This is a genomic window from Paenibacillus sp. BR1-192 (genome assembly GCF_029542445.1).
GTDB classification, from domain to species: Bacteria; Bacillota; Bacilli; order Paenibacillales; family Paenibacillaceae; genus Paenibacillus_AQ; species Paenibacillus_AQ lautus_A.
The window spans coordinates 190,343-248,013 of sequence record NZ_CP120718.1; the positions used below are offsets into that span (position 1 = coordinate 190,343).

Annotated in this window: 51 protein-coding genes and 1 other RNA gene (1 of these 52 cut by a window edge); 36 read left to right on the top strand and 16 right to left on the bottom strand. The window is 51.2% G+C overall.

The features are described from left to right. Positions 1–191: 191 nt before the first annotated feature. The 6 genes from phnX to P0X86_RS00935 are packed head-to-tail and all read right to left on the bottom strand — an operon-like array spanning position 192 to position 5,692. Positions 192–1,010 (bottom strand): phosphonoacetaldehyde hydrolase, encoded by an 819-nt coding sequence (phnX, locus tag P0X86_RS00910; protein ID WP_277747514.1) that lies wholly within the window; start codon positions 1,008–1,010, stop codon positions 192–194. After that, positions 1,007–2,101, bottom strand: a complete 1,095-nt coding sequence (phnW, locus tag P0X86_RS00915; protein ID WP_277747515.1) for a 2-aminoethylphosphonate--pyruvate transaminase — start codon at positions 2,099–2,101, stop codon at positions 1,007–1,009. The genes phnX and phnW overlap by 4 nt, the downstream gene beginning before the upstream one ends. 22 nt (positions 2,102–2,123) lie before the next feature. Then, complete coding sequence (locus P0X86_RS00920; RefSeq protein WP_096774919.1) at positions 2,124–3,119, bottom strand: extracellular solute-binding protein; 996 nt, start codon at positions 3,117–3,119, stop codon at positions 2,124–2,126. A 44-nt stretch (positions 3,120–3,163) separates the two neighbouring features. Continuing rightward, positions 3,164–3,358, bottom strand: coding sequence for a hypothetical protein (locus P0X86_RS00925; protein WP_213579933.1), 195 nt, complete (start codon positions 3,356–3,358; stop codon positions 3,164–3,166). Then, on the bottom strand, positions 3,331–4,947 hold the full coding sequence (locus tag P0X86_RS00930) for an ABC transporter permease subunit (protein ID WP_277747516.1): 1,617 nt from the start codon (positions 4,945–4,947) through the stop codon (positions 3,331–3,333). The genes P0X86_RS00925 and P0X86_RS00930 overlap by 28 nt, the downstream gene beginning before the upstream one ends. Beyond that, a complete protein-coding gene (locus P0X86_RS00935; protein WP_012818473.1) occupies positions 4,940–5,692 on the bottom strand; it encodes an ABC transporter ATP-binding protein in 753 nt (250 codons plus the stop codon). Before P0X86_RS00935 ends, P0X86_RS00930 begins: the two co-directional genes overlap by 8 nt. A 250-nt stretch (positions 5,693–5,942) precedes the next feature. Between P0X86_RS00935 and P0X86_RS00940 the strand changes: the two genes are divergently transcribed. Together P0X86_RS00940 and P0X86_RS00945 are read left to right on the top strand one after the other, a co-directional pair. Then, complete coding sequence (locus P0X86_RS00940; RefSeq protein ID WP_277747517.1) at positions 5,943–6,707, top strand: DeoR/GlpR family DNA-binding transcription regulator; 765 nt, start codon at positions 5,943–5,945, stop codon at positions 6,705–6,707. Between the two features lie 318 nt (positions 6,708–7,025). Further along, a complete protein-coding gene (locus P0X86_RS00945) occupies positions 7,026–8,084 on the top strand; it encodes a hypothetical protein (protein WP_277747518.1) in 1,059 nt (352 codons plus the stop codon). A gap of 58 nt (positions 8,085–8,142) precedes the next feature. On the opposite strand, the gene P0X86_RS00950 is transcribed toward P0X86_RS00945, so the two are convergent. Beyond that, complete coding sequence (locus P0X86_RS00950) at positions 8,143–9,027, bottom strand: GNAT family N-acetyltransferase (protein WP_277748975.1); 885 nt, start codon at positions 9,025–9,027, stop codon at positions 8,143–8,145. 229 nt (positions 9,028–9,256) lie between these two features. Between P0X86_RS00950 and P0X86_RS00955 the strand changes: the two genes are divergently transcribed. Together P0X86_RS00955 and P0X86_RS00960 are read left to right on the top strand one after the other, a co-directional pair. After that, a complete protein-coding gene (locus P0X86_RS00955) occupies positions 9,257–10,375 on the top strand; it encodes an ATP-binding protein (protein WP_277747519.1) in 1,119 nt (372 codons plus the stop codon). A 305-nt stretch (positions 10,376–10,680) separates the two neighbouring features. After that, positions 10,681–11,535: an alpha/beta fold hydrolase gene (locus P0X86_RS00960; RefSeq protein ID WP_277747520.1), complete on the top strand. Its 855-nt coding sequence runs from the start codon at positions 10,681–10,683 to the stop codon at positions 11,533–11,535. 1,185 nt (positions 11,536–12,720) lie between these two features. Here the strand turns inward: P0X86_RS00960 and metG are convergent. The 4 genes from metG to P0X86_RS00980 form a co-directional block, all read right to left on the bottom strand. After that, positions 12,721–14,361 (bottom strand): methionine--tRNA ligase, encoded by a 1,641-nt coding sequence (metG, locus tag P0X86_RS00965; RefSeq protein ID WP_277747521.1) that lies wholly within the window; start codon positions 14,359–14,361, stop codon positions 12,721–12,723. Between the two features lie 88 nt (positions 14,362–14,449). Then, complete coding sequence (locus tag P0X86_RS00970; RefSeq protein WP_192570074.1) at positions 14,450–14,587, bottom strand: hypothetical protein; 138 nt, start codon at positions 14,585–14,587, stop codon at positions 14,450–14,452. Between the two features lie 142 nt (positions 14,588–14,729). Further along, positions 14,730–15,050, bottom strand: a complete 321-nt coding sequence (locus P0X86_RS00975) for a sigma-70 family RNA polymerase sigma factor (RefSeq protein ID WP_096774927.1) — start codon at positions 15,048–15,050, stop codon at positions 14,730–14,732. A gap of 57 nt (positions 15,051–15,107) precedes the next feature. Next, positions 15,108–15,284 (bottom strand): hypothetical protein, encoded by a 177-nt coding sequence (locus P0X86_RS00980; protein WP_277747522.1) that lies wholly within the window; start codon positions 15,282–15,284, stop codon positions 15,108–15,110. 159 nt (positions 15,285–15,443) lie between these two features. On the opposite strand from P0X86_RS00980, the gene P0X86_RS00985 reads away from it, so the two are divergent. Beyond that, a complete protein-coding gene (locus P0X86_RS00985) occupies positions 15,444–16,361 on the top strand; it encodes an ArsR/SmtB family transcription factor (RefSeq protein WP_277747523.1) in 918 nt (305 codons plus the stop codon). 315 nt (positions 16,362–16,676) lie between these two features. Here P0X86_RS00985 and P0X86_RS00990 read toward each other — a convergent pair. Beyond that, positions 16,677–17,839 (bottom strand): IS3 family transposase gene (locus P0X86_RS00990; protein ID WP_481858172.1). Its coding sequence is split into 2 segments (ribosomal slippage): positions 16,677–17,575 and positions 17,575–17,839, totalling 1,164 coding nucleotides; the frame shifts between segments, so codons are not numbered across the junction. Positions 17,840–18,170: 331 nt separating this feature from the next. Here P0X86_RS00990 and P0X86_RS00995 point away from each other — a divergent pair. Both P0X86_RS00995 and P0X86_RS01000 read left to right on the top strand, forming a co-directional pair. Next, positions 18,171–18,764: a TetR/AcrR family transcriptional regulator gene (locus P0X86_RS00995; protein WP_277747524.1), complete on the top strand. Its 594-nt coding sequence runs from the start codon at positions 18,171–18,173 to the stop codon at positions 18,762–18,764. A 292-nt stretch (positions 18,765–19,056) separates the two neighbouring features. Further along, complete coding sequence (locus P0X86_RS01000; RefSeq protein WP_277747525.1) at positions 19,057–19,800, top strand: SDR family oxidoreductase; 744 nt, start codon at positions 19,057–19,059, stop codon at positions 19,798–19,800. Positions 19,801–19,975: 175 nt separating this feature from the next. Here the strand turns inward: P0X86_RS01000 and P0X86_RS01005 are convergent, their stop codons facing one another. Then, positions 19,976–20,554, bottom strand: coding sequence for an LOG family protein (locus P0X86_RS01005; protein ID WP_012818487.1), 579 nt, complete (start codon positions 20,552–20,554; stop codon positions 19,976–19,978). 215 nt (positions 20,555–20,769) lie between these two features. Here P0X86_RS01005 and P0X86_RS01010 point away from each other — a divergent pair, with 215 nt between their 5' ends. Beyond that, a complete protein-coding gene (locus P0X86_RS01010; RefSeq protein ID WP_192570056.1) occupies positions 20,770–21,087 on the top strand; it encodes a MazG nucleotide pyrophosphohydrolase domain-containing protein in 318 nt (105 codons plus the stop codon). Between the two features lie 164 nt (positions 21,088–21,251). On the opposite strand, the gene P0X86_RS01015 is transcribed toward P0X86_RS01010, so the two are convergent. The 3 genes from P0X86_RS01015 to P0X86_RS01025 all read right to left on the bottom strand — a co-directional run bounded on the left by P0X86_RS01015 (position 21,252) and on the right by P0X86_RS01025 (position 23,898). Beyond that, a complete protein-coding gene (locus tag P0X86_RS01015) occupies positions 21,252–22,229 on the bottom strand; it encodes an electron transfer flavoprotein subunit alpha/FixB family protein (RefSeq protein WP_277747526.1) in 978 nt (325 codons plus the stop codon). A gap of 272 nt (positions 22,230–22,501) precedes the next feature. Then, complete coding sequence (locus P0X86_RS01020) at positions 22,502–23,269, bottom strand: electron transfer flavoprotein subunit beta/FixA family protein (RefSeq protein WP_192570054.1); 768 nt, start codon at positions 23,267–23,269, stop codon at positions 22,502–22,504. Positions 23,270–23,307: 38 nt separating this feature from the next. Beyond that, positions 23,308–23,898, bottom strand: coding sequence for a fatty acid metabolism transcriptional regulator FadR (locus P0X86_RS01025; RefSeq protein ID WP_009590197.1), 591 nt, complete (start codon positions 23,896–23,898; stop codon positions 23,308–23,310). A 483-nt stretch (positions 23,899–24,381) separates the two neighbouring features. Here P0X86_RS01025 and P0X86_RS01030 point away from each other — a divergent pair, with 483 nt between their 5' ends. From P0X86_RS01030 to P0X86_RS01165, 28 genes are all read left to right on the top strand, one after another. Then, positions 24,382–26,562, top strand: coding sequence for a (Fe-S)-binding protein (locus P0X86_RS01030; RefSeq protein ID WP_277747527.1), 2,181 nt, complete (start codon positions 24,382–24,384; stop codon positions 26,560–26,562). Further along, positions 26,559–29,000 carry a 3-hydroxyacyl-CoA dehydrogenase/enoyl-CoA hydratase family protein gene (locus P0X86_RS01035; RefSeq protein WP_277747528.1) on the top strand — a complete coding sequence of 814 codons (2,442 nt, stop codon included), beginning with the start codon at positions 26,559–26,561 and terminating at the stop codon, positions 28,998–29,000. Before P0X86_RS01030 ends, P0X86_RS01035 begins: the two co-directional genes overlap by 4 nt. A 346-nt stretch (positions 29,001–29,346) precedes the next feature. Further along, a complete protein-coding gene (locus P0X86_RS01040; protein WP_012818493.1) occupies positions 29,347–30,537 on the top strand; it encodes an acetyl-CoA C-acyltransferase in 1,191 nt (396 codons plus the stop codon). 685 nt (positions 30,538–31,222) lie between these two features. Next, a complete protein-coding gene (locus P0X86_RS01045; RefSeq protein WP_277747529.1) occupies positions 31,223–33,013 on the top strand; it encodes an acyl-CoA dehydrogenase family protein in 1,791 nt (596 codons plus the stop codon). Positions 33,014–33,114: 101 nt separating this feature from the next. Then, positions 33,115–34,791 (top strand): long-chain-fatty-acid--CoA ligase, encoded by a 1,677-nt coding sequence (locus P0X86_RS01050; protein ID WP_277747530.1) that lies wholly within the window; start codon positions 33,115–33,117, stop codon positions 34,789–34,791. A gap of 101 nt (positions 34,792–34,892) precedes the next feature. Beyond that, a complete protein-coding gene (locus P0X86_RS01055; RefSeq protein WP_192570049.1) occupies positions 34,893–35,342 on the top strand; it encodes a PaaI family thioesterase in 450 nt (149 codons plus the stop codon). A gap of 303 nt (positions 35,343–35,645) precedes the next feature. Next, positions 35,646–35,876 (top strand): preprotein translocase subunit SecG, encoded by a 231-nt coding sequence (gene secG, locus P0X86_RS01060; RefSeq protein WP_009593367.1) that lies wholly within the window; start codon positions 35,646–35,648, stop codon positions 35,874–35,876. A 192-nt stretch (positions 35,877–36,068) separates the two neighbouring features. After that, complete coding sequence (gene rnr / locus P0X86_RS01065) at positions 36,069–38,705, top strand: ribonuclease R (RefSeq protein WP_277747531.1); 2,637 nt, start codon at positions 36,069–36,071, stop codon at positions 38,703–38,705. Positions 38,706–38,857: 152 nt separating this feature from the next. After that, a complete protein-coding gene (gene smpB, locus P0X86_RS01070) occupies positions 38,858–39,337 on the top strand; it encodes an SsrA-binding protein SmpB (protein ID WP_036664873.1) in 480 nt (159 codons plus the stop codon). A gap of 309 nt (positions 39,338–39,646) precedes the next feature. After that, positions 39,647–40,011, top strand: a transfer-messenger RNA (tmRNA) gene (ssrA, locus tag P0X86_RS01075). A gap of 94 nt (positions 40,012–40,105) precedes the next feature. Next, positions 40,106–40,303 (top strand): hypothetical protein, encoded by a 198-nt coding sequence (locus P0X86_RS01080; protein WP_192570047.1) that lies wholly within the window; start codon positions 40,106–40,108, stop codon positions 40,301–40,303. Continuing rightward, the gene (locus P0X86_RS01085; RefSeq protein ID WP_192570046.1) at positions 40,296–40,874 is read left to right on the top strand and encodes an ATPase; all 579 of its coding nucleotides are present in this window, start codon (positions 40,296–40,298) and stop codon (positions 40,872–40,874) included. The genes P0X86_RS01080 and P0X86_RS01085 overlap by 8 nt, the downstream gene beginning before the upstream one ends. A 394-nt stretch (positions 40,875–41,268) precedes the next feature. Then, positions 41,269–41,724: an HNH endonuclease gene (locus P0X86_RS01090; protein WP_277747532.1), complete on the top strand. Its 456-nt coding sequence runs from the start codon at positions 41,269–41,271 to the stop codon at positions 41,722–41,724. A 97-nt stretch (positions 41,725–41,821) separates the two neighbouring features. Continuing rightward, positions 41,822–42,301 carry a hypothetical protein gene (locus P0X86_RS01095; protein WP_251500254.1) on the top strand — a complete coding sequence of 160 codons (480 nt, stop codon included), beginning with the start codon at positions 41,822–41,824 and terminating at the stop codon, positions 42,299–42,301. Between the two features lie 643 nt (positions 42,302–42,944). Then, positions 42,945–43,850: an ABC transporter ATP-binding protein gene (locus tag P0X86_RS01100; protein WP_277747533.1), complete on the top strand. Its 906-nt coding sequence runs from the start codon at positions 42,945–42,947 to the stop codon at positions 43,848–43,850. 26 nt (positions 43,851–43,876) lie between these two features. Beyond that, on the top strand, positions 43,877–44,620 hold the full coding sequence (locus P0X86_RS01105; RefSeq protein ID WP_036664867.1) for an ABC transporter permease: 744 nt from the start codon (positions 43,877–43,879) through the stop codon (positions 44,618–44,620). Next, entirely contained in the window at positions 44,621–45,793 is a 1,173-nt protein-coding gene (locus P0X86_RS01110) for a sensor histidine kinase (RefSeq protein WP_119850474.1), read from the top strand. Next, positions 45,794–46,399 (top strand): response regulator transcription factor, encoded by a 606-nt coding sequence (locus tag P0X86_RS01115; RefSeq protein WP_036664865.1) that lies wholly within the window; start codon positions 45,794–45,796, stop codon positions 46,397–46,399. A 172-nt stretch (positions 46,400–46,571) separates the two neighbouring features. After that, positions 46,572–46,919 carry a transposase gene (locus tag P0X86_RS33250; RefSeq protein ID WP_452516354.1) on the top strand — a complete coding sequence of 116 codons (348 nt, stop codon included), beginning with the start codon at positions 46,572–46,574 and terminating at the stop codon, positions 46,917–46,919. A 486-nt stretch (positions 46,920–47,405) separates the two neighbouring features. Next, the gene (gene lepB, locus P0X86_RS01125) at positions 47,406–48,050 is read left to right on the top strand and encodes a signal peptidase I (protein WP_277747535.1); all 645 of its coding nucleotides are present in this window, start codon (positions 47,406–47,408) and stop codon (positions 48,048–48,050) included. 203 nt (positions 48,051–48,253) lie between these two features. Beyond that, positions 48,254–48,619: a hypothetical protein gene (locus tag P0X86_RS01130; RefSeq protein ID WP_277747536.1), complete on the top strand. Its 366-nt coding sequence runs from the start codon at positions 48,254–48,256 to the stop codon at positions 48,617–48,619. A gap of 199 nt (positions 48,620–48,818) precedes the next feature. After that, a complete protein-coding gene (locus P0X86_RS01135; RefSeq protein ID WP_277747537.1) occupies positions 48,819–49,613 on the top strand; it encodes a sensor domain-containing protein in 795 nt (264 codons plus the stop codon). Between the two features lie 388 nt (positions 49,614–50,001). Continuing rightward, a complete protein-coding gene (locus P0X86_RS01140) occupies positions 50,002–52,059 on the top strand; it encodes a pectate lyase family protein (RefSeq protein ID WP_277747538.1) in 2,058 nt (685 codons plus the stop codon). A 323-nt stretch (positions 52,060–52,382) separates the two neighbouring features. Next, complete coding sequence (locus tag P0X86_RS01145; RefSeq protein WP_277747539.1) at positions 52,383–54,215, top strand: cache domain-containing sensor histidine kinase; 1,833 nt, start codon at positions 52,383–52,385, stop codon at positions 54,213–54,215. Between the two features lie 10 nt (positions 54,216–54,225). Next, entirely contained in the window at positions 54,226–54,990 is a 765-nt protein-coding gene (locus tag P0X86_RS01150) for a response regulator transcription factor (RefSeq protein WP_277747540.1), read from the top strand. Between the two features lie 170 nt (positions 54,991–55,160). Further along, positions 55,161–56,453: an ABC transporter substrate-binding protein gene (locus tag P0X86_RS01155; RefSeq protein WP_277747541.1), complete on the top strand. Its 1,293-nt coding sequence runs from the start codon at positions 55,161–55,163 to the stop codon at positions 56,451–56,453. Between the two features lie 26 nt (positions 56,454–56,479). Next, positions 56,480–57,172, top strand: coding sequence for a hypothetical protein (locus tag P0X86_RS01160; RefSeq protein ID WP_192570034.1), 693 nt, complete (start codon positions 56,480–56,482; stop codon positions 57,170–57,172). A 26-nt stretch (positions 57,173–57,198) separates the two neighbouring features. Continuing rightward, positions 57,199–57,671, top strand: the beginning of a protein-coding gene (locus P0X86_RS01165; RefSeq protein ID WP_277747542.1) for a carbohydrate ABC transporter permease. 475 nt of this gene lie beyond the right edge of the window; only the first 473 of its 948 coding nucleotides appear in the window; its start codon is at positions 57,199–57,201; its stop codon lies off the right edge, out of view.

Below are 57,671 nucleotides of genomic sequence, written 5' to 3' on the forward strand. Positions count from 1 at the left end.
CATTGTTAGCGATTCGCGTTAGAAACTTAACTCAATCTAAAACAGACCCGGCAATTCTGCCGGATCTGTTTTATTGAGGTTTAAAGTGAGCACCCTCTCAATGAAGGAAGCCAACAAAAAAGCAAAGTAGAAACCGAGACAGAGCTTATGCGCGAAGAATATCATTCGCGGTTTCTTCATTAAATACCATCCTAGCGCTGAATGCCCGGTCTTTTTCCCTCAGCCAGCATGCCGTTAATGCTCTCGATCAACTGCGGCAGCTCGCTCATCGTCCGGATCGCAAAATCCGCCCCGTTACGGATAAACGTCTCTTCGGTTTTCGAGATCGCGGCTTCCCGGTCCGACTCTGACAGGGCATGAAACTCTTCCAAGCCCAAGCCCATTTCGGAGCTGCCGATAGCAACGCCAACCGACCACACGCCTGCGTTCACGCCTTCTTTCACGTCGGAGACGGTATCGCCGACCTTAATGACTTTCCATGAAGCCGATAATCCAAGAAACTCCATGTTCCGGTAGATCATGTAGGGGTAAGGTCTTCCTTGGGAGTGCGTGTCATCCGGCGTGAAATAAACATCCGGGCTGTACCCCTTTTGCCGCGCATTGGCAACCACGACCTCCATCATGCCGCTCGTATAACCGGTCGTGGAACCGATTTTCAAGCCTTGCGCCTTCAGCGCTTCAACCGCCTCAATGACACCCGGAATCGGGTCCGTGTACTCGGATAAGGAGACCATCAAGGCCGGCTCGAATTCCGCATACAGCCGTTCTACATCCTGCTCACCGAAAGCTCTGCCGTACTTCGTCTCCCATAGCGCAGACACTCTCGGCATAGACAGCATGGCACGAATATGGTCGATCTTCAGCATCCCCATTGGTGCTCTCGCTTCCTCCATCGTTACCTCAATACCCGCATTCTTGAAAATATCGACAAACACGTTCACGGGCGCAAAACATCCAAAATCCACGGCCGTTCCAGCCCAGTCCAATATAACGCCTTCGATTCGGTTCATTGTGCCGTCACCCCCATATATTCTTCAATAATCGTACATAATTGCTCGATATCCTGTTCATAGATCTCCCCGATATTCCCGATGCGGAAGGTATCCACGTCGGTCAGCTTACCCGGGTAGATCACATAACCTCTTTCTTTAATATAAGCGTAAAAATGCTCAAAGTTGAACCCTTCGTTCGGGAATAAAAACGTGGTGATGATCGGGGATTGTTTGTCCTCGGTGATATAAGCCTGGATGCCGATCTGCCCCAATCTCTCCCGCAGCAGGCGATTGTTATTCCGGTAACGGTTGAACCTGGCAGGGACGCCGCCTTCTTCATTCAGCTCATCCAACGCTTTGGAGAAAGCCGCCACGACATGGGTCGGCGAGGTATAACGCCATTTGCCGTCCTTGTCCATGCCCTTCCATTGGTCGTACAGGTCGAGCGACAAGCTGCGCGCAATCCCTTCGCAGGCCGCAAGCTTCTCCAGCTTGGCGATCACGAAGCCAAACCCCGGAACGCCTTGAATGCATTTATTCGCGCTGCTGATCAGGTAATCGATGCCGAGCCCCTGAACATCGATCTCCATGCCGCCAAAGCTGCTCATCGCATCAATGATGAGGGTTTTTCCATATTCCCTGGACAGCTTCGAGATCATCTCCAGCGGGTTCAGAATGCCGGTGGTCGTCTCGCAATGAACCATCGCGATATGCGTAATCCGCAAATCCTCATGGAGTATGGCCCGCAGCTCATCCTCGCTTGGATGTTCATCGTAATTCACCTTGTACTCCGCGTAATTCTGTCCGATGTACTCCGCCATCTTCACGATCCGCTCGCCGTAGGCGCCGTTCGTTACGATCAGCACCTTATCGTCTTTCGAAATGGCGGACGTCATGACGGCTTCGACGGCAAACGTGCCGCTTCCCTGCATCAGCACGGCGGTATACAGCTCTGGATCCGCTCCGGCCAGTGCCAAGAGCTGCGATCTGATTTTTTGCGTAATCGATTTGTATTCATCATCCCACGTGCAGCGGTCAAAGAGCATTTCCTCTTTTACCGCCTTGGTTGTGGTCAAAGGTCCCGGTGTCAAAAGCTTGTAGGTTTTCATGTCGCATCGCTCCTAAGTCGGCTTATTCTTTGGATCCGTTGAAGAATTGCTGATGCTCTTCCAGCAGCTCCACGGTCAGCGGCTTCTCGAAGGTCATCGAGTATGCAGGTTTGTTGACTTCATCGACGGTCTCCCCTTCGTACAGGGCCACCGGGTAGTTCGCAATCAGATCTTTGCGGGCATCCTTTACGATGGTCTCGGCCATCTTCATCGCCAGATCCGTCGTTGCATTCTTCTTGTCCACGACCGCAACCGATTCGGTCAGCGAGAAGTTTCCTTCGACCGGATCCACGTAGTCAATCGGTGCACCGGTGGCTTTAGCCGCTACCGCCTGATGGCGAAGGCCAAACCCGGCCGCCACTTCGCCAGCCTGCACTTTCTTGATCGGACCGGAGCCCGAGCTCTCCAGATGCGGTCCCACGTTGGCGATCAGGTCATGAAGCACCTTACGTCCCGCATCTTCGCCGTATTGCGTAATAATGGCCTGAACGAGCAGCCAGCCGGTGGAAGAATCCATGATGTTCGGAATCGATACGAGTCCGCTGAATTCCGGTTTGGTCAGGTCGGTGATGGAGGTGGGCATCGGCAATCCTTTATCCTTCAGCACTTCCGTATTCACGAAGATGGAGCCGGTATTCGCCAGAATCGGCGTGTAATATGCCGGATAAGAATCGGTAGCGCCTGCGTCAAAGGCCAGATCCTTAAACATCGAATGCTTGCTCTGCGAGCTTTCGATGAAGTAGGAGCTCATGGTGACGAGATCCGCCTCGATTTTGTTCCCCTCCGCCATCAATTTGCCCCCAAGTTCGGAGGTGCCCAGGGATTGGACAAGATACTGTCCTTCATATCCGGCATTCTTCAACGAGGTCTCCATTGCCGCAACGGCTTCTTCATCCCCATTGGTGTAGATGACTACCTTCTTCGCTTCCCCCGCGCTGCCGCTGCCGCAAGCGGCCAAAGCAAACACCATACTGACTGCGATCAATGACAGCAGCATTCCCTTCAGCGTCTTCATCATGATTAACTCACTCCTTGAATGTTTTTATTGGCATTAAAATAGGCTCAGTGCTTGATGTCCGCTGCGATACCGTATCGTACCTCCGATCTAGAAATCCGCAGACAAAGGCGAACGCATTCGCGTCCCCAGTACGACACGTCGTCTCTGCCGGGTGTATGTTTTTCAACCACATATCCGGCAACATAGCGGACAAGCACGTAATAGGGCAGCTTTAGCGCTGCGCCGTTCTCCTCTGCCATGCGTCGCACACCATCTTGATGATCAGATTCGTGAAGAAGATCAGCATCGACAGCACGAAGATCTCATTAAACTTGGCGAAATGCTGCAGCTCTTTGATTTTGCTGGCGACGAGCGACGTCTGCGCCGATACGAGAAAAATGATGCCGCTGATCGTCACCATGGCGTTGATGAAATAGTAGCTGAACATCTCGATGACGGTTGAGGCCGAGTTCGGCAGGATCACCCGGTACACGGTCTTGAACCAGCTGTCCCCCAGCAGTTCTCCCGTGGTTTCCCAGGAGGGATTCATCTTGGACAGGGAGTTCTTGGCCATCAGGTACGGCGTCGTAAAAAAATGAACGATGTTGCACAGAACGAGAATGACAAAGGTCCCCTTCAGGCTGCTCCCGTTAAAGAAGAGCAGGTAGGATATCCCCAGCACCATGCCGGGCACCGTATTGGTTATCATGGATACGATGTCTACCGCGGACCGGGCTTTTAACGATGTTCTCACATTGAGCAGCGCGGATAAGTACGCCATCAAGGTACCGAACAGCGCCGTCAAGAAGGCGACCCAGAGCGAATTGCGATATACCCCCGTCAAGTCGCTCGATTGAATCACATCCCGCACATGCTGGAACGTGAAGGTCATGTCATAGGGGTAACTGCTCAACCAAGGAGCGATGAACATCACCGCAAAAATGGACAGCATGCCCGTCACAATGGCCGACGACATCACGCCGAAGGCGATATCCCGAACGCGCTGCCGCGGCAGCTCGATATCCGACAGCTTGTCATAGTGGAAATTCCACTTTTCCAGATAATTCAGCAGCCAGATGCCGAACACGGCCGGAATCAGCATCATCACCGCAATGACAGCGCCTTGATTGAAGTCCGGAATGGAACCCAGCATCACCTGGTACAGCTGCGTCGCCACGACCGGATAGGTACCGCCGACGGAAGCCGGAATGCCAAAATCCGTAAAGCTTAAGATAAAGGACAGCACAAAGGCCCCGCCAAGGGCTCCCGCAAGGGGACGCAAAATCGTATTCATGAAACTTCTCATCGTGCCGTCACCCATTAACTTGGATACGATGATGAATTTTTTATCAATGTACTTAAACGCGTTATGAATCAGCAGGAATACCGGCGGCAGCGTGTAAATGACGTAGCCGATGAGCAGCCCGTTCCATCCGTAGATATCGAACAGATTGCGCCCGGCAAGCCGGGTGATCAAGCCCTGGTTACCGAACGAATACATGATGGCGAACCCATAGGTAATGGTCGGAAGCAGCATGGGGACCATGATGACGGTTTTCAGCAGGCCTTTGACGGGCCGGTATATTTTGGTGCAATGAATGGAATACGCGAGTATGAACCCCAGAACGGTCGTGATCACGGCCGTTACGCCCGATACCTTCACGCTGTTGCCGATCGCCGCGACGAATTCCCGATTCGCCCCTATGGATGCATAGTGTCCAAGGGTAAATCCCTGATCGGATCCGAAGGACCGGATCAGCAATATGAGCAGCGGCAGGAACAGAAACACGGCGAACAATAACAGGATAACGGTAAAGATAACCCGCATTTCCGGCTTCGCGCTACGCATACTGTTCACCGAACAGGTTGTAGATGTTCTGCCTTTTGATATGCAGCTGCTTGATAATGAATTGCTTCACAAAATCATTGCTCGGATGATGGACAATCTCCTGAGGCGTGCCGAATTGGGCAATCTGTCCCTGATGGATGATCAGGATTTTGTCCGAGAGCGTCAGCGCCTCTTCCGGGTCATGCGTCACAATGATCGTGGTCAGCTTGAATTCCCTGGCGATCGACTGGATCCGCTGCTTGATCGATTCCTTGATCACGCCGTCCAGCGCGCTGAGCGGCTCATCGAGCAGCAGGATTTTCGGTTTCGTGACCAGCGTTCTGGCCAGGGCCACCCTCTGCTTCTGTCCCCCTGACAGTTCGCCGATCCGCTTGTCCAAGTGGGGCTGGAGCTCCAGAAAATCGATATATTCCCGGACCTCTTGTTCGCTCACGGTTCCCTTCTTATTGCGCAGGCCGTATACGATATTGTCATAGGCATTCAAGTTCGGGAATAAGGCATAGTCCTGAAACACGATATTAAATCCCCGCTTCTTCATCGGTACGTTGCTCAGATCTTGACCCTGGAACACGATTTTTCCCTGATCCATTCGGGTGAGTCCCAAAATAATATTCAGCAATGTGGTCTTCCCGCTCCCGCTCGGACCGAGCAGCGATACAATCTCGCCGGTGCCGATTTCTACGTTGATGTCATCCAAAACCACTTTATCGTCGAATTGTTTGCAAATATGCTCTAGCTTCAGCAAACGGCTCACCTCCTTAACACATCCTCAGTATAGAAACCATATGTAAATAAGAATCATGGGAACTGTTAAATGTAAATAAATTATGCATATATCATTCATAAATCAATACTAACTATTGACCATATTCATCCTTAACAGATGCCTAACTTATGAATAATGTAGGTAATTGTATTGAACATGGCCGTGCGAATCGGTAAACTAGACATGAATACAGGCATCAACCACTAATGCGGATTGAATGGGTGAGCGAATGTTTCCATTGGAGAGGCAAAAGAAAATACTTGAGCTGCTTACGATTCGAAAAGTACTGAAGATCACGGAGCTTACGGATGAGCTGAACGTCTCCGTGGATACGCTGCGACGGGATTTGAACACCCTGACCAAGCAAGGGCGGATTGAGAAGATCTATGGCGGGGTGAAGCTCGTGGAGTCCCGGTTCGGCGAATCCTCCATGGATGAGCGCATGGTCAGCCAGCTGGAAGAAAAGGACCGGATCGCCCACAAATGCAGCGAATTCGTTCATGACGGCGACTGCATCTACATCGACAGCGGCTCGACCACGTACCAAATCGCCAAATACGTGAAGCATAAGAAGAAGCTGACGGTGGTTACGAATTCACTTCCGGTTGCGATCGAACTGATGGACAGCGACGTGGAACTGATTATGATCGGCGGCAAAATCCGGCGGGAGGAGCAATCCGTCGTCGCGTATGAATACATCTTCAACTTTCATGAGCTGAATGTGCTGAAGGCGTTTATCTGCTGCAGCGGCATTACCATCGAAAAAGGCATCTCCGACTACAACCTGGAAGAAGCCATCACGCGCAAAAAAATGATCGAGCTGTCCAAAGAGGTGATTGTCATGGCGGACAGCACCAAGTTTGGCAAAGACGTTACCATTTCCATCGCTCCGCTCGACAGAATCGATACCATCGTGACGGATGCGAACGTCCATCCCAGCTTTATTCCAACTTTCAAGAAAACCAATACAACGCTTGTGATTGCAGATGAATAGAATAGAGAATCACAACAAAAACGGACATTACCGATCGCCGAATGACAGCGAGTATGGGAACGTCCGTTTTTTTATTTCACACTGGCGGAGACCGGTGCTAGCTTATATGTATCGAGCCTTTTCCAGTATCCTGCATCCATAAGAATTAATCTTCTCTTTACATGCATCTCCATCTCTTTATTATGTGGATGACGGACCAAGCCCTCTTTGTAAGCGGTTGTACATTAGGAGGGAAGTCCATATAATGATGAAGGAATGAAAATCAGGATATTTTTGTTATGTTCTGCGACACCATGCAGGTAGAGGAGGAATCTGATTATGAACGTTGGATCAGCACGAGCAGCCGCAACGGATTGGGTCTTGCAGCATGCCAGCAGGGAGCCTGGATTCATGGGTGCCTATTTCAGCGGCTCCACGGTCGGCAAGCCGGACGATGCCCAGATGGCTCCGTCATCAGACATTGACGTCGTTGTAGTCACCGCGGATCCGAAGCCCCCGCTGAAACCGGGGAAGTTTATCTACCAGGACGCCTTGATCGAGGTCACCTATCTGTCCTGGCAGGACCTTGCTTCGCCCGAGCAAGTATTAACGTCTTACCATCTGGCCGGCAGCTTCCGCGTAGACACCCTAATGTCCGACCCGACCGGGCAGCTGCGCAAGCTGCAGACGGACGTCTCGCGGCATTTTGCCGACCGGATCTGGGTCACCCGCCGCTGTGAGAACGTGCGCGAACGTATCTTGAACGGCCTCCAATCCATAGATCCTTCCGCTCCTTGGCATCGCCAGGTGACCTCGTGGCTGTTTCCTACCGGCGTAACCACCCATATGCTTCTGGTCGCCGCGCTTCGCAACCCCACGGTCAGACTCCGCTATGCGGCAGTTCGCGACGTGCTGAAGGAATATAACCAAGAGGAGGTCTACGAGGAGCTGTTACGTTTGCTGGGCTGTAAAGACATGTCTGCCGAGCAAGCCATGAATCATCTCAACGGACTGGCCCGCACCTTCGACGCCGCTGCTGCGATTGCCAAGACGCCCTTCTTCTTCAGCAGTGACATTACGCCGGAAGCAAGACCGATTGCCATTGACGGCAGCCGCGAGCTGATCCTAAACGGAAGCCATCGGGAAGCCGTCTTCTGGATGGTGGCCACCTTCGCCCGCTGCCACAACATCTTGGAGGTTGACGGGACTCCTGAATTTCAGGAGGAGTATGTACCCGCTTTCGATGCGATTCTGGCTGATCTCGGCATAACGTCCACCGATGACCTGCTCCAGCGGGCCGAAGAGACCCTCCGTTTCCTGCCGAAGCTGTGGGATGTCACGGCAGGCATTCTGGATGCCAATCCGAATGTATCCGGCGGCGAAGAACCAACCTCATAACTCCTATTTTCATATAAAAAAGCCCACGCCAGGATTCGTTCCTGGCGTGGGCTTTGTATTAGCGGACTTCCTGCTCCAGCGGCAGGTAAAACCGGTGCTCCTCTTGGTCTTTGGCAAAGCCGACCGACTGATAAAGTGACAACGCCGTATCATTGGCTGCCTTTACTTGCAGCTTGACCGTGGCGGACCCATGCGCCTGAAGATAAGACATGGCACGGCAAAGCAGATATTTGGCGATCCCCCGCCGTCTCCACGGTTCCCGCACAAACACATCTTCAATCACGCCATCCCCCTCCTCCTGCCATGCCATGGTACTGCCGACGATCGTATCCCCTTCCAGAACATTCATGGCGATCCAGTTGGAATGCGCCTTATATTCCCGTAATCGTTCGAGACCCAGCGGCGCTTCCGGCCAAATTTCAGCTTCGAGCTTTAGATACTCCACTTCCTCTTCAGCAGACTCGATCCTCCACAATCGATTTTGATAGCGATCATCTAACGGCAAGGCAGGAATAGGCTCCTCCAACGATCGTTTCATGGCATAAAGGTTCTCCAGCGGCTGAAACCCCTTCTTCTCCGTAAAAAAAGCATTATTTGCGCTCTCATGGACATAATTGCCCACGCACAAATACGTCTCGTACGTCTTCGGCAAAGTCCTCATTAAGACAACCGCCCGTTCATACAGGACCTGATACAATTCGTCCAAAAGGTCGAAATCCCGCTCACGATGCGGAACCGCCTTGAGATTCACGTAAATATGATGCCTGCAGTTCGGGGCACATCCCGGCGGAATCACGTTTATGATCCCGACCTGACCCTTAGCTACCATCTTCCCGTCTTCGATAGCGCAGAACACGTTTTCCCAATTCTCCCGGTCACCCACCCACCAGAACAGCGCATTCTCGGCGGATACCGCCTGATATAACTCGCCTAGCAGAGGCATGTCGCCCTGCCCAAAACTACGAATGATTCTTTCGCTCAAATGAATGTCACCAGCCTTTGCGTTCATTGTAAGGCGATCGGAATGCCAACAACAGAGAAAAAACAACTATAGACAAACAAGCCGCTTTTTCAGACAACGATCTCCTTATAATGGGTGTACAATTATGTTATTACGTAATATAATAATTACGTAATGATATAACAAACTAAAGCGAGGTTGATGATTCCCCATGACACGTGACCTGATCCAAGAGATGGATGTCTTAAAGAATCAAATGGCGGAGCTGCAGCAGCTTGTTTATCAAGCTCTTATGGAACGAAAACCTGCATCCGCATCAAATCCATACCGCCAAGAAATCGCAACAGCGCCCACCATAAATGAACCCCATCCCGAAGACGGCTCTGTCTTCTACTCCGGGCAGGTGCACCTGAACGGACAAAACATCCGCTGGGAGCCACAGCAACGCCGATTGAATCAATTGCTGGACATGAATACCGAGAAGGCGGCCAAAATCCTCGCTGCCCTGGGCAACAAGCAGCGCCTGGATATTTTGAAGACCGTCATGGCGGAGCCGCTATCGGGATCCGAGTTGGTGGAACGGTTGAACATGGGGACGACGGGTCAGCTGTATCATCATCTCAAGGCGCTGCTCGGCGCAGACCTGCTCGTCCAGGAGCAGGGGGGCCGCTACGCTCTTCCCCAGCATCGAAGCCTGCCGTTCCTGCTGCTGTTGTCCGCTGCCGGCGATCTGCTCGATGCCAGCGATTACCTGGAGATGTCGGAAACCCGCAACAATGCAGGGATGTACTTCGGGCCCTCGCATGGCTTTGATATTCATCAGCTGCTTTGGGCCGTGGTGGAAAATTCGATTTTGGAGCATACGAGCGGGTATGGCGATCAGATCGGCATTTTCCTGCATGAGGATGGCAGCGTGACGGTAACCGACAACGGAAGAGGCATTCCGGTGCAGGCCCTCCCGAATTCCGATGTCCCCGTTGTGCAGTCGATTCTGACCGATGTCCACCGCTTCAACAACAGCGCGCACTTTCTGGTTCCCGGCGCGGAAAAAGGCATCAGCATTGCCGTGGTCAACGCCCTTTCCAAGCAGCTGTCCGTGGAAATTCGGCGTGACGGGAACATATACCGGCAGGAATACCGGCACGGCATACCGCAGACGGGTCTTTTGACGGTTGGTTTGACTCAAGAGACGGGAACCAGCGTGACGTTCAAGCCCGAGCCGGAATTGTTCAGCTCGGCCTTTGAATTTGACCGCATCCTCGAGCGCAAGGACGCGATTGCCGCGGATTATCCTGCACTTGCCCTGACCATTCGGAACACCGCTGAATAAAGTGGATTTTCGAAGCGGTCCTAATTTGTATACTTTGCTTTTTTTGCAGCAGCAGCATATTGGGTCGACAGGCATTCCAAGCATATCCCGGCCACGTGCCGTGCGCACAGGGAGTAGTTTCGCACGATGTATGAATGCCTGATATCCGGTACACCGAGTGCCTGCGCTCCTATGCTATACTGAGCTTGAACGAACGCTAATCGAGGTGATATAGAATGCTGGAACGTTCTATGGAGAATGTAATGGAATCCGAACAGAAAGGGGCTGATGCGATTAAAATATAAAACGAAACGAGGACGATACACATGAATACGCGAGATACGGTAATGAGCGAAGGTTTTGCATTGAATGTTTCCATTCGCGGAAACGGCAAGCCCATATTGGTGGTGGGAAGCAGCGTTTACTACCCCCGCTTGTTTTCGGAGCAGCTTTATACGTCATTTCAATTGATTTTCCTGGACCATCGAGGCTTTGTGGAGTCTCCTCGGACACTGGAACCGGAAGACTATACGCTGAATAAGGTTCTGGATGATATCGAAAGGGCAAGACAAGCGCTGGGACTGGAGGATTTTATCATATTGGGGCATTCAGGACACGCCTTTATGGCGCTGGCGTATGCCCGAACCTTTCCGGAACGCGTCAGCAAGGTGATCCTGCTGAATACGGGCCCCTCCAATAGTCCGGAGCGGCGGCAGCAGAGCATCGCTTTTTTCAATGAGACGGCAAGCCCTGAGCGGAAACGGCAGTTCGAAGCGGATATCGCTCTGCTGGAGGAGGATATCCGAAGGGAGCCTGAACGGCGGTTTGCTCATATGTGCATTCGGATGGGAGCCCACAGCTTTTATGATTATGCCTTTGATGCGGCTTGGATGTGGGATGGGGTCTTCACCAGCATGCCCGTCTTGGATCATTTATGGGGAGAAGCCTTCGCGCGGCTGAATCTGATCGATTGCCTGGAAGAGGTCGATATCCCCGTCTTCATCGGTCTTGGACGGTACGACTATTTGGTCGGCCCCGTATCGCTATGGGATGCCGTAAACGGCTCGCAAGCAAACGTGAGAAAGGTCGTTTTTGAGCAAAGCGGCCATAATCCGATGTTCGAGGAGCCTGAGCTTTTTAACGCCGTCTTGACGGATTGGATTCACGAAACGGATCGCTGATCTTGTAAAAGCTTGAATGAAGGGGAGCCCGCGGCATTTCCGTTGGGCTCCCTTTGTATTTACCGGTGCTTCAAGCGGCGCACTCTCGCTTCATAAAGCTTCAAAGGCGCATTGTCCGATGCTCTACTCGCTCAAAGTCGCTCTTTTGGGGTCGGATGCGGACACTGGTTCCGCTATTTACTGATATTCGGGCCTCTCTTGGGCCAATATGCGGGTATGGACCCGCCATTCGCTGATTTTCGTTCCTTTTTGAGTCCATGCGGACACTGGTTCCGCTATTTACTGATTTTCGTTCCTTTTTGAGTCCATGCGGACACTGGTTCCGCTATTTGCTGATATTCGGGCCTCTTTTGGGCCAATAAGCGGATATGGATCCGCCATTTGCTGATTTTCGTTCCTTTTTGAGTCCATGCGGACACTGGTTCCGCTATTTACTGATATTCAGGTCTCCTTTGGGCCAATGCGGACATAGGATCCGCTAATTCAGCTTTTACACGGTTGAATCCCAGTAAATTTTGAATATAGCGGATCTCCTGTCCTCAAATCGCTGCAATATGGCTAAAAACATAGAAATAACGGAACCATTGTCCTCCAAACGTCACAAATCCAGACCCATCCAAACCGCAAACCTCCATCACTCACGCGACGTTGCTTCATCAGTTTTCGCCCATTGCCAAAATCCCCCTACTACTCTGTTCCATTGTTCCTAGACTCTTGATACTGTGTTCCATCGATCCGACCCTTGATACTCCGATTCCTCGATCCTCACGCTCTTGTTACTTTGCTCCATCGATTCCCGACCTTGATACTTTGCTCCATCGATTCCCGACGTGATACTCTGCTTCATCGATCCTCGCCTCTTGATACTTTGTTCCTTTGCTCCCTCGATCCCCGACTCTCGATACTTTGTTTCCTTGATCCCCGACTCTTGTTACTTTACTTCTCGATCCTCGACTCTCAACTCTTTACTTTGTTCCGTCTATCCTCGGCCCTTGATACTCTGCTTCCTCGTTCCTCGACTCTTGATACTTTCCTTCCTGACTCCCCGACTCTCGATCCCTAGACCCCTTGATCTCTACACACATCGCAGGGCTCAGACACGAACACGAATCGCATCATGACCACGATAGCTCCCACCCTCCTGCTGGATCTGACCCGCTGGATGGGCAGCGGAGAGTTCCCCCATTAAAGGGACAGCTCCCCCAGCCGACGGCTCTCCTCCTCAATCCGGCTTGGATCGATGCGCTCAAACAACAGCTCCACCCCATGAATCGGCCTGCCGGCCGGAACGTGGCACCACTTCCACGCAGGCGGCCCCAGCGAGAGAAAGTCTCGCATCTTATCGCAAGAGAACGGAATGAACGGCTGCAGCAGGTTTGCCAGATTGGCCATAATCAGAATGCAAGTGTACAGCGTGGTCCCGCAGGCGGCTCGATCCTCCTTGACCTGAATCCACGGCTTCTGTTCATCGAAATATTTGTTCGCCTGGCGTACCACGCTGAAAATCAACTCCAACGCTTCTTTCAGTCGCCCCTCCTCAATAAGCGCCCCGGCCTGCTGGTACAATACCTCCACCCGGCCCTGCCACTCATCGAATATGCTGCCCTCAGGCACTTTCCCGTCAAACGATTTGTTCGCAAACACCAAGGTTCGATTGACCAAATTCCCGAACGCGCCAAGCAGCTCGCCGTTATGGCTGTGAATGAACTCCCTCCAGGAGAAATCCGCATCCCGCTTCTCGGGACCGTTCGCAAGGAGGAAATAACGAACCGAGTCCGGCTGATACCGGCTTAACAAATCCGGCACCCATATGGCCCAATTGCGACTGGTCGAGAATTTCTTCCCTTCCAGTGTCATGTATTCGCAAGAAATGATCCGATCCGGTTGATGCAAATCCCCGGCTCCCTTAAGAAGCGCAGGCCAGATCAACGTATGAAACGGGATATTGTCCTTTCCATGAACATAGTAGGCGATCACCTCGCCCGGCCCCTTGCGCCAAAAGGGCTCCCAATCGCCGCCCGTCTCCGCGGCCCACTGCTTGCTAGCGGACAAGTAGCCGCTGACCGCTTCGATCCAAACATAGATTTTCTTATCCTCGAAGCCCGGAACCGGGACGTCCACGCCCCAGGTCAGATCCCGCGTAGCCGCCCGATCCTGAAGTCCTTCCTCCAAGTATCTTCGGGTCATGTGCACGGCATTATCCCGCCAGCCTTGGGCGTTGCTCAAATCATCCGCCAGCTCAGCTTGGAAATGCGACAACGATACATAAAAATGCTCGGTGGGCCGCTCCACCGGCGGGTTCCCGCAAATTTTGCAGGTCCTGTTCGTCAGATCGGACGGATCAAGCATCGTGGAACAGGCATCGCATTGATCCCCGCGGGCCCTGCTCCCGCATACGGGGCAATCTCCTTCCACATAACGATCCGGCAGAAACCGCCGATCGGTTTCGCAATACGTTTGCAGCACGGTTTTACGGTACAGATGGCCGTTGTCCAGCAGCTTCAGGAACAGCTCCTGTACCACGCCATGGTGAAACGCCTGATCGGTTCGCGTGTATAAATCGTAAGAGAAACCCAGCTGTGCAAAGCACTCCGCAAACTCCGCATGGTACCGATCGGCAATATCCCCCGGCGTCACGCCCTCTTGAATCGCTTGCACCGCCACCGGCGTGCCGTGGCAATCGCTGCCGGATACGTACAGGACGCGATCGCCCTTCGCGCGGAAATAACGCGCCAACACGTCGCCGGGCAGGAGACTGGCAAGCCGCCCCAAATGTAAAGATCCGTTGGCATAAGGCCAGGCACCGCCGATAAAAATGTTCGTCATGTCGTTCATCCTCCTTTTTTATGGACAACAAAAAAAGCCCTCATCCCAAAGGGACGAGAGCTTACGGCTCACGTGGTACCACCCAATTTCATTCATGCCTTGCGGCATTCACCTCTTCGGGTACGACGCCAATATATCGCGTGTATACCCTAGCACGGTAACGGGTGCGGGTTCCGGCACAGCCTACAACCCCAAGCAGGGTTTCGGTGCACAGCTCAGAGGCCATATTCCCGAGGCTCCTTCTTTACCCCTTTTCACCTGCCGGGGCTCTCTGTTCAAAGACGCTGCCAAGGTACTCTTTCTCTTCATTGCTTTTGTCTCGCGTTATTCAAGTTACTGGAAATCATACTCGAATTTCACGGAAGAAGTCAAGGGGACGAATGCGCAGCTTTTCTTGCTCTTTCCCGGCCGTCCCGTATCGCTCCCAGCTTCTTGCCCAGCATCATTTTAAGCTTCTTGCGGGCTCTGCTCATGCGGTTCCGGACATTTTCGGGCTCAATCTGCAGCACCTCCGCAATTTCCAAGGTGTTGAAATCCTCGTAATAGTACAAATACATCGGTTGTCTTAAGGTTTCGGGCAGCCTAAGCACGGCAGACAACAGCTCGTCATGGTTTTCTTCGCTGTACATTATCGATTCAGGCACCTGTACGGCGCACTCGCTTAAACGATTCTCAGCCAAAAGATCCATTCATTTCAACTCCTTTTTTCCCGTAGATGGATATGGATCGGTTCTTCCTTGTGCCCGTTAGTTCAAATTTCGAACTCTTTTCTTGACCGGCTGAAATTGCCTTCTCTTCGTTGGGAAGAAGCGTGCCAACAAACGTACCCGATCATGTGTATATTTCCAGGCCTCTCCGGCCTCTCGATCCAACTCCGCCTGCTGCTGCTTGATGAGAGATTCCACAACGAACCAATTGGTCATATCTAGTCACTCCTCTTCCCTCGCTCGTTAGTTCATATTTTTTCGAACTAAATATTTAAGTTCAATTATATATGAACTAATAAAAAGTTCAATATTTATTTTCCTTGGGATGTGGTATCATAAAAATGGAATAATGAGTGCTTGGAGGAGAGGATGATCATGACTCATATCAGAGTTGACTATTCGCCTGTTCACGAGCTGGTAACCAGCTTGTTCACATATGCAGATAATAAAAACCAAATGCATGATCTAGGGAATAAATGGAGGAAGGAAATTCAGAAGAATCTGCCCGCGTCTTTTACGGATAAGCTGGAAGAGCTGGACCTGTGCGAGATCGTTGCTTATCTGCACCTGGTTATCGTAGACAGCCCGAAAAAAGACAACATCGAGCGTTTTCTTGCCTGGTTTGCCGATTTAGGAGAAGGGCAATTGTACGAAATCCTAGCGCCTTATCTAGAAGGCGGATTTCCGATGGGGCTGAAAACATTCCGGGATCAGAGCCTTGAGATCATGACGGAGTGGCACCGGGCCTATACGATCTTGCCTGAGATTCACGACCTGCTGGGGCGTTCCGCTGCCCGCATGGAGCAGCGGAGCCGGGAGCTTTCCTGTATTGATCTGATCGATGAGGCAACGAACGGGATCGTGCTCGATCTTGAAGACGAATATAGCGCCATTCTTCTCATCCCTACTTATCACATCAAGCCGTTAAACCGGATTGACGAAGTGGGCAATCAACAGCTCATTATCAGTTATGCCGTAGACGATGAGCAGCAGGACGAGGATACGCCGACCAACCAGCTGCTGCGCATGACCAAGGGATTGGCTGACGAGAAGAGGCTCGTGCTGCTGCACATTCTCGCTGACGGCCCCGTCACGTTTACGGAGCTGCAGCAGAAAACCGGACTTTCCAAGAGTAACCTGCACTACCACCTTTCCTTGCTTAAAACCGCGGGCCTTTTGCGCATGCACTTCAAAATGCCGAATGAACGATATAAATACAGCGCAAGACCGGAATCCTTCACTCAGCTCAAGTCTTTCCTGGAGTCTTACGTGTTCGGTCTGACAAAAGAATAAGCGTAACGTACTTTCCCGCACGATTTCGGGAACACAGCGACAGTCATGCAAGAACTACACGCAAAGAGGCTTCCCTCTTTAGGAAGCCGGTACAGGATGTAAGGCGAAATGGCGAGTATTAAATAGCCTGCCGCATTAATAAAAACATCGATCGATATCCCCGGAAGGCAGTCCGTATACCGGAACGGAGCGTTGTCTTGCGAGATCAGAGCCAAAGCTCTAAATGTTTATACTTTCTGATCTCTAACAAAAATAGAAAAAAGCCGCAAACCTGGTCATAACCCTGGCAAGTAGACAGTACAAAAAAGACAAGATTTAAGCTGCGGCCGTTTCCCGGTATTCTACCGGGGAACGGTCGTTTAATTTTTTCTGGAATCGGTTCTGGTTATAGAACAAAATGTATTCACTCACTTGCTGTTCAACCTCAGCTTTGTTTGCTGCCTCATTCAAGTATATTTTCTCGCTCTTCAAATGAGAGAAGAAAGACTCGATACAGGCATTGTCCAGGCAATTCCCTCGCCTAGAGTGACTGCCTAGCATGCCGAGTTGTTTCAGTTTACGGTTAAATGGTTTTGACGTGTATTGAAATCCTTGATCCGAGTGTAGGATTACCCCACTCACATCCACGTGCTGACGGAGTCTATCCAGCGTTTCATGAACCAAAGCGAGGTCATTTCGTTCCGATAAATGCCAAGCTACAATCTCGTTATTGTATAAATCCTGAATCACAGACAGGTACACAAATTGTTCTCCAGCACGAATATAGGTAATATCTGTGACCAGTTTAGTTCGTGGCGTATCCGCTTTAAACTGGCGTTGAAGCCGATTCGGATTCACCACGGAAGCTTGTTTTCCAAAGAATCGACGCTTCTTCCGAATGACAGAACAGATTCCTAATTGTTTCATTAATCGGTACACCTTCTTGTGGTTGACCCTAATGCCTTCCCTCCGTAAAGCTACCGTCATTCGAAGATAACCAAAGTAGGGATGAATGCGATGGATGGCAAGCAGATGGGATTCCAATTCATGCTGCTTTTGTCTACGTTCTTTTGCCGCTTGCAAGCTCTTTCTCCACTTGTAATAGCCTGAACGGGAAACCGCGGCTAACTTCAAGAGCCAAACAAGACGATGGCGTACTCGCAAGTCCTCTATGATCTGAAATCTAGCTGCTTTACTCGTCACTCCTTGTGTAGATTTGGATACTGCTTTTTTAAATATTCAATCTCCGCTCGCAAGTATGCCATCTCTTCTTCCATACTGGAAAACTTCGTTCTGGGGCGTCCCCGTTTGGATGTGGCAGGTTCTAGGCTCATTCCACGTTTCGTTTTCGCCGCCCATACTTGTACTTGAGATTTATTTTGAATACCTAAACGTTTTGCTACTTCACGAATACTCATATGTTCTTCGTTGACCAGCCGGGCCGCCTCCAATTTTAATTCCAAGGAGTACCGTTGGTAAGTTTGTCCTTTTTTAGCCATGAAAAAATCCCCTTCGTTAGGCAAGATTAAGTCCATCTTAACAGATGTCTTTTTTCTCTTGTCTACTAAAAGGGGATAATACCAATGTGCCGGCTTCCTTTTTTTCTGGGGATGGTGATTGTAGCCAGAGCAGCAGGATCTGTCGTATTCATTGATCCCATGTATACTTCAATCCTACAGGAGCACGGAGAATGGTATTCATGGTGGGAAGGACAAATGACAAAAACTCAATATTGATATGATGAAGTTGTTTGCTATAATGTGTTCAACAGAGAGGGGGCGTGATGGTGGGCGGTCGGGTGTTAACGTAAACCCCGATGCCCATGAACCTATGGCACATGACCAACCACTAACGAAAGAAGCTATATTAGATGCGGCTGAGCAGACGCTTCGGCGTTATGGCCCAGACAAAACTTCGGTTGTCGATGTGGCCAAAGCGCTGCAGGTGAGCCACGGCTCGCTCTATCGGCATTTTCCCAGCAAGGCCGCTCTCAGAGAAGCCGTCACGGAGCGGTGGCTGCAGCGGATCGCGGATCCATTACAGACCATTGCAGACGGGACGGACGGCAGTGCCACCGATCGCTTGCGGTTATGGACGGATACCCTGATCCGGGCCAAGCGGACTTACGTTCTCGAGGATCCCGAGATGTTTGCCATGTACGCGTCCGTGACGCTGGAAGCCGTCAAGATCATTGATACGCATGTGAATTTGTTAATCGGGCAGATCGCCCAGATCATGGATCAAGGGATGCGAGCCGGTGAATTCAAGCCAGGCCGGCCGGAGTCGGCGGCGAAGGCTTTTTTCATGGCCACCTCCTTGTTTCACCATCCGGCCCATGCCTATCAATGGACTTCGGATGGGATCGAAGCCGCCTTTGAGTCGGTGTGGACGTTATTGTTGGCCGGGATTTCGATGAACGGTTAGCGGGAATAGGGATACGGCCAACCGCCGTCATCAGAATGCGGCAGGGCACTTTGGGAGCTAGCATGAAGAGATCATTCCTTATGTAAAAAAGATGCTATTCTTGGCGATACTCGCATGGGATAGCGTCTTTTTTGTTTTGGTTCGTTTACGAATGACAAAATTATAAATCTGTCACTTGTAATTTGTTATTGGGCGACATATAATCAAATTACTAATAATAAGAAGTTGCAAATCAGAACATCGATCTGGGGCAATAATCGTGTATCTCAATTCATATGCGGGAGGTTTTATCATGACAAAGGGCTTATCGGGCAAGGTAGCAATCGTAACGGGAGCATCGAGAGGCATCGGGCGTGAAATTGCAGAGAGACTTGCGGAGAACGGAGCCAAGGTTGTCGTAAACTATGCAAGCAGTCCGGCTAAAGCCGAGGAAGTGGTGGGCCTCATTAAGCAGGGCGGCGGCGAAGCACGAGCCATTCAAGCCGATATTAGTCAGGTAGCGGAGGTCGAACGGCTGTTTCGTGAAACGATCGAAGCCTATGGCGGAATCGATATCCTCGTGAACAATGCCGGCATCATGACCACCAAGCCGATTGCGGCCATGACGGAGGAGGATTTCGATCAGCAGTTTGCGATTAACGTGAAGGGGACTTATTTTGCGATCCAGCAGGCTTTTCACCATATGAATTCGGGCGGTCGCATTATCAATTTCTCGACGTCGGTCGCTGGGCAGATGTTCCCGACTTACAGCGTGTATGCAGGGACGAAGGGAGCTGTGGAGCAGTTTACGCGTCAGCTGGCCAAGGAATTCGGGCCCAAAGGGATCACGATTAACGCAGTGGCGCCCGGGCCGGTTAATACGGAGCTATTTACCGTTGGCAAATCGGGGGAACAGATTGCGGGGATTGTCAAAATGAATGCCTTCGGACGTCTGGGGGAACCGGATGATATTGCAGGTGTCGTGCTGTTCCTGGCCAGCGAAGAGTCGAAATGGATCACGGGTCAAACGCTGCGGGTGAACGGCGGGTTTGTATAATATCGCCTCTATCTCTATGGGAAAAAATAAAAATGCACCGGGATTCCGGTGCATTTTTGAAATGCGGCAGGCCACGCCGATGCGTCATAATGCCTGCAACATATTCTTGTACCCAAGGATTTTTCTTTAGAGAGCGCTATTTCCCTCAAGCCCCTCAAGCCCCTTCAAGGCACCCTTAATCCAGGTCCTTCCACTTCAGGTCCAGCGTCGGAGGCGTGTAGCTGTCCATGAGCTCTAACAGCTTGAGCGGATCATCGGACATGTTGATCAGGTTCAAGTGAGAGGAGTTGGAGAAGCCCTCGGTAATGCTGTACTGAATCAGCTTCATGAACGGTTCGAAATAATCGCGGATACTGAGCAGCCCGATCGGCTTCTGATGAATGCCGATTTGCGACCAGCACAGCACCTCGAACAATTCCTCATAGGTTCCAAAACCGCCCGGCATGGCGATAAACCCGTCGGCCAGCTTGCCCATCGTCGCTTTGCGTTCATGCATGTCGGCTACTTCAATGAGCTGGGTCAGCTCGGTATGTACGATTTCCCCCTTGAACAGCCCTCTCGGCATGACCCCGATCACTTCGCCGCCATTTTGCAATACGGCGTTGGCTACTTCACCCATCAATCCGATGTTGGAGCCGCCGTACACTAATTTGTATTGGTTGTGGGCAATATGCCTGCCAAGTTCGGCCGCTTTTGCTTTATAGTCCGGATGCTCGCCCATGTTCGATCCTGCAAATACGCATATGGATTTCAATTTGTACACTCCTTACCCAGATGTTGATATTTCATTCGAGTAATTATACTATATATAGTGATTTATGTCATGGAATGCTCGGCATATCCTTTCGGCGCCGACATGGCACCTTTTTATTTTATGGCATGCATGTTCGTTTTATCATGGATTTAATCTCGGATTGTGTAAAAAGAAGGATGCAGTCATCCCAAGAAATCGCGGAGGTAACACACGTCATGGATATGAACGAAGCGCAGCAATGGATTAAACAGTTCTACGGTGAAAGAGGCTGGGCCGGGTACGGTCCCTTTATCCGGGTTGGATTTTTGATGGAGGAAGCAGGGGAAACGGCGCGCGCCGTACGCGCTTATGAGATCGGCAGGGACCGCCCCGATGAGGAGGTTCAGTCGAGGGAACGGCTCAAGCAGGATCTGGTCGAGGAGATCGGCGACGTGCTTGGCAACATTTCGCTGCTGGCGGATCTCTATGATATTTCGCTGGAAGAAGCGTTTACGGCCCATCAGCAGAAGCTGTTGAAACGGTTTGGTTCTTAAAGGGGACAGGCTAGTGCCTGTTCCCATTCAGTTGTGGTAGTCCTTCGGAATGCTTCATAGGCGAAGGATGCTGCAGGCGCAAAACTTATGAGTAAAAGGCTGCTCCAGGTTCCCAGACCTTTTGGAGCAGCCTTTTTTTGAATATGATAAATCGTTATGAAATCCTAGGATACCAACACCTTCCGGAATTCCTGCGTCAGCAGCGGGACGAGATCGAACAGATCGCCGACGATGCCGTAATCGGCAACTTTAAAGATGGGCGCCTCCGGGTCCTTATTGATGGCAATGATGACCCGGGATTGGCTCATACCCGCCAAATGCTGGATCGCGCCGCTGATGCCGCAGGCAATATAGATCTCGGGCGTGACGACTTTGCCGGTCTGCCCGATCTGGAGCGCGTAATCGCAGTAGCCGGCATCGCAGGCGCCGCGCGATGCGCCGACCGCCCCGCCGAGCAGGTCGGCGAGCTCCTCCAGCGGCTTAAAGCCGTCCGCGCTCTTCACGCCGCGCCCGCCGGAGATGACGATTTTGGCTTCCGATAGGTCGATTTTTCCCGTGGTTTTGCGGACAACGTCCTTTATCACGGAGCGGAGGGAAGGAGCCGGGTAAGCGATGTCCTCAATGCCGGCGCTGGCGCCTTCGATGGTTTCCGCGGCGGGAATATTGTTCGGTCGAACCGTGACCACCCACGGTCCGTTCTGAAAGACGCGTTTCTCAAAGGCTTTACCCGCATAGAGCGGACGCGTGAATACCGCTTCTCCGCCTTCGTTGTCAATGGCGGTGACGTCGGAAATCTGTCCGGCATTCAAGGAAGCGGCCACCAGCGGTGCCAAGTCGCGGCCGATGGCCGTATGTCCGAAGAGGACGGCATCGGGCTGTGCCTGACGGATTACCGCTTCGATGGCGGCCATATAAGCTTCGGGATTATAGCTCTCCAGATCCTCATGCTCGACGGTATAGATGGTATCGGCACCATAGCCGTTCAGGGCCGATACGGCCTCCGTAATGTTGGAGCCCGCAACCAGAATACGGATGCTGTCGCCATCTTCCGCAATTAAACGGGCAGCGCCAAGCGTCTCGAGAGCAACCTGACGCAGCTTCCCATCCCGGTTCTCGGCATACACTAATATCGTTTTGCTCATATCATAACCTCCTAAGATCCATTTGGGCTTGAAAGTAAAGAGAGTTATACGATGTCGGCCAGCCTGAGCGTCCAAAGCGAATTCGGGTCATTCCTACAATCGCTGCTGCCCCGATTTCCAAGACGCATTAAGCGAAAAGCGTGCATGACGGACATCCCGTAAACCATACAATCAGAATACATAAGGCACGATGGCAGGGGCGCTGCCGCTGTCATGTAACCGCATTCAACAATGAGAATCGAAGGAATTCACAGGTTCAATTTGTCCTTTTATTAAATCACTTTCGACTGCGTCCGCAGCAAGGATACCAGCTCATGCGCCACTTCGGCAGGCTCCCCCTTCAGAATACGCCCGGCGCTTCGCTCCGGCGGCAAGGACAACTCGCTTTGCTTCGTTGCCGGCTGAATATCGGGTTCGGATAACCCGAGATCATCCAGGCTCAGCGTCTGAAAAGGCTTCTTCTTGGCCTTCATGATGCCCGGCAGCGACGGATAACGGGGTTCGTTCAATCCCTGCTGTGCGGTGAAGATGGCCGGCAGCTGGACTTCAAGCACTTCCAGATCGCCTTCCGCATCCCGGTGCACTTCAGCGGTGGTCCCGTTCAGCGTAAGCTTGGTAATGGAGCCGGTGTGCGAAATGCCGAGAAGCTGTGCCAGGCGGATGGCCACTTGGCCCGAGCCGCGGTCCACGGAGAAGTTGCCGCCGAGGATCAGATCCGGGCTTTCCTTCGACAAATACGCATGCAGCACCTTCGATACCGCATATTCATCGTCCGGAATCCGTTCGTCGGAGATCAGCACCGCATCGTCCGCCCCCATCGCAAGGGCGGTCCGGAGGGCTTCTGCCGTACGGTCGGGTCCGACGGACAGGAGCGTCACGCTGCCGCCGTGGTCATCCCGAAGCTTCACGGCTTCCTCTACCGCATATTCGTCATACGGATTGATGACGAATTTCACCCCATCCTCGGCAATCGATCCGTTCTCAATCGTGATTTTTTCCTCCGTGTCAAAGGTCTGTTTAAGCAATACGACAATCTTCATCGGTTAAACTCTCCCTTCAATATGAATATCAGCAGGACTTATTGTCCGCCGGAAACACCGCTCAGAAAAAAGCTTAGCGTCTCATCCGCTTGATCGGACAACGAATATTTACGGCCGGAGATCAGCCAAGAGGTTACCGCTTCGTCCATCGCGCCAAAAATCAGGTTGCGGACCAGCTTGACGTTCAGATCGGAACGGAATTTCTGTTCTTGGATGCCCTGTTCCAGGATATTCTCGATCAGTACGATATATGGCTTGAGCGCGCTGCCGATTTCCTTGCGCAGCTCCAAATCGCTCTGCCGCAGCTCAATCTGCGTGACATATGCAAGTTCGGGATTGCTCTCCAGCTCCGAGAAATGGATGCTGCACACCGTCCGTAGCGCTTCCACGGCGTCCGTGGTTCCTTCCACGCTTTCGTGGAATTTGCCGACCAGCTCCCCAAGCTTTTCTTGGAACAGGCGGATCAGGATATCCTCCTTCCTCTTAAAGTACAGATAGATGGTGCCGTCGGCCACGCCGGCAGCCTTGGCGATCTTGGATACCTGGGACCGGTGATAGCCGTTTTCGGCAAAAACTTTCAGGGCGCCCTGGAGGATCAGGTGGTATTTTTCATTTTTTTTACTTGTCATATGCTCACCCCGGTGTTAGAATACAGTTAAAATTATGAATGAATACTCATTCATTTCTTGTATCCATCATAAAATACGTTCATGTCATTGTCAACGATGGGTTATCGATGACGCGTAAAATGAATGAAGCAGACCTGGAAGAGCAGCAGAATAAGGCGTTCATATCAGAGCAATAGACGGCAGTTTAACCGGAAGAAACGAATAGCTGGGTATCCGAAAGGCAAGTACACAAATAGGATGTAGCGTTGTACAGATGAAGAGATGCAGCTAGCAGTCATGATGTTCGGTTTAGAGTGGTCGGCACGGCACGATGTGGAGGTCTTATTTTTGTCTCTATAATGAAAGCGCTTCATATATTGTCCCAATCTTGACACAATGACGAGCCGGTTTTGGAAGGAGTGACAGGAGCTGTAGAATTGGACGCTGCAGAGACGAAATGAAGGGTGTGGAAGAAGGATCTTTTAACGCAAGGGGCTGAGAGGGATGATTCCAACATTAATCAACGCGCTGCTCTTTGTCTTGATCACGGGCTGGGCAGTGTACATGTTCGCCACCGTGGTGTATCGCCGTTACCTGTATATCCGTTTGGGCAAGCCGGCGAATCTGAAGAAGGATCTGAAGGAGCGCCTGAGCCAGTTCGCCATCCAGGTGTTCGGACAGAGCAAGCTGTTTAAGGACCGCAAGAGCGGCATCATGCACTTTATCGTGTTTTACGGATTTATCATTTTGCAGTTCGGGGCGCTCGATATCATCTGGAAAGGGCTGTCGGGTCACAGCTTGCCGATTCCGGGCCATGCGGGCTTCATCCTCATGCAGGAGATTACGGTTGCGCTGATTCTGCTGGCCATCGGTTATGCGGCATATCGCCGCTATGGCGAGAAGCTGAAACGGCTCAAGCGAGGCTGGAAGCCAAGCATTGTCGTGTTTTTCATCACCACGCTGATGGCTTCGGTGCTGCTGACGATGGCCTTTGAACGGCTCATGGAAGATCTGGCGTGGTCGGCCATGGCACCGATCTCCTCGAGTATCGCGGCCGCGTTTGCCTGGATGCCGCCGGTGGCTGTAACGGTGTGTTATTACGTATTCTGGTGGCTTCACCTGTTGATTCTGCTGTCTTTCCTTATTTATGTGCCGCAATCGAAGCATTTTCACCTCATTACGGCGCCGATCAACATTCTGGTTCGTCGCACGGATCCCCCGGGCAAGCTCAGCAAGCTTGACTTGGAGGATGAAGAAGCCGAGGAGTTCGGGGTAGGCAAAATCGAGGACTTCACGCAGAAGCAGATGCTGGATTTATATGCCTGCGTTGAATGCGGACGATGCACCAACGTGTGCCCGGCCTCGAACACGGGCAAGCTGCTGTCGCCGATGCACATGATCGTGAAGCTGAGGGATCATCTCACGGAAAAAGGTGCTGCGCTCACCTCCAAATCGGCTTGGATGCCTGCCTCCGTGTTTGGGTCGCCGGGCGTCCACTCCATGGGCGCAACGGATTTGGCGCTTGTCGGCTGGAAGGGCGAGGGCATCACCGACATCGGACCGACGATGGATGTGCAGAAGCGTTCCTGGCACCAAGTCGAGGGCGTAGACCCGAAGGATATTCAATTGATCGGCGGCGTCATGACCGAGGAAGAGATTTGGGCGTGCACGACCTGCCGCAACTGCGAGGATCAGTGTCCGGTCGCAAATGAGCATGTCGACAAAATCGTGGATCTCCGGCGACATCTCGTTCTGATGGAGGGCAGCGTGCCGCAGGAAGGCCAGCGAGCCATGCAAAACATCGAACGACAAGGCAACCCTTGGGGAATCAGCCGCGCGGACCGGAGCAAGTGGGTGAAGGAGGTTGACCCGGAAGGGACATTGGATCTGAAGATCCCGACCGTGAAGGAAAATCCGGACTTCGACATTCTGTTCTTTGTCGGTTCCATGGGTTCCTACGACAATCGCAGCCGCAAGATCACCCGGGCCTTCGTCCGGCTCATGAATGAAGCGGGCGTCAACTTCGCCATTCTCGGCAACGAGGAGAAGAACTCGGGCGACACTCCGCGCCGGATGGGCAATGAATTTCTGTTCCAGCAGCTGTGCATGGAGAACATCGAGACGTTTCAGAAATACGATGTGAAACGAATCGTCACGGCTTGCCCGCATACCTTCAATATTTTCAAGAACGAATATCCGGAATTTGGACTGGAGGCTGAGGTCGTCCACCATACGGAGCTGCTGGATCAACTGGTGAAGGAAGGGCGTCTTAAGCCCAAGTATCAGGTTCAGGAGAAAATCACCTATCATGACTCCTGCTACCTGGGACGGTATAACGACGTATACGATCAGCCGCGCAGCGTACTTCGCGCCATTCCCGGCGTCGAGCTGCTGGAGATGGAGCGGAATCGCGAGAACGGGATGTGCTGCGGCGCCGGCGGCGGTCAGATGTGGATGGAGGAGGACGCAGGCAAGCGCGTGAATCTGGCGCGTACCGAGCAGGCGCTAGCCGTATCTCCGACGATGATCAGCTCCGCCTGTCCGTTCTGCCTGACGATGCTGGAGGACGGCACGAAGCTGAAGGAAGTGGAAGAAAGCGTGAAAACGCGAGATATTGCGGAAATTCTGGAGTTATCCGTATTCGGTCTATCCGAAATCCATGAACAGGAGGTCGTTGTGCAATGAGTAATACCATTACCAAAGAAGCCGTCAGCGGTTCCGGGGTCGCAAGTCGAAACATCACTAAAGCCGCCGTGATCGGCTCAGGCGTCATGGGATCGGGGATCGCCGCCCATCTTGCCAACGCAGGCATTCCCTGCCTGCTGCTCGACATCGTTCCGAATTCTTTGACCGCCGAGGAGGAGAAGGCCGGCCTGACGCTGGATCATCCGAAGGTACGAAACAGGCTTGCCGCCAAAGCGATTGCGGCTCTGCCTAAATCAAGCACCGCTCCGCTCTACAGCGCTGATTTTGCGGGCCTGATCACGCCGGGAAACACCGAGGACCATCTAAGCCTGCTGAAGGATGTGGACTGGATCATCGAGGTGGTTACGGAACGCCTGGAAATCAAAAAGAGCATTTTCAAGCAGATTGAAGGCGTGCGTAAGGAAGGATCGATCGTCAGCACGAACACCTCGGGCATTTCCGTCAATGCGATGGTCGAAGACTGCAGCGAGGAATTCCGCAGCCACTTCCTGGGGACGCATTTCTTCAATCCGCCGCGTCATATGAAGCTGCTGGAGATTATTCCGGGCTTTGATACCGATCCGGACATTACGAAGTTCATGGTTGAATTTTGCACGAAGCGCCTTGGGAAAGGGGTTGTGCTTGCGAAGGACACGCCGAATTTCATCTCGAACCGGATCGGCACCTACGGACTTCTGGTCACGCTGCAGGAGATGGTGAAAAACAGCTATACCGTGGAGGAAGTAGATACGGCCACGGGTCCCGTTCTGGGACGTCCAAAGAGCGCCACCTTCCGCACGCTGGATCTGGTAGGAATCGATACGTTTGTCCATGTGGCCAGAAACGTGTACGACTCCGTACCGGACGGCGAGGAGAAAGACGTGTTCACGGTGCCTGACGTCATGAATGAGCTTGTCGCTCGCGGCTGGACCGGGGAAAAGGGCGGCCAGGGCTTCTATAAAAAAGTAAAAGGCGATCAAGGCAGCAAAATCCTATCGCTCAATCTGTCCACGATGGAGTACAATCCGAGCGCCAAAGTGAGCTCCGCTTCCATCGAAGCCGCCAAAGCGGTAAAGGGAGCCAAGCGGAAGATCAAGGCTTTCCTGGGAACGCAGGATCGTTACTCGGAGCTGGCCTGGAATGTATTGAAGCAAGTGCTCGTCTATGCGGCCGGCAAGCTGGGAGAGATCGCCGATTCCATCCAGGACATCGACAACGCGATGAAATGGGGCTTCAACTGGGAGCTCGGTCCCTTCGAGACCTGGGATCTGATCGGACTGCCGGAATCCGTGCAGCGCATGGAAGCAGAGGGCGTGACCGTCCCGGCGTGGGTGAAGGAGTGGGTTGCCGCAGGCAACAAGTCCTTCTATCAAGAGAAGGACGGCGAGGTGTTCCATTATTTCAAAGGCGAGTATAAAGGCGTTGAGGTTCAGCCTGAGCTGATCTCGCTGCAAGCGCTCAAATCGCAAAACCGGATCATCCGCTCAAATACGGGGGCGAATCTGATTGATATTGGGGATGGCGTTGCGTGCCTTGAATTCACTTCGCCGAACAACGCGATCGGCGCCGATATTCTGGTCATGATTCAGCAGAGCGTGGAAGAGGTCAGGGCCAATTACCGCGGACTGGTGCTGGCGAACGAAGGCCGGAACTTCTGCGTCGGCGCCAACCTGATGCTCATGCTGATGGAAGCGCAGAGCGGCGACTGGGATGAGGTGGATGACATCATCCGTCTGTTCCAGGGCAGCATGATGAAGCTGAAGGGGCTGGAGAAGCCGGTTGTGGCCGCGCCTCACCGGATGACGCTGGGCGGCGGCGTGGAGGCGTGTCTGCCGGCGGACCGGATCATCTTCTCGGCGGAGACCTATTTCGGCCTGGTGGAGACGGGGGTCGGTCTGATACCGGCAGGCGGCGGCTGCAAAGAGCTGGCGCTGATGACCAGCAACCGCCATCCCGACAAGGACAGCGACCTCCAGCCGGAGATCAACAAAATCTTCGAGATGGTGGCGATGGCCAAGGCATCGACCAGCGGACATGAAGCCATCCGCATGGGGTATGGACGCAGCGGGGATACGGTGGTCATGAATCAGGATTACCGGATCCATGAAGCGAAGCAGGCCGTGTTAGCGATGGACCGGGCGGGTTATGTCCCGCCGCAGCCGGGCAAAGCCCGCGTTGTCGGCCGCGATGGCCGGGCCGTGCTCCAAATGGGCGCGATCGACATGAAGCGAAGCGGCTATATCAGCGATCACGATCTGTTGATCGCGAAGAAGCTGGCGCATATCCTGACGGGCGGCGACGTCCCTGCGGGAACGGTCGTGAGCGAGCAGCATCTGCTCGACCTGGAGCGAGAAGCGTTCCTCAGCCTGCTCGGGGAGGCCAAGACCCAGCAGCGCATGCAGCATATGCTGGCAAAAGGCAAGCCGCTGCGGAATTAAGGCGATTCAGCTTGGACTGTACTTCCTTGGCAATTTTGAGCGTCTTGCCTTCCGGTCTCTCCTTGCCTGCGGCATCTTGAAAAGCAATCAGGACATGACGAACGATAATGTTGGTATAGTCCTTAAAGCTTCACAGCTAACAGATCAGCTATCGTCCGCAACGTGCGATTTGCCAAATCAAACGTGCATACGGTACATGCGGCAAACTGTCCGCACTGCTGGATGTTTGGGTGATGGCGGCTCTTTAATCAGTTCCACCCGTTACGTACTCATTTCAAGGCCGATGAAAGGCCAGCAATCATATCGGTATTGGATCCAACCATTTCTAGTTGATGAGGTGAATGGCATGAGAGAAGCAGTCATAGTATCCCTTGCTCGCACCCCGGTGGGGAAGGCGAAGAAGGGCAGTTTTGCCCAGACGCGCGTAGAGGATCTCGGCAAAGCCGTACTGGAAGCCGTCATTGAGCGTGCGCCGGGCCTGAAAAAGGAGGACGTCGAGGACATTATCCTCGGCTGCGCGATGCCAGAAGGCGAGCAGGGCCTTAACGTTGCGCGGATTATTTCCTTGTATGCGGGTTATCCGGTCACGGTGCCGGCCTTGACCGTCAATCGCTTCTGTTCGTCCGGACTTCAGGCGATCGCTTTTGCTGCGGAACGCATTATGCTCGGCCATGCCGAGGTCATCGTCGCCGGCGGCGTCGAGAGCATGAGCCATGTGCCGATGACCGGCTTCAAGCCGGCACCGCATCCGACGATCGTCGAAGAGATGTCGGAGGTTTACATCGGCATGGGCCATACGGCGGAGGAGGTAGCACGCCGCTTCGGCATCACCCGCGAGGCGCAGGATGCCTTCGCGGCCAGCAGCCATCGCAAGGCCGCAGCCGCTATCTCCGAAGGCAAGTTCCGGGACGAGATCGTACCGGTGAACGTAACGCTGGCTGCTGCCGATGAGCAGGGCAAAGTGCGCAGCAAAACCTTAGCCATCGATACGGATGAAGGAGTTCGGCCGGACACAACACCGGATGTGCTGGCCAGACTGAAGCCGGCCTTTGCCCTCGGCGGCTCGGTTACCGCGGGCAACGCGTCGCAGACGAGCGACGGCGCGGCGGCGGTAGCCGTCATGAGCCGCGAGAAAGCCGAGGAGCTGGGCCTTACCCCGCTGGCTACCTTCAAATCGTTTGCTCTGGCCGGCGTGGAGCCGGAGATTATGGGCGTCGGCCCCGTCGAAGCGATCCCGAAGGCGCTGCGCATGGCGGGCATCGAGCTGGATCAGGTGGATGTGTTCGAGATTAACGAAGCGTTCGCTTCGCAATGCCTCCACATCATCCGCGCGCTGGGGATTGACGAGAGCAAGGTCAACGTCAACGGCGGCGCCATTGCACTCGGCCATCCGCTCGGCTGCACCGGCGCCAAGCTGACCGTCAGCCTCGTCTCCGAGCTCGCCCGCCGCGGCGGCGGCTACGGCGTCGTGAGCATGTGCATCGGTGGCGGAATGGGCGCAGCGGGAGTGTTCGAGGTGCACGCCGCTGGGGCGTAATTGCCTCTTCCGAAGGAGTCGTAACTCGTTCGTTATTGAAATAAAAACCAATCCTGTCAGTTGTCAGGCCCAGGGAAGCAGCCTCCTTCTTGACTGGGGGAGAGCTGGAACAAGTCCCAAGGAGGGAAATGTGGCCAGCCAAGATCACCAGGGTCGACGACCAATCCAAGCATGCCCCGGACCACGCATCGTGCGCACGGGGAGCAGTGCGCACGATGTACCCGTGTCCGCTCCGTACACGACCGGACACGGCACCACTCACTCCAACCACAGGTGTAGTGCAATGATAATGGGGAGCAGTGCGCACGATGTACCTGTGTCCGTTCCGTACCCGGACCGGACACCGCACCACTCACTCCAACCACAGGGGAGTGCATGGATAGCCGGTCGCAGGCGTTTGAACTTAGGGGATTAACAAGTTTGCGCCAACCCAGCGGAGAGGGCGGAGTTGTACTGGAGAAGCGGGAGCGGTCGCCTTTGAGTTTGGATTTCTACTATGGATCAATTCATTCCCGGAAATCCAAACTCAACAGCGATCGGAAGTACAATCCGCACGCGGAGCGCCAATATTGCGCCGCAGTAACACATACACCATCTATGATCAACCAGCAAGTTCGCAACCTAGTAACACCAAGGCCACCATTGCACTCCACCTTATTCCACATTCCGAAAGGGGAAACCAATCATGAGCGATAACCAAACCAAAGAACCGAAAATCAAAGGCGGCAGCTTTGTCATCGACAATCCGGACGTGCAGCGGATCCTGACACCGGAGGATTTTACGGAAGAGCATCGCATGATCGGCGAGACGGTGCGCGATTTTATCGACGGCGAAGTGGTGCCGCACGATGAAGAGCTGGAGAAGCTGAATTACGAGATGACGGTAGACCTGCTTCGCAAAGCAGGCGAGCTGGGCCTGCTCGGAGCCGATGTGCCGGAGCCGTTCGGCGGAATCGGATTGGATAAAGTCAGCTCCACGATTATTAACGAAAACTTGGCGAAGGGATCGTCTTTTGCGCTTTCCTTCGGGGCTCATGTGGGCATCGGTACGCTGCCGATCGTGTTCTTCGGCACGACCGAGCAGAAACAGAAGTACCTGCCGGATCTTTCGACCGGCGCGAAAATCGCGGCTTATTGCTTGACGGAGCCGACCTCCGGCTCGGATGCGCTGGGCGCCAAAACGACGGCACGCCTGTCCGACGACGGGGAGTATTATATTTTGAACGGATCGAAGCTATATATAACTAACGCTGGATTTGCGGATATCTTTATCGTCTACGCCAAGATTGACGGAGAGCACTTCACCGCGTTCATCGTTGAGAAGGAGATGGAGGGCTTCACGCTCGGGCCGGAGGAGAAGAAGATGGGCATCAAGGGCTCGTCGACGCGTCCGCTCTTCTTCGAAGACGTGAAGGTACCGAAGGAGAACCTGCTCGGCGAGATCGGCAAGGGTCACCGGATCGCCTTCAACATCCTGAACATCGGCAGGTACAAATTGGCAGCCGGCACCGTCGGTGCAGCGAAGGAATCGATCGAGCTGAGCGCGAAATATGCTAACACCCGCAAACAGTTCGATACGCCGATCTCGCAGTTCCCGCTCATGCGCAAAAAGCTCGCCGACATGAACATCACCGCTTTCGTGATGGAGAGCATGGTGTACCGTACGGCAGGACTGCTGGACGAAGCGATGCAGGACATCGATTACAACAGCGAAGATGCAGGCATCCACTCGGCGGCCGCGATCTCCGACTATGCCATCGAATGCTCGATCAACAAGGTGTTCTGTTCCGAAGGACTGGATAACGTGGCAGACGAGGCGGTGCAGATTCACGGGGGCTATGGGTACATCCAAGAGTATAAAGTGGAACGCATCTATCGGGACTCCCGCATCAACCGCATCTTCGAAGGCACGAACGAGATCAACCGGCTCCTCATTCCGGGCACGCTCGTGAAGAAGGCAATGAAAGGCGAAATCGCGCTCCTGCAAAAAGCGCAAGGCCTGCAAGGGGAGCTGCTCCAGCTGGTACCGGGCCAAACCTTTGAAGGAACGCTGGAACAGGAGGCGCATTTCCTGGACATGAGTAAGAAGATTTTCCTCCTTGCCGGTGGTCTGGCCGTTCAGAAGTTCGGCACGAAGCTGGAGAAGGAGCAGGAGGCCTTGTCCAACCTGGCGGATATGATGATTGATATTTATGCCCTGGAGAGTGCGCTGCTGCGTACCCGCAAGCAAATCGAACGCACCTCCGAGGAAAAAGCAGCCAGCATGATCGAGATGACGCAGGTGTTTGCTTACGAGGCGTTCCAGCGCATTGAAGCGCTCGCCAAAGAAACGCTGGCTTCGGTGGAAACCGGCGACATGCTGCGGATGCAGCTGTCGGTGCTTAAGAAGCTGACGCGCTGCACGCCGGTCGATACGGTGGCCCTCAAGCGCAGCATCGCAGCCCGCGTGGTCAAGAACGAGCGGTACACGGTGTAATACGCGTCAACGCCAATACGATGCGTAAGTAACCGCAAAAGAGAGAGATTTTTCTTGGAGTAGGAAAGAAGGAGCATTCCTTAGGAAAGGGTTGGTTTTGTATGGATACAAAGCCTTGGCTGCCGTTTTATCCGCCCGAAGTAGCCCCCGCTTTTGATTATCCGAAACAGAATTTGGCATTATTTCTCGTAACATCGGCGCAGAAGTTTCCGAATCGTCCGGCCCTGTATTTCATGGGAAAGACGATCAACTACAGAAGTCTGCTGGATGCGTCCTACCGGATGGCGAACGCGCTCCGCAGCAAAGGGATCAAGAAGGGCGACCGGGTAGCGATCATGCTGCCCAACTGCCCGCAGGTCGTTATCTCCTATTATGGCGTGCTGCTCGCCGGAGCCGTGGCCGTCATGACCAACCCGCTCTATATGGAGCGGGAAATTGCGCATCAGATGAAGGATTCCGGTGCCAAGATCATCATTACGATGGATATGTTCGTATCCCGCGTTGAAAAAGTCATCGAGGAGACGGAACTGGAGCATATGATCGTCACGTCCGTGGCGGATTATCTGCCGTTCCCCAAGAATCTTCTCTACCCGATTAAAGCCAAGAAGGAAGGCCCTCTTCCGGTCGTCGACTATGGAAGCCGCGTCCATGCCTTCAAAAAGCTGCTAGCGGGCGCGCCGAATGATCCCGTCTGCGAATCCGTGAAAGCGGAGAAGGATTTGGCCCTGCTCCAGTATACAGGCGGCACGACCGGCGTACCCAAAGGCGTCATGCTGACGCATATGAATCTGATCGCCAACACCGTACAGTCCGCGAACTGGTGCTTTCAGGTGGAGGACGGGAAGGAGCGGTATTTAGCCGTTCTGCCGTGCTTTCACGTGTTCGGTCTGACCGTGCTGCTGAACCAGGCGATCTACCGTGCGGGCATGCTGATATTGGTACCGAAATTCGAAGTGACGATGATTCTGAACCTGATCAAAAAAATGAAGCCGACGCTCTTCCCGGGCGCGCCGACCATGTATATCGCACTGATTAATCATCCCAAGATCAGGGAATACGACCTCTCTTCGATCAACGCCTGCGTCAGCGGCTCTGCCGGGCTTCCGGTCGAGGTGCAGGATAAGTTCGAGGAGCTGACCAAAGGGCGGCTGATCGAAGGCTACGGCCTGACCGAAGCGTCCCCGGTTACTCATGTGAATCCGATATGGGGAAGGCGGAAGATCGGCACCATCGGCGTCCCCGTTCCGGATACGGACGCGAAGGTCGTGGATCCGGAGACGGGCGAAGAAATGCCGGTCGGCGAGCCGGGCGAGCTGATCGTGAAGGGTCCGCAGGTGATGATGGGCTATTGGAACCGGCCGGAGGACACGTTCGACACGCTGCGCAACGGCTGGCTGTTCACGGGCGACATGGCCACGATGGACGAAGAGGGGTATTTTACGATCATTGACCGCAAGAAAGACATGATCATTGCAAGCGGTTTCAATATTTATCCTCGGGAGATCGAGGAAGTGCTGTATGAGCATCCGTCCGTGAAGGAAGCCGTCGTGGTCGGAACGAAGGACGATTATCGCGGCGAAACCGTAAGAGCGTATATCGTGCTGAAGGACGGCGCGTCTCCGGACCCTTCGGGTCTTGAGAAGTTCTGCCGCAGCCAGTTGGCGGCCTATAAAGTGCCGCGCGAGTACGTGTTCCGCGATTCGCTGCCGAAGACGATGGTAGGCAAGGTGCTGCGCCGCAAGCTGCTGGAGGAGGAAGAGGAAGGTAGAACGGGCTGAAGCGAAAGAACAGCCGTGCAGGTACGACCAACGATTCATGTTATCCCGCTGGAATGGATACAGTATCTAACAACGTCAGAAGAAAAAAGGAGGCGGCCTGATTGAATCATACCAATGTCAACCCCGACGCGAAGGCCGAACAGCCGGGATTCGACCGGGAGGCGTACATCGAGGCCATGACCAAAGCGGCAGAGCCCACCTTCTGGGGATATCTCGGCTGCAAGCTTGCGTCAGCCAGCCCGGAGGCGGTTGTTGTCACGCTGGATGCGCAGCCTCATCATATGAATATGATGGGCATCGTGCATGGCGGCGTACTCTCCTCACTGATGGATAACGCCATGGGCATTGCCGTCATGCTGGAGCGTCCCGGCGAATCGACGGTGACAAGCAATCTGAACGTGCATTTTGTCATGCCGGCCAGGGCCGGAACCCTTACGGTTACGGCAAGCATCGTGCATCAGACGCACCGTTCGGTCACGACGGAATGCAGGATAACGAACGATAAGGGCGAGCTTGTCGCGATCAGCACAGGGTCGTTCCGAGTGAAATAAAAGCAGCTTTCTGCTGCCGATAAATGGATGGTCTGTCATCTCAGCAGGGGGCAGGCCATTTAATTGTTGGCGAGCGAATCATGGTGTGGCAGGATATGAAGCGTCTGTCCATGCCGCCAATCGACGATGTTAGGCGACTTCCAACCGGCTGGCCGATCAAGATTTTCTGTCGGGATTGTTCTCCGCACTTCTTGTCAGGCCACTAAAGCTGTGGTACAATAAGAATGCTGTTTTTCATGTAGAATCTAGAATGTCTCTTAAGATCATAAATTTAGATGTTTACATACGTAGGAGGTGGAAGTCATGGTTGTATTTTTTGAAGTATTGCTCGTTATTTTCTCCATCGGGTTGATTACTGTCGTTCTTCTCCAAAAAGGGAAAAGCGCAGGTCTTGCCGGTGCCATCTCCGGCGGTGCGGAACATCTTTTTGGTAAAACGAAGGCTCGCGGTATGGATCTCGTACTGCAGCGTACAACGGTAGGTCTTGCAGCAGGATTTATGATTTTGGCCATCGTTGTTGCCATGTTGAAATAACAATTGCGTTACCCTCGCTTTTTCACTCTTGGAAGAGCGGGGGTTTTTTATTGCCTGAATTTCGGATTACATAGGTAAGGGCGGTGTTCGGAAGGATACCGGGGATTAAATTCGTGTATACTAGGGTATGAGTATATAAAGGTAAAGAATGGATAGAGGAACGATGAAATTGCAGGTTCCCGAGGTGATAACATGATAACTGAAGAAACATTACTGAACTTTATGCGGGAAACTGCATACAAACCGATGACGTACCAGGAGCTGGAGCAGCATTTTGCGATTGAGGATGCCCATGAATTCAGGGAGTTCCTGAAGCTGCTGAATGAACTTGAGCAATCCGGAAAAATCATTCTGACGAGCACCGAGCGCTATGGCGTGCCGGAACGGATGTCTTTGCTGCGCGGACGGCTGCAGGCCCACGCGAAGGGTTTTGCTTTTCTGATTCCCGATGACCGCGAGCATCCGGACGTGTACATTCATGCCAATGACCTGAAGAGTGCGATGAATGGAGATACCGTGCTGGTTCGGATCAGCTCCAAAAGCAGCGACGGCGGCAAAATGGAAGGCGAAGTGGTCCGCATCGTGACGCGCGCCGTTACCCAGGTGGTGGGCGTGTTCCAGAACCATGAAGCCTATGGCTTCGTGCTGCCGGACGACAAACGGATTAACCGGGATATTTTTATTCCGAAGCATGCGATCAATGGCGCCGTTGACGGCGTGAAGGTCGTTGTAAAGCTGGTGAGCTATCCGGAAGGAAGAGCTGCGGCAGAAGGCGAAATCGTGGAGATTCTGGGGCATAAGGATGATCCGGGCGTCGACATCCTGTCCATTATCCGCAAGCATCAGCTGCCGGAGGGCTTTCCGGAAGAAGTGCTGGCCGAAGCGGACGCAGCGCCCGATGCCATTACGGAAGAAGAGATCGTGCAGCAGGGCCGCCGCGATCTGCGCGGTCTGAACATCGTGACGATTGACGGCGAAGACGCCAAGGACCTGGATGATGCGGTGAACGTGGAGCGTCTGCCAAACGGGAATTACCGTCTGGGCGTTCATATTGCCGACGTCAGCTATTACGTGCGCGATCGGTCCGAGCTGGACAAGGAAGCGTATAACCGCGGCTGCAGCGTGTATTTGGTGGATCGGGTCATTCCGATGCTTCCTCATCGCTTGTCCAACGGCATATGCAGCTTGAATCCGCAGGTGGATCGTCTGACGATGTCCTGCGAGATGGAATTCAATGAGCAGATGAAGGTCGTGAAGCATGATATCTTCACCAGTGTAATCCGCACGAAAGAACGGATGACGTACAACAATGTGCGCAAAATTTTGGTGGATGAGGATCCGGAGCTGATCGAGCGCTACGGCGATCTCGTGGAGGATTTCCGCCTGATGCGCGAGCTGGCCCTGAAGCTGCGGAACCGCCGGATGCGCCGGGGCGCGGTGGATTTTGACTTCGTGGAGTCGAAGGTCATCGTGGACGAAAACGGCAAACCGGTGGACATCGTCAAAAGAGAACGCTCCATCGCGGAGCAGATCATCGAGGAGTTCATGCTCGCGGCCAACGAAACGGTGGCGGAGCATTTCCACTGGATGAAGGTTCCCTTCATTTATCGGATCCACGAGGATCCGGATCAGGAGAAGCTGCAGAACTTCATGGCCTTCGCGGCCAATTTCGGCTATCACGTCAAAGGGCGTGGGAACGCGATCCATCCGCGGGCACTGCAGAGCCTGCTGGACGACATTCAGGGCACGAAGGAGCAGACCGTCCTCAGCACGATGATGCTCCGTTCGATGAAGCAGGCGAAATACGATGCGGAGAGCACGGGTCACTTCGGCCTTGCCGCGGAATACTATTCTCACTTCACGTCCCCGATTCGGCGGTATCCCGATCTGGTCATTCACCGGGTCATCCGGGAAGTGCTGGAGAGCGGCGGGGCGCTGAATGAGAGCCGTCATGAGCAGCTGGCCGGCCGGATGGCCGACATTGCGCAGCAATCCTCGGAACGCGAGCGCGTAGCCGTGGATGCGGAGCGTGATACGGAAGCGCTCAAGAAAGCCGAGTTCATGCTGGATAAGGTCGGCGAAGAATTCGAAGGCATTATCAGCAGCGTCACCAGCTTCGGCATGTTCATCGAGCTGGAGAACACCGTTGAAGGCTTGATCCGCCTCAGCGCGATGACCGACGATTATTACCATTTCGATGAAGGCCATATGGCTCTCATCGGGGAGCGTACGTCGAAGGTATACCGCATCGGCGACGATGTGAAGGTTCGCGTGGCGAACGTGAACATGGATGAGCACACCATCGATTTTGAGATGGTGGACATGAAGCCGCGCCGCCAAGGGCGTGGCGAGGGCGACCGCGGCGGCAATGGCGGCCGCGGGTTCGGTGCCCGCGACGGCGGAGGCCGCGGGGGCAAGGGCCGCGGCGGTAAACGCGGCGCGGCTGAAGGCGGCGCGCCAGGCGGGCGCCGCAATGACAGCGCCGGCGGCCAGGGCGGCCGCGGCAAGCGCGGCGGCGAGGCGCCAGCTGGAGCGGGCGCTGGTGCTGGCGCTGGCGAGCAGCAGCCGGCGAGCTTCGCTTTTGGCTCCGGCAAAGGCGGCTACAGCTCCGCCAGCGGCGGCGCTCTTGGCTTTGACCGCAACGCGCGCTCCGGCGGCGCTGGCGGGAAGGGCCGACGGAAGAAGACGTCGGGCAGCGGCATTTTCATCGGCGAAGGTCCAACGCCGGGCGGCGGTAACGCTGGAGGCAACTCCGGCGGGGGTGGCCGCAAACGGAAGAGCAAGGGCGGAAACGGCACGGCCGCTTTTGTCCGCAAGAAGAAAAAGTAAGAATCCTCTCTTGATCCATCGAGGGAGTCGCTTGCCCCGCCTTGCTTTTGGAGGCTGACGTTTGATACAATGGACTTCTGGTGAGATTGCATGTTGGCGGTCTGCCGGAAGTCCTTTTTCCATTATCATTGTTGATGACAAGGGGTGAGACCATGGGTAAGAAAAGTGACGGGAAGGTTCTGGCCCAGAACAAAAAAGCTTCCCATGATTATTTCATCGAGGATACGTATGAAGCCGGGATGGTGCTGACCGGAACGGAGATCAAATCCATACGGAACGGCCGTGCCAACATCGGAGATGCATTCGCAACCATCAGGAATGGCGAAATTCATATCCATAATATGCATATCAGCCCGTTCGAGCAAGGGAACCGCAACAATCCGACGGACCCTACGCGTACACGGAAGCTGCTGCTGCACAAGGAGCAGATCCGCAAGCTGCTGGGCCTGTCCAAGCAGGAAGGCTACGCGATCGTACCGCTGAAGATCTACATCCGTAACGGCTATGCGAAGTTGTTGCTGGGCCTCGGTAAAGGTAAGCGTCAGTACGACAAGCGCGCCGATGCTGCTAAGAAGGATGCACAACGCGATATCCAGCGTGCACTGCGCGAGAAGCAGAAGATTGCAAGGTAATTACGGCTATTCGTGGCATGTCGCTTAAGAAATCGGCATCATGTGTAATGAACGTTGTGGGATGGCAGCTTTTAGCTGTGTTACCTGCATTGTATATATCATTTTGATGTCGAATGTGATATACTAAGTGATGTAAGAGATCAATAAGATCTTTGACAATCGGCATACAGTTGGCGCATTCTTCTTTCTTGGAGGGAAAGAGTGTGTGGCATCAATCGACTGCTATGGCTGAATATTCTTTGATTTAATCCGATAGCCCTTTTTGGCAGGAACGCTAAGGTGCGAAGCACCGGCATTTCTCCAACTTAAGGGGGCGTTTTTGGATTCGACGGGGATAGTTCGGGCATGAGTAGCGGGTAGTGGGGACGCGTCCACTTCATCAACGCTAAAGCCAATTAAACGGCAAACAACAAAACAACTACGCTTTCGCAGCTTAATAACCTGTGAGCGTGCTCTCGCTCTGTATCGCCCATGTACCGGGATGAGGGCTCAACTTTAGTGGGATACGCTGTCTAGTCTCCGCCTGGGGCTAGCTGAAGAAGACAATCAGGCTGACCTGAAGGGAATCCGGTGACAGGGAGTTCCTAGGGTGACATCAAATCTGTCACTACACCCGTAGAAGCTTGTGTTGTCGTTATCTTCGGACAGGGGTTCGACTCCCCTCGCCTCCATACATAACAATGATAGAGCCATCAGCCAGTGATCTGGTTGGTGGCTCTTCTGTTTATGATATAATAAGCGTAATTAGAAAACTGGAGGGGACTCAGGATGGTTGCCAATCGAGAGCAGCTCCAAGAAATTCTGAAAAAAGCGAATCAACATGCACGCAAGCAAGCCAGAGAGTCAGGGGCATCCATTTACTATATCAAGAATAATAAACGAGTACGTGAGGATGCTAACGGTAATAAGTTCGAAATCATTTATGATGCAACCGGAAATCGACATGAGTTCGAATATCATGAATAAACTAAAACCAGTTATGACGGTTTTTGCAGGAACAAATGGGGCGGGAAAAAGCACGCTCAGTATGCAGATGAGAGCATGGTTAGGCGAGTTGGTTGACCCTGATCAGATTGCCCGTGAACTAAAACCAGATGATCCAAGAAGTGTCGATCTTTCGGCGGGAAGAGAAGCGGTCAAAAGAATCAGATCGTTGATAAAAAGACAGGAGCATTTTGCAATTGAAACTACACTATCAGGTACATTTGTTCTAAAGCATATGCAAATTGCTAAGGAAAGCGGTTATGACATCGTCATGTACTATATTGGACTTCAAGATGTGCAAATGCATATTGACCGTGTGGCCTCTCGTGTCGAGCAGGGTGGACATTGGATTGCTGAAGAGGATATTCGTTTTCGATACGGTCAGTCATTGCAAAATTTAAAGCCTGCACTAGCCATTGCAGATCAGGTTTTTATTATAGATAACACAAACCAACCAACGATTGTTGCTGAAATCGCAGAAAGTAAGCTGATATATTGCATAGAGAATATACCTGCTTGGTCTGCGAATGTTATTAGGGATCATAGTTGGTAGTGCGTTTTGGGGTGGTATGGCAATTAGCTTAATAACCTTGCACGTGTGCTCTCGCTCTGTATCGCCGTGTACCAGGAAATGAGGGCTCAACTTTAGTGGGATACGCTGTCTAGTCTCCGCTTGAGGCTAGCTGAAGAAGACAATCAGTGACCTGAAGGGAATCCGGTGACAGGGAGTTCGAGTATCGCATACGATGCTAGCATTGCTTCGCAATACTTTCAGGTGACATCAAATCTGTCACCACACCCATAGAAGCTTGTGCTGTCGTTATCTTCGGACAGGGGTTCGACTCCCCTCGGTTCCATCATAATGAACACCATCCGCATGAGGATGGTGTTTTTGTTTTATATTAATACTATAGGTTAGAACATGTCGTACAGATGGAGTGAAATCGATGAATCATAGTCATGATGGAGAGGAACCATTGATAACGGTACTCAATATGGATGGGCAACAACTAACACCATGTTTACCCCATCGGGCTTGGCGGGAAGTTGAGCGATCGCGAGCTGTCTGGATTGATGAGCAGACGATCCAATTGCTTTATAATCCGTTCTTATTTCGGAACTATCGAAAAGCTGCACTGAAACGAGATCATCACACTTGTTTGTGGTGCGGACGACACGCCACGACAGTGGACCATATTATCCCCTCAAGCAAAGGCGGCTCGGATCTTCCGCAAAACCTGATCGCTTCATGCAGCGAATGCAATACGAAACGAGGAAACCGTTCTGCATTGTCCTATCTCAAAGAAAACGCACACTCTGTTCCAAATCTTATGAAGCTTTGCTGGCGTATCTTTCTAGCTAAATACAGACATCGTCAAATGAAAAAAGGGACACTTGAGTAAAGGCTTAGATATAATAGGAGAATCTTATAGCAGATTTCATTACTGGAGGTGCTTCGCCAACTATGAAAAGGTATAAAAAAAAATGATTATTACTTTCGTGTCAATTACTGTAGTTTTAGTATTATTAGCTGTATATTTCTTTAGAACATTTACTCCCGAAGGGATACTTTGGAAAAATGGAATATCGAGCAAAGAAGTTATGTTAATATCAAAAGAGGACTATCAATTTCACCATTACTTATATGAAAAGAACGGTAAAATTAAAGGGATTATTACTCTTCAGAAAAAAGGTTGGAACTTATGGTCCCTATATAATCACGCTTATCAGCAAAAAATAGAGTCTTCAGACATAGAAATCATAAAAGCTTCCTATCCAACGTACAAAGATAACCATTTAGAGCACATTCCAGTTTGGGGTGGTGTTGTTATATTAGGAGATGAAAACTCATTCAGCATTCGAATAAAAAATAAAGAACAGGTACCTAATTTAACAGCGAAAATTGATGGGAAGATGTATTTTTTCTACAGTTCACCAGATCTTAACGATGATGACGAAATTGAAGTGACTAAGCCTTGAAAATGATTTTCAACCTTCAAATTGGATTATATAAATCTTCATTTCCATGGGTGTGAATGTTGCTGCTATATAGATAAACACCATCGAATAGAAAAAGTTTGATACTTTTTTAAATTAGTCTAAACGCAGTCGATGTTAATGTGCGTACATATGTCTAAGGGGTTTTGTGAAATAGTCTGTCGCTCCGATCCCCAAAACAGGCAATTTTCGACGCTGGCGGACAATTAGGTGTTTCCGAATTTAGAGTGCCTAGTTTAATGCCCTTATCCATCTTCCCAAATGGCGTTGAACCAGAAACTGTAGCTACTAATGTCGCGCCTTCCGAACACCTGATAGCCTGTACACCCGCATTGTCCGTTGAATCATTCATGGGGTCACTTCAGAGGTTGTGGATTTTTCTGTGTTCGATTAAAAGTGTAAAATCCTTAGCTATAAGTTTTGCAAAGCAAGACACCTCACTCAAAGAGCGTTAAATGCAGTTATGCTGAAGAAGGGCCTAGAGGTCCTTCTTTTTTTTGCTTTCTTTTTTCTGACATTTGTCATAACCGGCTTGTGACAACCCACACTAATTGAATATCGCGCTTTTTCAATATAATGAGGACATCAAGTAACGAAAGAAGAAATTAGCGGAGGTTAGGACAAAATGACAAAGGCGATTGAATGTATAAATCTAGTAAAGAAATTCGGCGATTACTGCGCCGTTGATCATATGAATCTATCATTTGAAAAAGGTCAAATAACAGCATTGCTCGGACCGAATGGGGCAGGCAAGACAACAACCATTTCCATGATACTCGGAATGGTCAAGCCAACATCAGGAGAAGTCAGGGTCTTGGGGATGCCGTCCGGCACAAAAGAATTGCGGCAACGTGTTGGAGCTCTTTTGCAGGATGTTAAAGCAGCAGATGGACTTACGGTGAAAGAAGTGCTTAAATTGTTCCGCAGTTATTATCGTAATCCGATGTCGCTAGAGCGATTGTTAGACATTTCGGGTCTCCATGCGGATCAGAAACGACGCGCATCCTCCCTGTCTGGAGGACAACGCCGTAGATTAGCCTTCGCTCAGAGTTTGGCGGGAAATCCAGAGCTTCTCCTGCTTGATGAACCAACCGTCGGAATGGATATCGAGGCTCGTGGCCGCTTTTGGGACACCATCCAAGCACTGGCAAGTGACGGACGTACGGTGCTTTTGACTACACATCATTTAGATGAAGCTGATGCTGTCGCAGATCACATCGCAGTCATCGCCAGTGGACAGGTTGTTGCGGAAGGTACTCCAGAACGTTTAAAAGCTCAAACAGCACTTAGAACCGTTTCATTTCGAGCGGCGAACGCGCCAGCCCAGCAGGAATGGCTCACATTGCCTGGTGTAGAAAAGGCGGAATGCAACGGCGAGCGGATTCGCCTTTATGCCCAAGAGACCGATGTATTGTTATTTACACTGATGCAGTCTGAATGGGGAATTTCCGATATTGATATACAATCCGCCAGTTTAGAAGATACATTCCGAAGTCTTACAGGCTCAAATAAACAAACAATTATACGATAATAAACATTTTTAGGAGGAAAATAGCCATGTTACATATGTTTGTTGCCCAGACCAAAGCAGAAAGTATACGAATTATCCGTAGTCCATTCTTCTTACTCTTCTCCATTGCGATGCCGCTTGCTTTCTACTTTTTATTTGCAAGTATGAATGGGGTAGATCAATCGATTCAATCAACAACTTGGGGTGTCTTTTCATTGATGTCAATGACTGCATTCAGTTTGATTGGTACAGCGGTATCTCAATTCGGTATCCGTCTATCGTTCGAGCATCAAGACGGGTGGGTACGCTTGTTGAAGCTAACTCCACTATCTCCTGCCGTCTGGATTGGCAGCAAAATCGTATCGCAAATGGCTGTTCACTTGATCGTCATTGTAGTTATATTTTTATCTGCTGGCCTTGTTCATGATATACAATTGACAGCCGGGCAATGGATTTTATGCGGATTATGGTTATGGATTGGGAGCATATCTTTTCTGGCGCTTGGTGCCTTGTTAGGAACGCTTAAAAACGCGAATACTTCCGTTGCCATCGGAAATGTGTTACAGATGGGGCTTGCCATTGTGGGGGGGCTTTGGATGCCGCTTAGTACTTTGCCAAGTTGGATGGGCTCGGTCGGGGAATGGCTTCCATCTCACCGATATGCCAATGGGGCATGGAATATGATCGCTGGAAAAAATCCAGCAAGTATCGATTTCATAATTTTGACAGGATGCGGTCTCCTCTTTATGCTACTATCAATCTATATATATAATCGACGGGATGCGGTCTAATTGAATAGAGAAAAGTGGCGTCTCTTTCCAAAATCGGAAGGAGTCGCTCCTTATATTTTGTTAACAAATGTAATGATACCCATGTACTTTCTACTCTATGAGCCATCAAGTATACAGTGGCTTGGCTTTGTTCTGTTAGGCATATTCGTTCTATTATTTCGACAATCCTACTTTTATTTAAAGTGGGCCACGCCAATATTGATCGTTCAGGTGGGTATACTTTTAATTTTAGCAGCTGTATTTCACCCTATGTATACGTTTATGGGTTTTATGATAGCTGCTCCGCTGAGCAAACAAAAGCTGCCGATATTACTCTCTATAACGATCGTGTTCACTGTAGCTATGGGATTTATCGCCGTTCCTTACTTGGATCGGATGGGCAGCCTAGTATGGATAGGGCTGGTGCCTATGTTTGGCATCTGTATTCTGCCGTATATTATTCGAACTTCGACCCGATTTCAACAGAAGTCTGCGCGGCTGCGGGCAGAAACTGCTGAACGAATGGCACAGCAGGAGGAGCGCCAGCGGATCGCACGTGAATTACATGATACATTGGGGCATACGCTGTCATTAATCGCACTAAAAGGGGAGGTCGTTGAGAAATTGGTCAATCGCCAACCCGAGAGAGCGATAGCAGAGGCTCGTGAAATACGAGAAACGGCACGCGCAGCCTTGAAACAAATGCGAGAATTGGTTACGGAGATGAAAGTTACATATCTCGCTGACGAATATAAGCATGCTGTATCGTTATGTTCAGCTGCGGGCATACCGCTTTTATTTCAATATCAATCGATTTCAGATCCAAGACCTTCTAATGTAGGGACGGAAGACGCTTTAGTGAACAATCCGCTTCCGTTAACACCCTTGCAGGAGACGATCTTGGCGATGTGTTTTCGCGAGACGATTACAAATGTCGTTCGTCATAGCCGAGCAACAAGTTGCAGCGTTCTTCTCGACATTCAGGAAGGGGAAGTTCGTGTATCCGTAAGTGATGACGGTATTGGGGCAGATATGGATCAATTCTATACTAGCAGTAATGGCCTCGCCGGTTTACGGCAGCGGTTGGTTATGATCGATGGTCGTATGTCGCTGTCTTCGTCCCCAGGCAAGGGGACGGAAGTCACCTTACATATACCTAGGGTAATACGAAATGAAAAGGTAGGTAGTGCTTAGATGATTCGTATTGTTTTGGCAGAAGATCAAAAGTTATTAAGGGGAGCACTGGCAACGTTACTCTCGTTAGAAGATGATATTGAAGTCGTCGGTCAAGCTGAAAATGGGGAAGAAGTGATGTCCATGATTCAGCAATATGAACCCGATGTAGCTGTTCTGGATATTGAGATGCCGCTGAAAACGGGGTTAGATATTGCGGAATTAATTCAAAAAAATAAGTCAGCTTGTCGTGTCATCATCTTGACGACATTCGCGCGTCCTGGATATTTCCAGCGGGCTATGCAGGCAGGAGTTTATGGATATCTTCTTAAAGATACGGGCAGCGAGGAACTGGCTGATGCGATTCGTCGGGTCTATGATGGGAAACGTGTCATCAATTCAGAATTGTCGCTCGCGGTATGGGATGATCCATGTCCATTATCACCCAGGGAGCGTGAAGTCATGAAGTTGGCTGCCCAAGGCTTAGTTCTTCAAGATATTGGAGCACAGCTGTTTCTATCCTATGGAACGGTACGGAACTATATGTCAGAGGCGATTGGGAAGCTCGGGGCGAATACACGGATCGAGGCAATCGATATCGCACGTAGCAAGGGATGGTTGGATTGAGGAGAACTCTGAGGTATGGAGGTAAGCGGATCACCCCACTCAAGGGATGATGCAGCCTAGGGAGCTTCTAAGCTCTCTGGTGTTATGAGGTGGAATGATCTAAGTAGGATAACGGTGAGTTACCAGTTATCTCATTTAATGCTCGACTCCTTGTTTCGAACGATCTCAGGAGTTGGGGAGAAGCTGGCAGCTACGCTCGTGGCGGAACTTGGAGACATTCAGCAGTTTGAGAACCCGAAGCAGCTGGTGTGGCCTATGCCGGAATGGATCCGGGGGTGTTTCAGAGAAATTTACATCATCCAGCAACCGAATTACCAAGAGGGGCTCTAAGCGTTTGAGGAGAGCCTTGTTTTTATCCGTACAATTCAGTCTCAGACGAAGTGAATGCTCCAAGTTGAAACTATTACGACAAGAAAAAGAAAGAAGGCAGCCTTACAAGGCCGCGGTGATTGCTTGCGCCAACAAGCTACTTCATCACATCTATGCGATCCTAAAGAAAGGTGAGCCTTACCATAGGTAATTCCACATTTATCCGCCAACTCTCCGCGACAACGGAGGGGTTCTTTGCTGTTCTGTAAATAACTATACCAGCAAACTTTAAATTATCCAAGCCCGGGTGCTTGACAAACATAAGTTGGTTTTTGTTTTTCCCATATAGGTTCTTGTTTTAATTGAGGAAATGAATTTTATCCAGAGTCGATTAATAAAAATTCTTTCTAATTAGGGAATAATTCTATAATTTATTCGTCTTTTTTAAGTTTAGGATCTTGCCTTCCCATTATTGGAACTAAGTTTAATAAGTACAGTTTCCAGCTTACAAAATCCCCCCCTTTATAAATTAACTACAAAATAAAAAAAACAATAACTAACAAGAAATCCGAAACGTTAAATAATATGATATGAAGATTATTCATGTAATTTATTGATTTTTAATCATAAAAATTGTAAATAAAGCGTGAGTGCATATTATAATTTGATCGGGATTACTACAACAGGAGGTGCTGTGATGAGAAGAAAGTGGATTCTTGGTATTATTTTGATTTTTCTAATGTCGGGATGTTCTACAGATAAGACATCCATGGAGAGCATAAACAATTCAGAAAAACCGAAGGTATTAAAAACAGTTGACTATAAAATTGACAATATGAGCCGGCAACGATCAGAATATCACTATACTGAAGATGGTGCGTTAGTAATTGACTCGGAAATTGACCGTATGATCATGAAGCCGGGCGATATTGTTTATTTTATACCTCCAGAGTTCGAGGGATTTAAAGATAACCCTGATTTTAAATTAGCTGATCATTATATTTCTAGACTTATCGCAAGTGAGGGAGATAGTGTGGAAATAAAAAAGGGAGTAGTTTATGTCAATGACAAAAAACTTGATGGTTTTTACGGTGTGGCAGCAAAATACGGTCTAACTGAGCAGGAATACATTGATAAACAAAAAGAAAGTGACTCAAACTTTAAATTAACTCAGGAAGAAAATGATTTTTTTAATCAGAGTATGGTTAAAATTAAAATTCCTAAAGAACATATATTTGTCTTAGGTGATAATTGGGAAAGAAGTGTGGATAGCCGTCATTTTGGGCCTGTTCCCTTAAAAAATATTCAAGGGAAAGTACTAGGGGTCACGAAGGAATTTTAATTGATAAATTCTATATACTTTTTAACGAGCGATGAGTGATAAAATGCGGTTCCTACACCCGTTACTTGCCGCAGAGTATATTAGCTAAATCTAGGTTCAATGACAAAAGTCATCAATCCGTGTGTTAGGGTTGGTGACTTTTCCATTTGTGGTATAATAACCCGAAATGTCCACATTAACTGAAGATTGGCTGGTGAATTGGAATGAGCGAAAAATTCTGGTTAGTGATACAGTATCCTCTGAAAAGTGCAAAAGGCAGCCAACGCGACCACTGGTTAAGAGAAAAAGTAATGGAATATTTAGAATTATCTCTAGCGGATGCTGATTTGGGCCATGTCGACGGCTTTGATATGGGGACATGCATGTCCGACCCGAAGAAGTATGCGCTTAATATATTTTGTGTTGTTACGGAGGAAGAACAGGGTATAGCCTTGGTAAAAAGAGTGATAAAAGAGAGTCGGCTTGATTATACTCGCATAAAAATGGCTACCATGCCCTATGGAAAAGAAGAAGAAACCTATACTCTGAAGTATGCCTATAAGAAGGGCGTTACCGATTTTTCACTATAGCCTATACGGTGTTTAAATGTCGTTCGGCGAGTTGGTCATAGTGTCTTCGCTTCAATAAATTCACCAGAGCCAGGCCCATTCCTAGTCTAAGGTCTAGGTTCAGATACCCCCTAAGACGGTTATGTCAGCCAAATAACGCGGATATAATGGATTTATAAACTTGGAGCGTGACTTATGAAGCCATAAGGGGTGTTTGAATATGAAGGCAACAGAAGCGACTGCAATGTCGCGGGCAGGCAAGGTGAATTGGGTGCTTTTTAATCCGAAAACCTATGCAACGATTCTCTATTTATTGCTATCTCTCCCGTTAGGGATTATTTATTTTACAGTTGCGATAACGGGACTTACCTTATCCATCGGTTTGACTCCGATATTTATCGGAATACCGCTGTTTTTTGGAGTAGCTAAGCTGTTGAATGGGATTGTGATTTTTGAACAAAGCATGATTAGGCAAATTTTGGGTTTACCTAATCCTACTGTATCGTATACCTACAATCACCAGTCTGAAGCTGGGCAGAATTGGTTGAAACGAATGGTGAGCGGATTTGACGGAGCGCTCTTTATTCGAAACCTGCTGCTCGTATTACTAAGATTTGTTACCGGCATCGTATTCTTTGTTATTATGGTAACGGTGATTTCACTGGGACTCGGATTGATTGCTCTTCCGGTCGTGCATATCATTTTGATGAATGAACTGCAGCTTGATATTTTGGAGAATAGCTTGTTCAGTTATTTTCATATCGATTGGACCTATAATCAGCAATACCTGCTGTACGTAGGTGTAGGCCTTATCCTGTTCTGGGTCGCGCTGCGCGTTGTGAATGGGCTTATGCAAATTCTGCGCAGAATCATGTATGTGGATGAGCCCTATCAGCAGCCGTCAGTGCCGCCGATGGAAGCCCAAATCCATGCGCCCGTTCAGTCGCAATATTACGAGTACCAAGAGGATCACCCCACTCAAGGGATGATGCAGCCAGCCCATAGAGAGCTTTAGAAGATCTCCCCAAAGCGACCTTAACCGGTCGCTTTTTCGTTTTTGCGTCCGGTTTAAGCCTGAAATATAGCCCGATCTACGCCTTGTATCTGCAGCTTTCAGCCGTTCACGACCATCCCGGATGGATGTTGTCCAAGAGGAAGTGTCATTTCCCCGACCTATAATCATTAACTCAGAATATCGCGGAATGCGCAGGTTATAACAAAATGATTGTTTCGGAACTGTTTCCGCAGCTGATAAGCTGTGGGTGGAATTCCAAAATTTGTTGATTTTAAACAAGGACATTGTTTGACAGACAGGGTCCATAAAGCGAGGAGGCTGATAAGAAAGCTCTAATTTATTGCAAGCGATTACAAAGTACAAGTGAATAAAAAAAGGAGGAGATGAAATGAAGAACAGCGTTGCAAAGGTAACCGGCATGGTATTGTTGTTTTCTCTGGCGCTAGCTCTCATAGCGGGAGGATGGGTGAATAAGACAACGGTCCATGCTGGCGGCCTTTCGATAATCGGCGGCGGGGGCTGGAATGAAACGGCGTATATAGAATGGTCACCCGTGAGTAATGCGGAGGGATACAATGTCTACGTGAAACACGCCAATGCGCCGGATTCCAGCTATCAACAAATGGATAATGAGCTGATCCGGCAATACCCTTCCTATTGGAGAGCAGATGCCGTTGGACTTGCAGCAGGAAATTATGTGATGAAGGTTGAAGCCAGGCTGTCGGACGGTTCAACGGTAAGTGTCGTTTCGAATAACCTGTCCGTAGCGCCGCATGATCGATCCGGATTTGCTTTTTCCTCAGACTCGCCATACGGGACTGGCTCGGGTGCCTACAATGATGACGGTACGCTTAAAGATGGTGCACAAGTTGTTTATGTGACCTCCGAGACGGCCCGAACCGTAACCCTTGATGTGAAAATCAATAGCTCAGGCGGGGTTCAAACGGGCGTGGGGATCGGCGAGATTTTGACGCTAAGACAAAAAGGCTATGATACAACCCCTCTTGCGATCCGGTTTATTGGAAAAGTTACCGATGACGACATGAGTGGACAGCTGAATAGCAGCGGCTACCTTCAAGTAAAAGGCAAAAACGATTACTCGGAAATGAATATGACGATCGAAGGGATTGGAGACGACGCTTATGCTTATGGGTGGGGATTGCTCCTTAGATACGTAGGGAATGTGGAAGTAAGAAACCTCGGGCTCATGTTGTTTCCTGATGATGGAATTTCCATGGATACAGGAAACGTCAACGTTTGGGTGCATAATAACGATCTATTTTATGGAACCGCAGGAGGAGATGCCGACCAGGCCAAGGGCGATGGTTCAACAGACCTGAAAAAAGGATCAACCTATATTACCCTCTCTTACAATCACTACTGGGATTCCGGCAAGGCTGCTTTGGTCGGTTTGAGTGAATCGGAGGAATTCTTTGTCACCTTCCACCATAACTGGTTTGATCACTCGGACTCCCGCCATCCGCGAATCCGATTGGCATCGGTTCACATCTATAATAACTTCTATGACGGAGTCTCAAAATATGGGGTTGGCGTAACAACGGGAGCTTCGGCCTTTGTGGAATCCAATTACTTTAGACATGCCAAATACCCGATGTTGAGTTCCTTGCAAGGCACGGATGCTTTAGGGGAAGGGACATTTTCGGGCGAAGACGGAGGCGTGATTAAGGCCTATAACAATCGGATCGTAGATGCAGACAGTCTGATTTATGCAAACTCCAATACCGGGACAGCTCCGGCAAATGCAACTTCATTCGATGCATACTTGGCTTCATCAAGAAATGAAACCGTACCAAGCTCTTACAGAGCGTTAGTGGGAGGAACGGCTTATAATAATTTCGATACAAGCGTCGATACGGGAGTAAATAGCGCCGACATCGATAACGTGAGCGATGTGGAACAGATTGTTACCGCACAAGCCGGACGTCTGAATAACGGGGACTTCACCTGGGAATTCAATGATGCCGTTGACGACACATCCTATGCCCTCAATACAGCTTTAATGGCTAAAATAAGCAGCTACACCAGCGGGCTTGTATCCGTAGGCGGGAATTCAACCGGGGCGGAGCCGGAACCAGAACCAGAGCCGTCCACCGGAGAACAAGTTCACAACTTTACAACGTCCGGATTGGCAAGCGATTTCTTTAATATTGTAGGGAATCTCTCCACAACCAAGGGAACTGCGGCGTATAACGGCTTAACGCTAACCCAATGTTTGAAAATCGAGAGTTCAACCCGCATTACCTTTACCTCTACGGAAACCGCTACATTAACATTAGTGTTTAATTCGGCAGACGGAACCAAGATCAAGATTGATGGAACGAGTTATCCCATGACGAATGGTATGGTCAGTGTGCCACTTGCTCCAGGAGCGCATACGATTACAAAAGATCATACGACGAATCTCTTTTATATGGAGTTGGAGTAGAGCAGGGCAGGGTTTGTGCTCCCGCGCGTCTCTCATACGAATATAAAAAGCGACCGTGATTCGGTCGCTTTTTATATTTTATCTGTTGATTTGGTTATTGGGACACCATGCTTCCGAATGGTAGCTGCTAAGTCGGGAAACTGATATTTATGATTAACCATATCTACCGTAAAATCCTCAATCGTTATAACAAATATGAGATCGATTTCACAGTCTAACTGTAGTCAACTTCGGAATTCGATTTCGTATCCCATAGTCATCCCCACTATGTTCCTGTACAATGAAGTGAAAATAAACGGGACTGGCGGAAGGGGGTGGCCAGCGTGTCTTTCAGGTTCAAACCGCTTAAGTCCTGGAGTCTTCGTGCTAAAATTTTGCTGATCTTCCTGCTGCTCATTTCGATTCCGCTCAGCCTGCAGGGCGTGGCGACCTACGTGGGTTTCTCCAACTCCGTTGAACGAAGAACCTCCGATTATACCGCTCAATTGGTGGACCAAATCAACCGGAATTTGGACAGGACCCTGATGGAGATGCAGAGATTGACGTTGATGCCTTTATACGATTCGGGGGTATTGTCGATCTTGCGCAAGTACAGAGAGGAGGATAGTCTACATCAGCAGCCTACGGTGGAAGAACGCTCCAAAATGCAGCTTTATATTGCCAGCATGACCTTCGACAGGCCAGAGATTGACAGTATCCAGATTTTCGCCGGAAGCGGTTACACCTTCTCGAGCCTGGCTCCTAGCGCAATCGCTGCCTATTCGGACATGGAGCGGCAGCCCTGGTACCCTGGAGTGGTAGAAGCGAGAGGAGCTTGGGTGCTGCTTCCGCCGCATCGGCCTTCTTACTATCTGGACGGCAATCAAAGCTATTTTTCCGTAGCCCGGCTGATCCGTGAGCCCAATACCAACCGGACGCTCGGGTTAGTCAAAATCGATTTGAAGCAGACTTTGTTCAAGCAGCTTGTCGAAAATGTCAAGCTGGAAGAGAACGGCGGCATTGTCGTGCAGAATAGCCGGGAAGAACTTTTCTACACGGCGACCGCAGATGGGGATACGGAGGCGTCCAAGCTGCTTTCGGATCGGATTCTCGGCCTTTCAGGGCGTTCGGAAACGGCCAGCGAGATTCTGCATATGGAGGGCAGCAAGTATTTGGTTGTCTCCAACTATTCCCGATATTCCGATATTAATATCGTCAGCTATATTCCGGTCGCATCCCTGCTTGTGGAGACCAAGGAACTTCGCAACTTTACGCTTCTAGCCGGCCTGATATGTCTCGTTATGGCCGGGGCCTTAGCCATCTACTTCTCTTATCGGCTGACCCAACCTCTCGGGACGCTGGTACGAAAAATGCGACTCGTGGAGCTCGGCGATTTCAAGCAGAGCGTGCCGGTAACTGAGGATGAAATCGGTCGGCTTGGTTCCGGCTTCAACCGGATGGTAGAGGAAATCGACCGGCTCGTCCATGAAGTATACGTGCTCGGCATGAGGGAAAGAGAGGCGGAGCTAGCCGCGCTGCAAAGCCAGATCCAACCCCATTTTATATATAATACACTGGAGTCGATCAGCATGCTTGCCCGGCAGCGCAATAATGAGGACGTCTCGGAAATGGCCACGGCTTTGGGACGACTGATCCGCAGCGCAGTGGAGCAGGACCGAAGCCTCATCCGGCTTGGCGAGGAGCTTGAGACGGCGGAGTCGTATATTCGCATCCAAAAGATGCGCCATGGTTCCAGGTTGCAGGCTATGTTCGATATCGAAGAAGGGTTGGACGATTGCCTGGTCCCGAAGCTGCTGCTCCAGCCGCTCATTGAAAATGCGATAATGCACGGGATTGGAGACCGCGAGCAAGGGGGCACGGTATACGTTACGGTGGCGCGATTTGAGGATGAAGTGCTGTTGACCATTCGGGATGACGGGCGGGGCTTGTCGGAGGATGAATTGGCGGCTTTGCAAGCCTCATTGGAAGAGGCCGGGGATGATGTGGCAGCAAAAACGCCGGCGATGCCATTACGTGGTCATGGAGTTGCGCTGAAAAATATTAAACAGCGGTTGCGGTTGATTTACGGCCGGGACTGCGACTTCGAAATCGATGGAAGCTTGGGACAAGGTGCGGCTTTTACCGTGACGCTGCCGTTCGCGAAACAAGAAAAGTAGGAGGTCATCCATGATCAAGCTCATGTTGGTGGAAGACGAGGACATTATCCGTAAAGGCATCCGCGATTTGATCGGCCGTGTGGCTCCTGATTTTGAGGTCGTATACGAAGCCACTCACGGCAAGGAAGCGCTGACTTATCTGGAACGCAATGTGGTGGATGTGCTCATTACGGATATTCGAATGCGAGAGATGGACGGGCTTCAGATGGTGGAAAAGCTGCGGACCGCCGGCCATGAGATGCCGATTGTCATTATTAGCGGTTATGGAGATTTTGTATACGCCAAAAAAGCGCTGCAATTCGGGATCGCCGATTACCTGCTGAAGCCCATAGACCGTAAGGATTTCACGGTTGCCTTGGACAAGATTCGGCTAACCTTGAATTCTTCAAATCGATATGCGGATGGGACTGAGCCGCATAGCGAGGCGGACGGGGGGCCGCCATCCAGCGAGGGGCGCAGGATGATCCGGAAGCTGAAAGCGTATATCGCTGAAAACCCCGACGGTGATTTGCGTCTGCAGACGTTAGCGGAGATGGTGCATTTAAATCCTTCCTATCTAAGCCAGCTCTTTAAGCAGGAAGGGGGCGGCAATTTGTCCGATTATATCGCCGAAACGCGCATCCGGCGAGCCTGCAAGCTGCTGGAGACGACGAACCTGAAGGTTTACGATATCGCCCGTTTATCGGGATATCAAAGTCCGAAGCATTTTATGCTGGTATTTAAACAGCATATCGGAATGACGCCGGGAACCTACCGGGAGCAATACAGTATGTAATACTACATAACAAATTATGTTATGTAGTTCTTTTTTATGGGCTAAAACGGAAATGACCTAAAAAAATCGTACCTTTTCTGAACGTTTAGTGATTTTTTATATGACCATATGTAAATATAATTAACCTCATCACAACCTTAACTTGAACAATGCAGAGGGGGAAGCGGTATATGAAAAAATGGTTGACCGGTTTATTGGCATTAACACTTGGTGTGGGGCTCATGGGCTGCGCCGGGAAAGAACAGCCGAATGATACGCCAGGCGAAGCCAGTGGCGAGAAGGTACTGCTCAAATTCGCGACATGGGGAAACCCGGCGCAGCTTGAGCTGTACAAAGGGCTGACCGACGCTTTCACACAGGAGCATCCGAATATTGAGGTGCAAATTGACACGATCCCGTTTGCGGACTATCAGCAAAAAATGTCCGTACTGGCGGCAGGCCAGGAGCTGCCCGACATTGCCTGGGTATCAGAGCGGATGGTACCGCAATTTATGGCCAACGACATTCTGGCCGATGTCACGGATATCGTTCAGGATGATGCTTTTGACATCGATGACATTATACCTTCGACGCTTGAACTGTTTCGCCAGGACGACAAGCTATACGGACTGCCGTTTTCCACTCCGCCCAGCGTGGTGTTCTACAATGAAGATTTGTTCAAGCAAGCGGGCTTGAGTACGCCGAACGAGCTCGCGGAAAAAGGCGAATGGACGTGGGAAACGTTCGAAGAAGCCGCAAAAACGATCAAGACGAGCGCTGCTTCATCGAACGTTTACGGGGCTAACTTTTTTCGCGACTGGAAGACATGGATTATTCTCGCTTCGTATTCTTGGTCAAACGGGAGCGGACCATTTAATCCAGAGATGACGGAATACACTTGGAATGATCAATACGGGGTTGAAACCTTGGACATGCTGAAGCGCATGATGTTTACGGAAGGCTCGCACCCGAAGGCGGGAGAGCAGGTTAATTTTGAATCCGGGCAAATCGGCATGATTTTCGACAACTATAGCTTTGTATCCAAAGCCAGGGAGATCCAAAATTTCAAATGGAGCATTGCGCCAATGCCATCGGGCTCGAAAGGCAGCGTTCCGATGATGGGTCAGGCGGGTTACGTGTTATTTAAAGAGGGAAAACATCCGGAGGAAGCCAAGGAACTGCTGAAATTCCTTGCCGGCAAAGAGGGTGTGCAGAAAACGTCGGCCTTCTTTGTGCCGCCGCGCCAATCGGTGCTGAACTCGGATGAGTTCCTGAGCGTGGAGGGCAATCCGGACGCCGGGCACATCAAGCAGGCGGTCATCGACGAGATGCCTAAAGCGGTCGTGCAGCCGGGACATATCCGTTGGCAAAACATCGACACGGAGATTTTGACGGGCTTTGACGAGTTATTTGCCGGGCAGGGCGAACCGCAGAAAATTCAGGATGAGGTAAAAAGCAAGGTCGATGCTCTGTTGAGCAAATAGAGGCAGTTACGTTAGGAGGAACGGGCATGAATCGTTTGGATAAAGCATTAAACGAAGCGCCGGGGCTGCAGCTGTTCGTCAGCCTCCCGGCCAATGACATCAAGCTTGCAGAGGCAGCCTTGGCTTCGGGCGCCGACGGTTTGAAAGTCCATATCAACGTAGGGCACCGGGCCAGCGGCAATCGCTTCGGCACGCTGGACAGCTATGCCGACATTTTCAAGGACATTCGCTCCCGCTTTAACGGCCCCCTTGGAATTGTGCCCGGAGGCTCGGTCGAAGAGGTAAACGCGGAGGAAATCAACCGGCTCCCTGAGCTTGGCGTCGATTTCTACTCGATTTATGCCTTTCATCATCCTGCTTCTCTGCTGCAGGCCCCGGGACTGGCAAGAACGTTTGCAATCGATAGCGAGTTCGACCGGGGCGTCGTGGAAGGAGGCCGGACCTTCGGCATCAGCGCGCTTGAGGCTTCCATCGTTCCCGGCCATGAATATGGTACCAGGCTTACCCTTGCCGATCTGCTTCATTACCGCTGGCTGGCGGCACACGGCGGTTTGCCGGTCATTGTGCCAACGCAGCGTAAAATCGGCCCGGAGGATATCCCGGCCCTGGCCGATAGCGGCGTCAAGGTGCTGTTGGTCGGAGCGGTGGTCACGGGCAATGAAGCGGAAGGCATCCTTAGGGAGGTTGCCGCTTTACGGAATGCAATCGATCGTCTGTAGAGGTGCCCCACAAGGAGGAAAGCGACATGACCACACTTGAAACGATAAAATCTGAAGGGCCCGGCCGTCCATTCCGTAGGAAGGCAAGGAAGAACAGGCCCTTAAACCGCGGAGACCATTTGGCGGGCTGGCTGTTCGTGCTGCCGATGGTGCTGGGGTTCGTTCTGCTGCTGCTTGTCCCGCTCATGATGGCGCTTTATATGAGTTTTACGGATTGGCCGCTGCTGGGTGAGGCCAAGCTCATCGGATTCGAGAACTACCGCACGATTGCGGGGGACGCAGAATTTTGGCGCGTGCTGGGCAATACGCTTTATTTTGCCGCCGGACTTGTTCCGCTGAACATTATTTTGGCATTGCTGCTTGCCATCCCGTTATCAAAAAATATTCGCGGAGCCGGCTTTTTCCGGACATTGATCTTTATTCCGGTTATGACCTCGCTGGTGGTCTGGTCGATTGTCTGGAAGTATATGTTTGCCACGGATTCCGGGTTCATTAACCA

Bases quoted from the DNA above. Each gene is read 5' to 3' on its own strand.
- phnX (WP_277747514.1), bottom strand. From the start codon at position 1,010: ATGAACCGAATCGAAGGCGTTATATTGGACTGGGCTGGAACGGCCGTG.
- phnW (WP_277747515.1), bottom strand. From the start codon at position 2,101: ATGAAAACCTACAAGCTTTTGACACCGGGACCTTTGACCACAACCAAG.
- P0X86_RS00920 (WP_096774919.1), bottom strand. From the start codon at position 3,119: ATGATGAAGACGCTGAAGGGAATGCTGCTGTCATTGATCGCAGTCAGT.
- P0X86_RS00925 (WP_213579933.1), bottom strand. From the start codon at position 3,358: ATGGCAGAGGAGAACGGCGCAGCGCTAAAGCTGCCCTATTACGTGCTT.
- P0X86_RS00930 (WP_277747516.1), bottom strand. From the start codon at position 4,947: ATGCGTAGCGCGAAGCCGGAAATGCGGGTTATCTTTACCGTTATCCTG.
- P0X86_RS00940 (WP_277747517.1), top strand. From the start codon at position 5,943: ATGTTTCCATTGGAGAGGCAAAAGAAAATACTTGAGCTGCTTACGATT.
- P0X86_RS00945 (WP_277747518.1), top strand. From the start codon at position 7,026: ATGAACGTTGGATCAGCACGAGCAGCCGCAACGGATTGGGTCTTGCAG.
- P0X86_RS00950 (WP_277748975.1), bottom strand. From the start codon at position 9,027: ATGCCTCTGCTAGGCGAGTTATATCAGGCGGTATCCGCCGAGAATGCG.
- P0X86_RS00955 (WP_277747519.1), top strand. From the start codon at position 9,257: ATGACACGTGACCTGATCCAAGAGATGGATGTCTTAAAGAATCAAATG.
- P0X86_RS00960 (WP_277747520.1), top strand. From the start codon at position 10,681: ATGAATACGCGAGATACGGTAATGAGCGAAGGTTTTGCATTGAATGTT.
- metG (WP_277747521.1), bottom strand. From the start codon at position 14,361: ATGACGAACATTTTTATCGGCGGTGCCTGGCCTTATGCCAACGGATCT.
- P0X86_RS00970 (WP_192570074.1), bottom strand. From the start codon at position 14,587: ATGGCCTCTGAGCTGTGCACCGAAACCCTGCTTGGGGTTGTAGGCTGT.
- P0X86_RS00975 (WP_096774927.1), bottom strand. From the start codon at position 15,050: ATGGATCTTTTGGCTGAGAATCGTTTAAGCGAGTGCGCCGTACAGGTG.
- P0X86_RS00980 (WP_277747522.1), bottom strand. From the start codon at position 15,284: ATGACCAATTGGTTCGTTGTGGAATCTCTCATCAAGCAGCAGCAGGCG.
- P0X86_RS00985 (WP_277747523.1), top strand. From the start codon at position 15,444: ATGACTCATATCAGAGTTGACTATTCGCCTGTTCACGAGCTGGTAACC.
- P0X86_RS00995 (WP_277747524.1), top strand. From the start codon at position 18,171: ATGGCACATGACCAACCACTAACGAAAGAAGCTATATTAGATGCGGCT.
- P0X86_RS01000 (WP_277747525.1), top strand. From the start codon at position 19,057: ATGACAAAGGGCTTATCGGGCAAGGTAGCAATCGTAACGGGAGCATCG.
- P0X86_RS01010 (WP_192570056.1), top strand. From the start codon at position 20,770: ATGGATATGAACGAAGCGCAGCAATGGATTAAACAGTTCTACGGTGAA.
- P0X86_RS01015 (WP_277747526.1), bottom strand. From the start codon at position 22,229: ATGAGCAAAACGATATTAGTGTATGCCGAGAACCGGGATGGGAAGCTG.
- P0X86_RS01020 (WP_192570054.1), bottom strand. From the start codon at position 23,269: ATGAAGATTGTCGTATTGCTTAAACAGACCTTTGACACGGAGGAAAAA.
- P0X86_RS01025 (WP_009590197.1), bottom strand. From the start codon at position 23,898: ATGACAAGTAAAAAAAATGAAAAATACCACCTGATCCTCCAGGGCGCC.
- P0X86_RS01030 (WP_277747527.1), top strand. From the start codon at position 24,382: ATGATTCCAACATTAATCAACGCGCTGCTCTTTGTCTTGATCACGGGC.
- P0X86_RS01035 (WP_277747528.1), top strand. From the start codon at position 26,559: ATGAGTAATACCATTACCAAAGAAGCCGTCAGCGGTTCCGGGGTCGCA.
- P0X86_RS01040 (WP_012818493.1), top strand. From the start codon at position 29,347: ATGAGAGAAGCAGTCATAGTATCCCTTGCTCGCACCCCGGTGGGGAAG.
- P0X86_RS01045 (WP_277747529.1), top strand. From the start codon at position 31,223: ATGAGCGATAACCAAACCAAAGAACCGAAAATCAAAGGCGGCAGCTTT.
- P0X86_RS01050 (WP_277747530.1), top strand. From the start codon at position 33,115: ATGGATACAAAGCCTTGGCTGCCGTTTTATCCGCCCGAAGTAGCCCCC.
- secG (WP_009593367.1), top strand. From the start codon at position 35,646: ATGGTTGTATTTTTTGAAGTATTGCTCGTTATTTTCTCCATCGGGTTG.
- rnr (WP_277747531.1), top strand. From the start codon at position 36,069: ATGATAACTGAAGAAACATTACTGAACTTTATGCGGGAAACTGCATAC.
- smpB (WP_036664873.1), top strand. From the start codon at position 38,858: ATGGGTAAGAAAAGTGACGGGAAGGTTCTGGCCCAGAACAAAAAAGCT.
- P0X86_RS01080 (WP_192570047.1), top strand. From the start codon at position 40,106: ATGGTTGCCAATCGAGAGCAGCTCCAAGAAATTCTGAAAAAAGCGAAT.
- P0X86_RS01085 (WP_192570046.1), top strand. From the start codon at position 40,296: ATGAATAAACTAAAACCAGTTATGACGGTTTTTGCAGGAACAAATGGG.
- P0X86_RS01090 (WP_277747532.1), top strand. From the start codon at position 41,269: ATGAATCATAGTCATGATGGAGAGGAACCATTGATAACGGTACTCAAT.
- P0X86_RS01100 (WP_277747533.1), top strand. From the start codon at position 42,945: ATGACAAAGGCGATTGAATGTATAAATCTAGTAAAGAAATTCGGCGAT.
- P0X86_RS01105 (WP_036664867.1), top strand. From the start codon at position 43,877: ATGTTACATATGTTTGTTGCCCAGACCAAAGCAGAAAGTATACGAATT.
- P0X86_RS01115 (WP_036664865.1), top strand. From the start codon at position 45,794: ATGATTCGTATTGTTTTGGCAGAAGATCAAAAGTTATTAAGGGGAGCA.
- lepB (WP_277747535.1), top strand. From the start codon at position 47,406: ATGAGAAGAAAGTGGATTCTTGGTATTATTTTGATTTTTCTAATGTCG.
- P0X86_RS01130 (WP_277747536.1), top strand. From the start codon at position 48,254: ATGAGCGAAAAATTCTGGTTAGTGATACAGTATCCTCTGAAAAGTGCA.
- P0X86_RS01135 (WP_277747537.1), top strand. From the start codon at position 48,819: ATGAAGGCAACAGAAGCGACTGCAATGTCGCGGGCAGGCAAGGTGAAT.
- P0X86_RS01140 (WP_277747538.1), top strand. From the start codon at position 50,002: ATGAAGAACAGCGTTGCAAAGGTAACCGGCATGGTATTGTTGTTTTCT.
- P0X86_RS01150 (WP_277747540.1), top strand. From the start codon at position 54,226: ATGATCAAGCTCATGTTGGTGGAAGACGAGGACATTATCCGTAAAGGC.
- P0X86_RS01155 (WP_277747541.1), top strand. From the start codon at position 55,161: ATGAAAAAATGGTTGACCGGTTTATTGGCATTAACACTTGGTGTGGGG.
- P0X86_RS01160 (WP_192570034.1), top strand. From the start codon at position 56,480: ATGAATCGTTTGGATAAAGCATTAAACGAAGCGCCGGGGCTGCAGCTG.